Genomic DNA, 56,455 nt, shown 5'->3' on the forward strand with positions numbered 1-56,455 from the left:
CCACGTGCTGCTTCTTGCGCTCCAGCCGCTTCCGCGACTCGGGGCCGGGGACCTCCGTGACGAGGCGGCGTTCCTGCACGATGCTCATGGGTCGAGGTTAGTGCGGGAGGATGCCCGGGTGAGAGACGTCGCGATCCTCGGCAGCACCGGCTCCGTCGGCACCCAGGCGCTGGACCTGGTCCGCGCCAACCCCGACCGCTTCCGGGTGGTCGCCCTCACCGCCGGCGGGTCCCAGCCCGAGCTGTTCGAGCAGCAGGTGGCGGAGTTCGCCCCGGCGTACTCCGGGCTGGGGGAGGACGCCTCCGTGGAGGCGGCGTCGATGGCGTGCGACGTGGTGCTCAACGGCATCACCGGCGCGGTGGGGCTGCGCCCGACCCTGGCCGCCCTGGATGCCGGCACGACGCTGGCGCTGGCCAACAAGGAGTCGCTGATCATGGGCGGCCCGCTGGTCCTGGAGCGGGCGAGCCCCGACCAGATCGTCCCGGTCGACTCCGAGCACAGCGCGCTCGCGCAGTGCCTGCGCGGCGGCCGCCCCGAGGAGGTACGCCGCCTCGTGCTCACCGCCAGCGGCGGCCCGTTCCGAGGGCGGACCCGCGACGAGCTCACCGAGGTCACCCCGGAGCAGGCGATGGCGCACCCGACCTGGGACATGGGCCCGGTCATCACGATCAACTCCGCGACCCTGGTCAACAAGGGGCTGGAGGTCATCGAGGCGCACCTGCTCTTCGGGATCCCCTTCGACCGCATCGAGGTGGTCGTGCACCCCACGTCGGTCGTGCACTCGATGGTGGAGTTCGTCGACGGGTCCACGCTCGTGCAGGCGAGCCCGCCCACCATGCTGATCCCGATCGCGCTCGGGCTGTCGTGGCCCGACCGGGTGCCCGACGCCGCGCCGCCGGTCGACTGGAGCCGCCCGGAGACGTGGGAGTTCTTCCCGCTCGACGACGAGGCGTTCCCGGCGGTGTCGCTGGCCCGCCGCGCGGGGGAGCGGGGTGCCACGGCCCCGGCGGTCTACAACGCCGCCAACGAGGTCTGCGTGGAGGAGTTCCGCGCGGGCCGGCTGGCCTTCACCGACATCGTCCCCACGGTGGACGCGGTGCTTGCGCGCCACGACGTACCCTCGGAGGACGGGCTGAGCGTCGACGACATCCTGGCCGCCGACGCCTGGGCCCGCACCGAGACCAGCACCCTCATCGGGAGACCTGCGTGACCGCCCTCTTCTACCTGCTCGGCGTCGTCGTCTTCGTCGTCGCCATCCTGGTCTCGATCGGCCTGCACGAGCTGGGCCACATGATCCCGGCCAAGCGCTTCGGCGGGAAGGTCACCCAGTACTTCATCGGCTTCGGCCCCACCGTGTGGAGCAAGCAGGTCGGCGAGACCGAGTACGGCGTGAAGGCGATCCCGCTCGGCGGCTACGTCAAGATCGTCGGGATGCTCCCGCCCGGGGCCGACGACCTCGCGGACGAGGTCACCGTCGACGCCGAGGGCAACACCGTCACGCGCATCCGCAAGTCCAACACCGGCATGTTCACCCAGCTGATCTCGGATGCCCGCGCGGCCGAGTGGGAGCTCGTGAAGCCCGAGGACAGCGACCGACTCTTCTACAAGATGGCGTCGTGGAAGAAGGTCGTCGTGATGGCCGGCGGCCCGACGGTCAACCTGCTGATCGCGTTCTTCATCTTCTGGGGCGTCTTCGCGACCTACGGCCAGCACTCCATGGAGGTCGCGCCGGGCGCGCCCGAGGTGAGCAGCGTCAACCGATGCGTCCTCGCCTTCGAGGACGAGGGCCGTAAGTGCAAGGCCGATGACCCCGACGCACCCGCCTACGAGGCCGGCCTGCGTCCCGGCGACGTCATCACCTCCTTCAACGGCACGGCCGTGACCAGCTGGGACCAGCTGCGCGACCTGATCCGCGGCAACGCCGACGGGGACGCCGTCATCGGCTACACCCGGAAGGGGCAGCAGCTCACCGGCTCGACCAGCACGACGGTCGAGGCGCGGCCCACCTCCGAGACCGACGACACGCTGCGCAAGGTCGGCTTCCTCGGGGTCGCCCCGGAGACGCGCGAGGTGGTCGAGACCGGCGGCCCGATCTACACCCTCGGCCAGATGGGCACGATGACGGTCGACACCGTCAAGGCGCTCGGCACTCTCCCGGTCAAGGTCTGGGGCGTCGCCAAGGCCATCGTCGGTGTCGAGGAGCGCGCGGAGGACAGCCCCGTCAGCATCGTCGGTGGCGGCCGCATCGCGGGCGAGACCGTCTCCCACGACGTCCTCAACGTGACCGAGAAGACCGTCTTCCTGCTGATGCTGATCGCCGGCTTCAACCTCTTCATCGGTCTCTTCAACTTCCTCCCGCTCCTGCCCCTCGACGGCGGCCACATCGCCAGCGCGCTCTGGGAGGCGACCCGTCGCCGCCTGGCCCGCCTGCGCGGCCGCCCCGACCCCGGCTACGTCGACGCCGCCAAGCTCCTGCCCATCGCCTACGTCGTCGCCTCGGCGATGCTGGTCATGGGCGTCGTCCTGATCGTCGGCGACCTGGTCGTCCCCCTCCACGTGCAGGGCTGACCCACCGCGGACACCGGGGGCGAGGTCACACCCAGCGACTGAGGGATCCGGACGACCGGCCAGTAGCCTGGGGACATGACCGCCATCAGCCTCGGCATGCCGGAGGCGCCGCCTCCCGTGCTCGCTCCACGCCGCAAGACCCGCCAGATCCAGGTGGGCAAGGTGGGGGTCGGCAGTGACCACCCGGTGTCCGTGCAGTCGATGACGACCACGCTCACCTCCGACGTCAACGCGACCCTGCAGCAGATCGCCGAGCTCACCGCCACGGGGTGCGACATCGTGCGCATCGCGTGCCCGAGCCAGGACGACGCCGACGCGCTCGCCGACATCGCGACGCACTCCCAGATCCCGGTCATCGCGGACATCCACTTCCAGCCGAAGTACGTCTTCGCGGCGATCGACGCCGGCTGCGCGGCCGTGCGGGTCAACCCCGGCAACATCCGCAAGTTCGACGACCAGGTCAAGGAGATCGCCCGCGCCGCCCAGGACCGCGGCACCTCGATCCGCATCGGCGTCAACGCCGGGTCGCTGGACCCGCGGCTGCTGGAGAAGTACGGCAAGGCCACCCCCGAAGCGCTCGTGGAGTCGGCCAAGTGGGAGGCGAGCCTCTTCGAGGAGCACGGCTTCCGCGACTTCAAGATCTCGGTCAAGCACAACGACCCCGTGGTCATGGTCCGTGCCTACGAGCTGCTCGCGGCCGAGGGCGACTGGCCGCTGCACCTCGGGGTGACCGAGGCCGGCCCGGCCTTCCAGGGCACGATCAAGTCGGCGACCGCCTTCGGCGCGCTGCTGAGCAAGGGCATCGGCGACACCATCCGGGTCTCCCTGTCCGCGCCTCCGGTGGAGGAGGTCAAGGTCGGCATCCAGATCCTGCAGTCGCTCAACCTGCGCCCCCGCAAGCTCGAGATCGTCAGCTGCCCCAGCTGCGGGCGCGCCCAGGTCGACGTCTACACCCTGGCCGAGCAGGTCACCGCCGGTCTCGAGGGCATGGAGGTGCCGCTGCGCGTGGCCGTCATGGGCTGCGTCGTCAACGGTCCCGGCGAGGCCCGCGAGGCCGACCTCGGCGTCGCGTCCGGCAACGGCAAGGGTCAGATCTTCGTCAAGGGCGAGGTCATCAAGACCGTCCCCGAGTCGCAGATCGTCGAGACCCTGATCGAGGAGGCCATGCGCATCGCCGAGGGCATGGAGTCCGTCGACGGCGCCGCGGCCTCGGTCACCGTCTCCTGAGCCGTCCGACGCCACCGGTACCCGTCCGCGTCCCCGCCGCTTAGGCTTCCCACGTGCCGACCGTCACGCGCCACGGCGTCCGTCCCCTGGGGTCAGCCGACCTCGACGCGTTCCTCGCGCTGGCCGGCCAGGACCCGGTGGTCAACGTCTTCGCCCTCTACCGCGCCCGCACCACGAGCCTCGAGCCGCGCTGGCTCGGCGGCGAGGTGTGGGGCAGGTTCGACAACGGCGAGCTGGTCGCGGCCTGCCACGTCGGCGCCAACCTGGTCCCGATCCAGGCCTCGGCCGACGACGCCCGCGCCTTCGCCGAGCGGGCCCTGACCCGCAGCCGCAGCGTGTCCACGATCGTCGGGCCCCACGAGGCCGTCGAGTCGTTCTGGAACCACGTCGCCGAGTCCTGGGGCAAGCCCCGCGAGCTCCGGTGGCAGCAGCCGCACCTGGTGATCGACGAGCCGCCGCACGTCGAGGCCGACCACCGCGTCCGGCGTACGACGCGGCAGGACATGGCCGCGCTCTACCCCGCCTGCGTGGCGATGTACACCGAGGAGGTGGGGGTGTCTCCCGAGGCCGGCGGCGGCGCCGACCTCTACCGCGCCCGGGTCACCCAGCTCACCAGCCGCGGCTGGTCCTTCGCCCGCTTCGACGAGGGCCGAGTGGTGTTCAAGGCCGAGGTCGCCTGCGCCACCGAGGACGCCGCGCAGGTCCAGGGTGTCTGGGTGCCTGCGGACCGCCGCGGCGAGGGCCTCGCGGTCGCCGGCATGGCGGCGGTCGTGGACTTCGTGCAGCACGAGATCGCGCCCACGGTGTCGCTCTACGTCAACGAGTGGAACGCCCCGGCCCGCCGCGTCTACGAGGCGGTCGGCTTCCGCGAGAGCGCGCGCTTCTCCACCGTGATGTTCTAGCGGGTCGCCGGCAGCTCGGCGCGGCCCTGGGCGTCCACCACCCGGCGGACCACCAGCCCCCACAGCACGATGCCGGCCACGGTGAGGAGCGCCAGCACGACCGCGACGTTGCGCACGGCGTCGGCGGAGAACCCGTTGACGGTGCCCACCCCGTCGAGCATCCGGGAGTGGATGCGACCCCCGACGAGAATGACCAGCCAGCAGGCCCACCACCAGCCGAGGAGGGCCGTCTCGCCCTTGGCGCCCCGGCTGCGCTGCTCGGAGCCGCGCAGGACGTCGGACACGACCTGGAAGGGCACGACGACGTTGGCGAAGGGGACCAGCCAGCCGAGCCACAGCCAGGCAGTCCCGCGACGCTGACGGATGCCAGGGCTCAGCAGGAAGGCGTTGTCGCGCGCCTTCATCAGCCACACGCAGGTCAGGACCCAGGCCGTGACGACAGCGAGGAGCCCGAGCAGAGCGGCGCCTCCGTTGAGCAGCAGCACGAGTGCCGACACGGTGTCGAGGGTCCCGGAGGACTCCACCTCCCGCGCGAGCGGCACCGAGGACAGCAGCGACACCACCTCGCTCACCGCGTAGAGAAGCGCGGCGCAGAACGCCGCGATGGCCCATCCGGAGGTGTCGGCCTTGAGCGGCGCACCGGCGTAGGGGTAGGGGTGCTGCACGGGTGGCTCGTAGCCGCTCATTCGTTGGCTCCTCAGCCGGGACGGGTCGGCGAAGGGTACGTCGCACCTCGGCCCCCGCGCGGCGTTTTCACCGCGCCGCTCCTACGATCGCCCGATGAGCCTCACTCCCAGCACCCGCGCCCTGGCCGCCATCTTCGCCGTGAGCGGCGCGGTCCACCTGGCCAGGCCGCAGGCCTACGAGCCGCTGATGCCCCGCTGGGTGCCCGCGCACCGCGAGGTGATCCTGGGCAGCGGGGTGGCCGAGCTGGCGCTGGCGGCCGGGCTGCTGGCGCCCGCCACCCGCCGCGTCGCCGGCTGGGGGAGCATCGCGCTGCTGCTCGGGGTCTACCCGGGCAACGTCAAGATGGCGATGGACTCCACCCGCAGCCGGCGGACGGGCGTCAAGGTGGCGGCGTTCGGCCGGCTGCCGCTGCAGTGGCCGATGCTCAAGGCGGCCTACGCCGCCACCCGGGGCTGAGCACGCCCGAAGCGGGTCAGTAGGTCGGCACCGGTCGCAGCGCCGAGGCGCGCACGCACCGCGTGGCCGTGCAGCGCACGGTGGCGGCCTTCCTCGTGCCGTTGGTGTCCAGCAGCAGCGCCCGCTCGCTCTCGAACGAGATCGACCCGAACCAGCGCGCCGCGTAGCGCGCGACCAGCCGGCCGCCGGCCTTGCGCAGGCGCACCTCGGTGGGGCCGAGGCCGTCGCTGAGGATCCCGATCGTCGCCAGTCGCGTCGCTCCGGGGGCGAACGCCGCCACCCGCTCGTCGCACGAGCGCCACAGCGTGCCGCGGGGCGCGGCGAGCCGGCGCACCACGGAGCAGCCGCCGTCGTAGGGGTCGCGCGAGTACGTCGCCAGCCGGTCGGCCTCGATGCTGGCGGCGTAGCCGGCGCGCCGCACGAGCGTGGTGGTCGTGTCGGTGGCGAAGCTCCAGGACAGGGTCCGGTCGGGGCCCCACGAGCCGAGGACCACGCGGCCGCCGCCGGCGTCGAGGACCTTGGCCGAGCCGGGGAACGTGCGCTGGCGCACCAGGGCGCCGTCGCTGGCCCGGTTGACCATGACCCGGGTCCGCCGGGCCGTGCTGGCCGAGGCGCGGACGAGGTGCTGTCCGTCGCCGGAGAGCACGGTCTCGAAGACCGGCACCCCGCGCAGCACCACCCGAGCCGCTGCGCCCGGGCGCACGAGGCGGATGGAGCCGCGCCCGTCGTCGTCGCCGCTCACGCCGACGACGTAGGCGTCCCCGGAGCGGCCCAGCAGCACCACCCGGTCGCCGCCGCGGACCCGGACCCGGCGGTCACCGTCGACGACGGTGCGGCCCTCCAGGTGGGGGACACGGACGTCGGCGCCGCGCGGCAGGTCCGCGGGCCGCAGCACCACCGGTTCGGCCGCCTGCGCGGGGGCGCCGAGCGCCAGGACGCCGGTCAGGCCGGCCGCCAGCGCCACCAGCACGCTCATGGTCTTCTTCATCTGTTGCTCCCGGAGAGACGCACCGGGCTCGCCCCGGTGACACCGTGTAGACGCACGGGGGTGCCCGGAGGTTGTTCGGTCGCGGGCACGGGTTCGGGGAACTGGTTCGCGGCGCCGGTCGGGCCGGAAGTAGCCTGACCGCATGATGCTGAGGATGTCGAGCCTGTTCGTGCGGACCCTGCGTGAGGATCCCGTGGACGCCGAGGTCCCGAGCCACCGGCTGCTGGTCCGTGCCGGCTACATCCGCCGGGCCGCGCCCGGCATCTACACCTGGCTGCCGCTCGGCCTGCGGGTGCTGCGCAAGATCGAGGCGATCATCCGCGAGGAGATGGACGGCATCGGCGCGCAGGAGCTGTCGTTCCCCGCGCTGCTGCCCAAGGAGCCCTACGAGGCGACCGGACGCTGGACCGACTACGGCGACGGCATCTTCCGCCTCCAGGACCGCAAGGGCAACGACTACCTGCTCGGGCCCACGCACGAGGAGATGTTCACCCTCGTCGTCAAGGACATGTACCGGTCCTACAAGGACCTGCCGCTCTCGATCTACCAGATCCAGACCAAGTACCGCGACGAGGCGCGCCCCCGTGCGGGGCTGCTGCGCGGGCGCGAGTTCATCATGAAGGACTCCTACTCCTTCGACGTCGACGACGCCGGCCTGGAGGCGAGCTACCAGCGCCACCGCGACGCCTACATCCGGATCTTCGACCGGCTGGGCTTCGAGTACGTCATCGTCAAGGCGACCGCCGGCGCGATGGGCGGCTCCAAGTCCGAGGAGTTCCTGGCGCGGGCGGCGGTCGGCGAGGACACCTATGTCCGCTGCACGCACTGCGACTACGCCGCCAACGTCGAGGCCGTCACGGTGCGCGCTCCCGCGCCCCTGCCCTACGACGACGTCCCCGAGGCCCACGCGGAGCAGACGCCCGCCACGCCCACCATCCAGACCCTGGTCGACCACCTCAACGCGACGTTCCCCCGCGAGGACCGCCCCTGGCACGCCGGCGACACCCTCAAGAACGTCCTCGTGGTGCTCAAGCACCCCGACGGCACCCGCGAGCCCCTGGCCATCGGCCTGCCCGGTGACCGCGAGGTCGACCAGAAGCGGCTCGAGGGCCAGCTCGAGCCCATCGAGGTCGAGCCCATGGACGAGGCCGAGCTGCGCAAGCACCCCGCGCTGGTGCGCGGCTACATCGGCCCCGGCGTCCTGGGCGAGAAGAGCGCCTCGGAGATCCGCTACCTCGTCGACCCCCGCGTGGTCGAGGGGACCCGCTGGGTCACCGGCGCCGACGTCGAGGGCAGCCACGTGCTGGACCTCGTGGCCGGCCGCGACTTCACCCCCGACGGCACGATCGAGGCCGCCGACGTACGCGACGGCGACCCCTGCCCCGTCTGCGACGACGGCACCCTCGAGTCGGCCCGCGGCATCGAGATGGGCCACATCTTCCAGCTCGGCCGCAAGTACGCCGACGCGCTGGACCTGCAGGTCCTCGACGAGAACGGCAAGCTGGTCACCGTCACGATGGGCTCCTACGGCATCGGCCCCTCCCGCGCGGTCGCCGCGATCGCCGAGGGCACCCTCGACGACGTCGGCCTGTGCTGGCCCCGCAACGTGGCGCCCGCCGACGTGCACCTCGTCGCCGCAGGCAAGGACGCCGACGTGTTCGCCGCGGCCGACCGCATCGCCCACGAGCTCGACGCCGCCGGCGTGCAGGTCCTCTACGACGACCGCGCCGGCAAGATCAGCCCCGGCGTGAAGTTCAAGGACGCCGAGCTCATCGGTGTCCCCACCATCGTCGTCGTCGGCAAGAGCCTCGCCGAGACCGGCACCGTCGAGGTCCGCGACCGCGCGACCGGCGAGCGCGTCGACGTCACCGCCGAGCGTGTCGTCGACCACCTGGTGGCCCTCGTCCGCGCCTGACGGCGCTCCTCAGCCACCGACGGCCCGGTGCAGGGGAGCAGGGCCGCGACGGCCGGCGGGCTCGACGAGCTCCATCAGCCGCAGGCAGTAGGCGACGCGCTGGGCGAGGACGGCCGGGACGCCCAGGAGGGCCGCCAGCTCGGCGGTCGTGAACGGCTCGGACGGGAGCGGCGCGCCCAGCAGGCCCAGGACGTCCGCGGGCCGGCGCAGCTCGTGGCGGCCGACGACCTCGGCGAGGTGGCGCACGCCGGGGTCCCGGGTGCGCCGGCCGGACCGGCTGCGCGTGGGTGCGGGGGCGCGGACGTGGTCCTCGCGGCACAGCAGGACCTCGACGACGAGGTGCGGATGGCCGATGAGCGAGGGGAAGGCCACCAGCTTGTCGAAGACCTCCAGCACGCCGGACCGCTTGGGCGAGCGGCGCTCGGACAGGATCACGCCGTCGGCGTCGACGCGCACGATGCGGCGTACGGCGGGGACCGGGTGCACGATCCGCATCCGGTGCTGGTCGAGCAGGCCGTCGAGCTTGGGGCCGAGCGGCCCGAAGCCGCCGGTCTGCACCTCGACGAGCTCGCCGTCGGCGCGCACCAGGTCGACCACCCACCGGCCCACCTTGACCTCGAAGGCGTCGCCGGGACGCGAGAGCCACTGCTTGAGGGCCGCGTGGAGGGGTCCCTCCGCGAGCTCCCCGATCCCGGCCACGCCCCGAACCTACGGTGTCGGCGCGTCTGGCTAGCATGCCGCCATGCCAGGAGCCTGCGGAGTCGACGCCGTCATCTTCGACTGGGGAGGCACGCTCACGCGGTGGCACGACATCGACTTCCACGCCGAGTCACTGGCCCTCGCGCAGGCGGTGGTGGGTCATGACGACGTCGAGGCGTCGCGGGCCCGGCTGCACCAGGCGGGCGCCACGATCTGGGGTCGCTCGCGCGACCACCAGCAGAGCTCCACGGTCGCCGACCTCTTCACCGAGGCGGGCCTCGAGCACGATCCCGAGCTGCTGCGTCACTACTACGACTTCTGGGAGCCGCACACCTACACCGACCCCGCCGTCGGGCCGCTGTGGGAGTCGCTGCACGCCGACGGGCTGCGGGTCGGGGTGCTGTCCAACACCATCTGGCCGCGCGCCTTGCACGAGCGGATCTTCGAGCGCGACGGCGTCGCCCACCTCATCGACGGCGACGTCTACTCCAGCGAGATCCCCTGGACCAAGCCGTCCCCGCACGCCTTCCGCGCGGCCATGGACGCGGTCGGCGCCGCCGACCCGGCGCGGTGCGTCTACGTCGGCGACCGGCTCTTCGACGACATCTGGGGTGCCCACCACGCCGGCCTCCGAGCCATCCACGTCCCCCACAGCGCCATCCCGCGCGAGCAGGTCGGCCACACGGAGGGCGAGCCGGACGCCGTGGCGCACGACCTGGCCGACATCGTGGAGATCGTCGCCGGCTGGCGCTGACGTCTACCCACGCCGGTCGACTTCTGCAACTTCCTGCAGTGCGCGTTTGCGCAAGCCGGAGGATCTGGCGTGAGCGAGCGGGGGAGCGGAGAGTCTGCGGCGTAGCCGCTCGGACTCGGCCGGGCGACCCGACGAAACGGAACACCGCATGCGTCTCGGACTTCGGCTCCTCGCCTTGAGCACCATCAGCGCCGCCACCCTCAGCCTGACGGCGGTCGGCGCCAGCGCACTGACCCCCGCCCGCGACACCGGGCCCGCCTGTCTCGAGCAGGAGGCGGCCCCCGCCTCCTCCGCACGCGGCGGCCACGGCCCGGACACCCGTGAGGTCTCCTCGGCGGAGCAGGAGCGCATCGCGGCCCGCACCCGCGCGCTGCTGGCCAAGAAGGGAACGACCTCGGCCAAGGCCGCGGCCGCGTCGGCGTCGATCCCGGTCTACGTCCACGTCATGGCCGGCAGGAACGGCGCCGGAGACGTGACCGCCAGCCAGATCACCCAGCAGATCCAGGTCCTCAACAAGACCTACAGCGGCGCCGAGTCGAGCTCCGCGGCCAACACCGGCTTCACCTTCTCCCTCGCGGGCACGGACCGGTTCTACAACGACACCTGGCACCGCGACGGTGCCAGCACGACGTACCGCAAGCAGACCCGCAAGGGCGGCGCCAACGCGCTGAACATCTGGCTCGTCGACTTCAGCTACCTCGGTGTCGCGACCTTCCCGTGGGACTACAGCCGCAACCCCGGCATCGACGGCATCCGCGTGCAGTACTCCTCCCTGCCGGGCGGCAGCGCGGCCAACTACAACCTCGGTGAGACGGCCACCCACGAGGCCGGTCACTGGCTCGGGCTCTACCACACGTTCCAGGGCGGCTGCACCGCCACGAACGACGAGGTGACCGACACCCCGGCCCAGGGCAGCGCCACCAACGGGTGCCCCGCGGGCCGTGACTCGTGCTCCCTGCCGGGCCTCGACCCCATCCACAACTACATGGACTACAGCTACGACACCTGCTACACCCAGTTCACCCCGGGGCAGAGCTCGCGGATGTCGCAGATGTGGACCGCCTACCGCTCCTGACCGGCGGTTCTGCAAGTTCATGCAATGCAACTTTGTGGTGTTCACGGCCCATATCGCCCGGGCCGGGCCTGTTGCATGATCTTCGCGGAGAGAACGTCTACCAGTCCCACTCGGTCGAGGTCCCCTCCGACACCCCCACCCCCCAGGCCTCTGTCCCAGGCCTCAGCGGTCCGCGTACTCGTCTTTCCGGGAAGCATCTCGGGCGCTCCCCGGAAGCCGAGTTCGCGGACCGCTGGCATTTCCGGGCAGCGCAGTCGCCGCCTTGCTCGAGCCGGCTCAGCCGGTGACCGACCGCCCGGGGAACTGCTCGGGCGCGCCGCCGAACGCGAGCTGTCGCACGGCCGAGGCCTGGAGCGAGCGCAGCGCCCAGGAGCGCAGGTCCTCGGTGCTGCTGGCCACCAGGAACGCGTACGTCGCCGCGCAGTCGCGCTCGAGCTGCCACGCCCGCCGGGTGACCGCCTGCGGGGTGGCGAGGTCGGCCGGCACGTCGTAGGCGACCTCCGCCACCACGGGGGTGCCGCCGAGCGCGGTGACCGCGCGGACGAGGTGGTCGCGCCGGCCGCGATGGTCGGCGTAGGTGGCCGTGATCGTGGCGAACAGCGTCGGGCTCGCCGACTGCGACGTCTGGCCGCCGAGGACTCCCAGGACGTAGAGGGCGGCGTGCTCCGCGGCCAACGTCGTCTGCAGGGCGCTGAGCGGGCTCATCGAGACCCCTGCGGCAGCGAGGCGAGGCGTTGGGACACCGCGGCGGACATCGACGCCAGCAGGGCGGCCAGCGCGCCGCTGCCGGCGGCCAGGCAGGCCTCGTCCAGGCGGGACTGGTGCGCCCGCTCGAGCCGGCGCACCTTCGCGCTCGCGGGCGCGGCGCCCAGCCTGCGGCCGCCGCCGACCGGGGTGGGCGCGGGGCCGTCGCTGAGGGCGGCGCGGTGGGCGAGGTGCAGGGCGGTGAGCTCGGCCGGCAGGGCGCCCAGGCTGCGGGCGGCCGGGAGTCGCGCGAGGGTGGCGTCGATGTCGGCGACCACCTCGGCGACGAGGGCCGTGTCGGCGTCGACCGGGGGCGCCGTGGGGGAGGCCGAGGGATCGGCGTCGCTGCGCGGGTCGAGGTCGTCGAGGTCGCACGCGGTGGTGACGAGCAGCCCGCCCAGCGCCACGCCCAGCGCCGTACGGCGAGTGGCGGCGGCGGGGCGGTGGGGCACCCGGCGACCCTATCGCCGGGGTGTCCGGGTCCTCGCCGCGAGCGGCTATCGTGACCACAGCAGCACCCACAACAGCACAGGGAGGTCGCGCACCATGAGCGCCAAGCAGGCCGAGATCCAAGGCCGTATCGAGGCGGAGATCGCCGACCCCCTGCGCGAGCTCGCGCTCGACGTCGAGGCGGTCGAGGTCACCCCCGCCGGCAAGCGACGCGTCCTGCGCGTGGCCGTCGACAAGGACGGCGGGGTCACGCTCGACGACGTCGCCGAGGCCACGCGGGTGATCGACACCGCGCTGGAGGCCTCCGACGTGATGGGGGAGCACCCCTACACGCTCGAGGTGACCTCCCGCGGGGTCGACCGGCCGCTGACGCTGCCGCGCCACTGGCGGCGCAACGCCGACCGGCTGGTCAAGGTCACGCTCACCGACGGCACCGCCCTCACGGGACGCATCGTCGAGACCGACGAGACCCGGGCGCGGATCGACGTGTCCGGCGAGGTCCGTGAGGTGGCCTACGCCGACGTCGACAAGGCGCTCGTGCAGATCGAGTTCAACCGCAAGAAGACCGCCGACGACGTCATCGACGTCGACGACGCCACCGACGAGGACGAGGAAGGGGACGCCTGATGGACATCGACATGAGCATCCTGAGGATGCTGGAGCGGGAGAAGGAGATCTCCTTCTCCGTGCTGGTCGAGGCGATCGAGCAGGCACTCCTCACGGCCTACCACAAGACGCCGGGAGCCCAGGAGAAGGCGCGGGTCACGCTGGACCGCAAGACCGGCCACGTGACCGTGCTGGCCACCGAGGTCGACGACGAGGGCAACGCGGTGGGGGAGTTCGAGGACACCCCCGACGGCTTCGGCCGGATCGCCGCCACGACCGCCAAGCAGATCATGCTGCAGCGCCTGCGCGACGCCGAGGACGACGTCCGGTTCGGGGAGTTCTCCGGCAAGGAGGGCGACATCATCTCCGGTGTCATCCAGCAGGGCCGCAACCCCGCCGACGTCATGGTCGACCTCGGCAAGCTGGAGGCCCTCCTGCCCGTGGGCGAGCGCGTGCCGGGGGAGGACTACCAGCACGGCACCCGCATCAAGTGCCTGGTCGTGTCGGTGCGCAAGGGCATGCGCGGCCCGCAGATCACGCTGTCGCGCTCCCACCCCAACCTGGTGAAGAAGCTCTTCGCGCTCGAGGTGCCCGAGATCGCCAGCGGCGTCGTGGAGATCAAGGCCATCGCCCGCGAGGCCGGCCACCGCACCAAGATCGCGGTCATGACCGACGCCGCGGGGGTCAACCCCAAGGGCGCCTGCATCGGGCCCATGGGGCAGCGCGTGCGCAACGTGATGTCGGAGCTGCACGGCGAGAAGATCGACATCGTCGACTGGTCCGACGACCCAGCCACCATGGTCGCCAGCGCCCTGTCGCCCGCGCGCGTCAACTCCGTCGAGATCGTCGACCTCGCCGAGCGCTCGGCGCGCGTGGTCGTGCCGAGCTTCCAGCTGTCGCTGGCCATCGGCAAGGAGGGCCAGAACGCCCGCCTCGCCGCCCGCCTGACCGGCTGGCGCATCGACATCCACGGCGACGAGGAAGCCTCCGAGGACCGCTGACGCCCGCGGGCGTCACTCCCCGGGGGCGGCGTCCCAGGCGCGGCGGGTCAGACCGTGGGTCCGACGTCCTCGACGACCAGCTGGGGCACGAGGTGGTCGTCGTCGCCGTCGGACCAGCTGGGGAAGTCGAAGACGGCCAGCATCAGCTGCATCGGGTACGTCGGCGGGCGGGCGCAGCGGCGCAGGACCTCGTCGTCCACGCTGAAGACCGCCTCGTCGGCGTCCCACTCCACGGCGTAGGTGTGCGGCCGGGTCACGTCGATCGGCAGCCGGGGCGCCGCGAAGTCCTGGGTCAGGCCCGGGTCACGGAAGGCCTTGATGCCCACGCCGACCTCGGCCGAGGGGTGCTCGCCGCCGTCGACGGCGTTGCCGAACACCTCGAAGACGCAGAGCTCGCCGCAGCGCAGCTGGTCGGGGTCGTCCTCGAATCCGCTGAGCCACAGCGCCGCCATCGAGCGGGCCGAGAGCCTCATGGACGCCCGGATCGCCACCCGTCCGCCCGAGGGCAGCCAGCCCTCGAAGCGCGGCTGCTCCTCCCGCACCGTCTGCCCCTCGCGGAAGCGCTGCTGCCCCCGGGTGCTGCCGACCGGGCCCGACCAGCTGCCCGACTGCAGGCCGGAGACCCGCAGCGGCGGCTCGTGGTCGCCGGGGCACCAGAGCGGGTGCTCGACCGGCACGTCGAGGACCAGCGAGCCGTCGACGAGCCGGTGGCTCGCGCGGGTGGCGGCCCGGGACGACCATGCGGGCAGGTAGTGGGGGTGCCAGGTGGAGAGGTCCACGCACCGACCGTAGCCCGCTCGGGGTCCTCGGGGCGCGCCCGGTTCGGTGATGTGACCGGAGTTGGCTAGACTTGTCGTTGGTGGTCCACCGAAGCACTCCCCTCATGCCGACAGAGCCTGTCCGCACGTGCGTGGGGTGCCGCCAGCGGGCCGCCAAGCGTGAGCTGTTGCGGGTGACTGCCGGTTCGGACGCGCACGGCCTCACCGCCGTCGTACCCGATCCGACCGCCACCGCACCCGGCCGGGGCGCGCACCTGCACCCCACCACCGAGTGCTACGAGCTCGCCGTGCGGCGCAGAGCGTTCGCCCGTGCCTTGCGGCACGAGGGAGCGCTGTCCACCGCCGCGGTGGAGGAGTACCTCGCCTCACGCGCAGCCCCACCGTGACACAGACCCACAGTGACGTACCGACCAGAAACTGGAGCAGCAGCTCATGAGCACTCGATGAGTAACTCCCGATGAGTTTGCAACACCACTAAGAGGTCTCGCAGCACCGCATGACGCGGGTCGAGGCCAGAAGGAGAAACGTGGCTAAGACCCGAGTACACGAGCTCGCCAAAGAGTTCGGCGTCGAGAGCAAGTTCGTTCTCGAGAAGTTCAAGGAGATGGGCGAGTTCGTGAAGTCGGCGAGCTCGACCGTCGAGCTCCCCGCGGAGATGCGCTTCCGCAAGGAGGTCGGTGCGTCCCTCGCGGCCGCCGCCCCCGCCGCCCCCGTGGAGGAGAAGGCCGCCCCCAAGCCGGCCCCGCGCAAGCCCGGTCCGGCCAAGAAGGCCGCCGAGCCCGAGGTGCAGGCTCCCGAGCCCACCCCCGAGCCCACGCCCGCGCCGGTCGTCGAGGAGCCCGCTGCCGCGGCGCCCGTCGAGGCCGCCTCCGCGCAGCCCGAGGCCCCCGCGGCCTCGGCCGCCCCGTCGCCCGCTCGGCCGAAGGCGCCCGCCCCGGCGCCCCGTCCGGTCGGCAAGCCCAGCGGCACGCCGCGCCCGGGCAACAACCCGTTCTCGCCCAGCCAGGGCATGGGCAAGCGCCCCGCGCCGGCTCCGCGTGACCCCGAGGCCGACGAGGCTCCCAGCGACAACCGCCCGCCGCGGCCGCCCGCCGCGCGTGAGGGTGGTGCGCCCGGTCGCCCGGGCATGCCGCGCCCCAACCCGGCGATGATGCCCAAGTCCCCGTCCGCCTTCGGTCCCGGCCCCGCCGGCCGTGGCGGCCCCGGTGGCCCCGGTCGCGGTGGCCCCGGCGGTCCCGGTCGTGGAGGCCCCGGCGGCGCCCCCGGTCGCGGTGGCCCCGGCGGTGCGCCCGGTCGCGGCGCCCCCGCGGGCGCCGGTGCGCCCGGCAGCCGTCCCGGTGGCTTCGGCCCCAGCGGCGGCGGTCGCCCCGGTGGCGGCAACCGTCCCGGCCAGCGTGGTCAGACCCAGGGTGCCTTCGGTCGCCCCGGTGGCCCGTCGCGTCGTGGGCGCAAGTCCAAGCGGGCGCGTCGCCAGGAGTTCGAGGCCATGGAGGCTCCGACCCTGGGCGGCATGCGGGTCCGCAAGGGCAACGGCGAGACCGTGCGTCTCGCCCGTGGCGCCTCGCTGACCGACTTCGCCGACAAGGTCGGCGTCGACGCCGCCCAGCTGGTGCAGATGCTCTTCCACCTCGGCGAGATGGTGACCGCGACCGAGTCGGTCAACGACGCCACGCTCGAGCTGCTCGGTGAGGAGCTCAACTACACCGTCGAGGTCGTCTCCCCGGAGGACGAGGACCGCGAGCTGCTGGAGTCCTTCGACATCGACTTCGGCACCGACGAGGGCGACGACAGCGACCTGGTCATCCGGCCGCCGGTCGTCACCGTCATGGGTCACGTCGACCACGGAAAGACCAAGCTCCTCGACGCGCTGCGCAACGCCAACGTCGTCGACAAGGAGGCCGGTGGCATCACCCAGCACATCGGTGCCTACCAGGTCGCGACCGAGGTCGACGGCACGGAGCGTCGGATCACCCTGATCGACACCCCCGGTCACGAGGCGTTCACCGCCATGCGTGCCCGTGGTGCCCAGGCGACCGACATCGCGATCCTCGTGGTCGCGGCCGACGACGGCGTCATGCCCCAGACGGTGGAGGCGCTCAACCACGCCCGCGCCGCCGGGGTGCCGATCGTGGTCGCGGTCAACAAGATCGACAAGCCCGACGCCGACCCGACCAAGGTCCGCGGTCAGCTGACCGAGTACGGCCTGATCCCCGAGGAGTACGGCGGCGACGCGATGTTCGTCGACGTCTCGGCCAAGTCCGAGCTCAACCTGGACAAGCTGCTCGAGGCGGTCGTCCTGACGGCCGACGCCTCCCTGGACCTGCGGGCCAACCCCACGCAGGACGCCCAGGGTCTGGTCGTCGAGGCGCACCTCGACCGTGGCCGCGGCCCGGTCGCGACCGTCCTGGTCCAGCGCGGCACGCTCCGTGTCGGCGACTCGATCGTGGCGGGCGCCGGCTACGGCCGCGTGCGCGCCATGCTCGACGAGCACGGCGACAACATCGAGCAGGCCGACCCGTCGCGTCCCGCGATGGTGCTGGGTCTGACCGCGGTGCCTGGCGCAGGCCAGAACTTCATCGTGGTCGAGGACGACCGCATGGCGCGCCAGATCGCCGAGAAGCGTGAGGCGCGCGAGCGTGCGGCCATGCAGGCCAAGCGTCGCGTGCGTCGTACGCTCGAGGACTTCATGGCCTCCATGGAGAAGGGCGAGAGCCAGGAGCTCAACCTCATCCTCAAGGGCGACGTGTCCGGCTCGGTCGAGGCTCTCGAGGACGCCCTCGCGCAGATCGACGTCGGCGACGAGGTCAGCCTGCGGGTCATCGACCGCGGTGTCGGTGCGATCACCGAGACCAACGTCGACCTCGCGGCCGCCTCCGACGCGATCATCATCGGCTTCAACGTCCGGCCCCAGGGCAAGGCGAGCCAGATGGCCGACAAGGAGGGCGTGGAGATCCGGTACTACTCGGTCATCTACAACGCCATCGAGGAGATCGAGGCAGCGCTCAAGGGCATGCTCAAGCCGGTCTACGAGGAGTCGACCCTGGGCCAGGCGGAGATCCGTGCGATCTTCCGCTCGTCCAAGCTCGGCAACATCGCCGGCTGCATGGTCACCTCGGGTGTCATCCGGCGCAACGCCAAGGTCCGCATCCTGCGCGACAGCAAGGTGATCGCCGACAACCTCGACCTGACCTCGCTGAAGCGGGAGAAGGACGACGCGTCCGAGGTCCGCGAGGGCTTCGAGTGCGGCCTGGTGCTCCGGAACTTCCAGGACATCAAGGAAGGCGACATCGTCGAGGCGTTCGAGATGCGCGAGATCGCCCGCACCTGATCCACCCGTGACGAGTCGGCGCAGTCCCTGCCGGGGCTGCGCCGACTCGTTCGTTTGAGAGAGTAGGAAGCATGACCAGCCCACGCGTGCGCAAGATCGCCGACCGGATCCAGGTGATCGTCGCCGAGATGCTCGAACGCCGGATCAAGGACCCGCGGCTGGGGTTCGTGACCCTGACCGACGTCCGCCTCACCGGCGACGGCCAGCAGGCCACGATCTTCTACACCGTCCTGGGCGGCGACGAGGAGATGGCCGGCACCGCGGTGGCCCTGGAGTCCGCCAAGGGCATCCTGCGCTCGGAGGTCGCCAAGCAGCTCGGCACCCGCACCGCCCCGACGCTGACCTTCGTGCACGACGCCCTGCCCGAGGAGGCGCGCGCCCTGGACGAGGTGCTCGCCCGGGCCAAGGCGCAGGACGAGGCGGTCGCTGCCGCGCGCGCCAACGCCGCCTACGCCGGCGAGGTCGATCCGTACAAGAAGCCCCGCGAGGACGACGCCGACGAGGACGACGACCCGGACGCGCTCGACGAGGCCGACGACCCGGCCGACGACGAGGACGACCGGCTCTCGTGACGACGGGGTCCGGCCTGGTCGTCGTCGACAAGCCGGCGGGGGTCACCTCCCACGACGTCGTCGCCCGGGTGCGCCGGCTCGCGGGCACGCGCAAGGTGGGCCACGCCGGCACGCTCGACCCGATGGCCACCGGGGTGCTGGTGCTCGGCGTCAACCGCGCCACCCGGCTCCTGGGCCACCTGATGCTCACCGAGAAGGGCTACGACGCCACGGTGCGGCTGGGAGCGTCCACGACCACCGACGACGCCGAGGGCGAGGTCGTCTCGACGGCCCCGACCGGGACGCTGACCGAGGCGGCCGTGCGCGGGGCCTTCGCCGGCTTCGTCGGCGAGCTCCAGCAGGTGCCCACCGCCGTGTCGGCGATCAAGGTCGACGGCAAGCGCGCCTACCAGCGCGTGCGTGACGGCGAGGAGGTCGAGCTGAAGGCGCGGGCGGTCACCGTCCACGAGCTCACCGTCGGCGAGGTCCGCCTCGGCGAGGACCACGTCGACGTCGACGTCTCGCTGCGCTGCTCCAGCGGCACCTACGTGCGGGCCATCGCCCGCGACGCCGGCCGGCTGCTCGGCGTGGGCGGGCACCTCACCGCGCTGCGGCGTACGGCGGTCGGGTCCTTCGACCTGGACGTCGCCTCGACGCTGGACGAGCTGGCCGAGTCGTTCGCGATCCTGCCCATCGCCGACGCCGCCCGCAGCACGTTCCCCAGCCGCGAGCTGGACGACGAGCAGGCCGCCGACGTGCGCGTCGGCCGGGCGCTCGACGTGCCCCTCGACGGGCTCACCGCGGTCTTCGCGCCGGAGGGCGAGTTCCTCGCGCTCTACGAGCCCCGCGACGGCGTCGCGCGTGCGGCGGCGGTCTTCGTCTGACCGGCGGAGCACCGCCAGTAAGGTTCCTGACGTGCAGATCTGGCGTTCGCTCGACGACATCCCCGCCGACCTCGGGCCCACCGCGGTCGTGGTCGGCAACTTCGACGGCGTCCACCACGGCCACCAGCGGGTGCTCGCCCGCGCGCGCAGCCTCGCCGACGAGCGGGGCCTCCCGGTCGTCGCGGTCACCTTCGAGCCGCACCCCATGGCGGTCCTGCGCCCCGAGCACGCGCCCACGATGCTCACGACGGTCGAGCGCCGCGCCGAGCTGCTGGGAGAGGCCGGTGCGAATGACGTGCTGGCGCTGCCCTTCGACCGCGACGTGGCGAGCTGGCCACCGGAGGAGTTCGTGCGGCGGGTGCTGGTCGAGGCGCTCGGCGCCGAGCTGGTCGTGGTCGGCGCCAACTTCCGGTTCGGCTACCGCGCGGCGGGGGACCTCGGCACGCTGGTCACCGAGGGCGCGAAGCACGGCTTCGCCGCGGAGGGGATCGCGCTCGACGGCGGACCGATGGTGTGGTCCTCGACCTACGTCCGCACCTGCCTGGCCGCCGGCGACGTCGCCGGGGCCGCGGAGGCGCTCGGGCGCCCCTACGCCGTGCGCGGGGTCGTGGTGCAGGGCGACCAGCGCGGGCGCGAGCTCGGCTACCCGACCGCCAACGTCCCGACCGACGGCCTGACCGCGGCCCCCGCCGACGGGGTCTACGCCGGCCGGCTGCGGCGCCTCGACACCGGCGAGGAGCTCCCGGCCGCCATCAGCGTCGGCACCAACCCCACCTTCGACGGGGTCCGTGCCCGGCGGGTGGAGAGCTACGTCCTGGACCGCACCGACCTCGAGCTGTACGGCGTCGAGGTCGAGGTGTCCTTCGTCGACCGCCTGCGCGGGATGGTCGCCTTCGACTCCGTCGACGCCCTCATCGTCCAGATGCAGGACGACGTCGACCGTGCCCGCGAGATCCTGGGCGCCTGAGGTGCCGGCCCCCTCGCCGGCCGGTGACGCGGTCGCGGAGACCGATGCGTGGTTCGAGGCGCAGGGCCTGACCTACTTCGTGCCCGAGAAGCGGGTGTCGGTGCGCTCGGCGATGCGGCCGCGTCGGCTCGCGCCGCTGCTGGTGCTGACCGCGCTGGTGGCCGCGGGAGCCGTGACGGTCCTGGCGCTGGTCGACGAGGGGAGCCTCATCCCGGCGGTCCTGTGGACCCTGGTCGGGGCGGTGGCGACGTGGTACGCGCTGATCGCCCTGGAGGCCCGCTCCATCGTGACCTGGGCGCTGGCTCGCACGTTCGGCAGCCTGTGGACCCTGCTGCCGATGATGACCCGCGCGCTGCCGATGCTGCTGGTCTTCGTGACGTTCCTCTTCATCAACGCCGAGGTGTGGGAGGTCGCGTCCTACCTCGACACCGGCGAGCTCTGGCTGGTGGCGCTCCTGTTCGGCACCATGGCCGGGGCCTTCCTGCTCGTGCGGCTGCCCGAGGAGGTCGACCGCACCGACGACGACGTCGACGAGGCGCTGCTCCTGCAGTCCACGGCCGACACCCCGCTGGAGCACGTGGCGCGCGAGCTGGTGGACGACCCGGACGCCGACCCGGCGTCGTACGCGGAGGTGGGGGGCTACGAGCGCTGGAACCTGATCCTGGTGCTGGTCGTCATCCAGGCCACGCAGGTGCTGCTGCTGGCGGTCACGGTGTTCGCGTTCTTCATGGTGTTCGGCTCGCTGATCGTGCAGCCCGAGATCGTCGAGACGTGGACCGGGGGCGCGCCCGACAGCATCCCGTTCCTCCAGGACATCCGCTACCTCGACAACATCTCGGCCGAGCTGGTCAAGGTGTCGGTGTTCCTGGCGGCGTTCTCGAGCCTGTACCTGACCGTCTCGACGGTCACCGACGAGACCTACCGCGAGCAGTTCTTCGGCAGCGTCCTGCACGAGATGGAACGGGCCGTCGGCGTGCGCGCGGTCTACCTCGCGCTGCGCGACCGACGGCCCGTCCCTGAGGACTGACGTCCCGCTAGGCGTCCAGGTCCTTCTCGACGAGGGCCGCGATCGTCTCGACGTCGGCCTCGTCGTCGCCGGAGACCTCGACGGTGTCGCCGTTGCCGGCGCCCAGGGTCATCAGCAGCAGCGCGGAGCTCGCGTCGACGGCCTCGTCGCCGGGGATCCCGATGGTGACCTCGGAGTCGAGGTCACCCGCGGCCTCGGAGATGATCGCGGCGGGGCGGGCGTGGAGGCCGACGGCGGAGCCGACCTTGACGGACTTCGTGGGCATGGTTCTCCTTCGATGGGGTGCTGCGATGGGTGGGTCAGACGGTGGCGAGCTCGGTGCGGCGTGAGCCCAGGGACTTGAGCGCGATGACGGCGGCGCACCCGACCAGGACGCCGGCCAGCAGGGCGACCAGGTAGCCCCACCGGCCGTCGACCGCGAAGATCACGAAGATGCCGCCGTGAGGGGCGCGGACGCTGACGTCGAAGGCCTGGGACAGGCCGCCGGTGACCGCGCTGCCCAGCATGATGGCAGGGATGACGCGCAGCGGGTCGCCCGCGGCGAACGGGATGGCGCCCTCGGTGATGAAGGAGGCGCCGAGCAGCCAGCCGGCCTTGCCGTTCTCCCGCTCGGGCTGCGTGAACAGCGCGGGGCGCACGACGGTGGCGAGCGCCAGGGCGATCGGGGGCACCATGCCGGCCAGCATGACCGAGGCCATGATCTTGAGCTCCGGCGCGTCGGCGGCGAGCGAGGCGCCACCCACACCGGCGGCCGCGAAGCTGTAGGCCACCTTGTTGAGCGGGCCGCCCATGTCGAAGGCCATCATCAGGCCGAGCACGACGCCGAGCAGGACCGCGTAGCTGCCGCTCATCGAGTTGAGCCCGTCGTTGAGCTGGTCCATGAGCCAGCCGATGGGCTTGCCGAAGACCACGATCATGAGCAGGCCGGCGATGATCGAGGTCAGGAGCGGGATCACGAGGACCGGCATCAGGCCGCGCGCCCAGGTGGGTACCTTCCAGCCGGCGATCCAGTGTGCGATCAGGCCGGCGAGCACGCCGCCGACGATCGCGCCCAGGAAGCCGGTCGCCGGCAGGGCGGCGGCGTTGTCGAAGTCGCCCTCGACGACACCGAAGATGTTGGCCGCGAGGCCACCCACGATGAAGCCGGGGGCGATGCCCGGGCGGTCGGCGATCGCGTAGGCGATGTAGCCGGCCAGGGCCGGGATGAAGAACAGGAACGCGGTCTTGCCGATGATGAAGAACAGCGCGCCGATGTAGGCCATGAGCCCGGAGCCGAACAGCGCGTGGTCGAGGCCGAGTGCGGAGGGGTCGGGGAGGTCGAAGAGCGTGTTGTTGACGGCGATGTCGCCGTAGGGACCGACGATCTCGTAGCCGCCCAGCAGGAACGACAGTGCGATCAGGAGACCGCCGGCGGCGACGAACGGGATCATGTAGGAGACGCCGGTCATCAGCACGCGGCGGGTGCGCCCGCCCCAGCTCTCGTTGGCGCCGCCACCTCCTCCGCCCTCACCGGCGGTGACCTCGCCCTCGACGCGCGGCGGGTTGGCGTCGTCGGCGTAGCGGAGCGCCTCGGCGATCATCTTGTCGCCCTCGTCGATGGGACGCTTGACGCCGGAGGAGACGAGCGGCTTGCCGGCGAAGCGGCCGCGGTCGCGGACGCCGACGTCGACGGCGAAGATCACCGCGTCGGCGGCGGCGATGGTCGCCGGGGCCAGCGGGGTGGCGCCGGCGGAGCCCTGGGTCTCGACCTCGATGTCGACCCCGGCCCGCGCGGCGGCGGCCTCGAGCGCCTCGGCCGCCATGTAGGTGTGGGCGATGCCGGTCGGGCACGCGGTGACGGCGACGAGGCGGCGACGCGCGGCGGGCTCGGTGGTCTCCTCGGCGGGAGACGGGGTGCTGTCGAGGGACTCCTTGGGCGAGGGCGGCGCGGGCGCCTTCTTCGCCGGGGCGGGGGCATCGACGACACGGCTCACGATGTCGACGACGTCCTCGGGGGTCTCGGCGGCGCGCAGGCCGTCGGTGAACTCCGGCTTCACCAGCGCCCGGGCGAGCTTGGTGAGGATCTGCAGGTGCGTGTTGTCGCCGCCCGCGGGAGCCGCGATCAGGAACGCCAGGTCGGCGGGGCCGTCCTTGGCGCCGAAGTCGACCTTCGGGGAGAGGCGTGCGAAGACCAGGGTGGGGACCTCCACGCCCGTGGTGCGGCAGTGGGGGATGGCGATGCCGTCCTTGAGGCCGGTCGAGGACTTCTCCTCGCGGGCCAGGGCGTCGGCGACCAGCGCCTCGACGTCCAGGGCGCGGCCGGACTGCGCGACCACGCCGGCGAGGGCGCGGATGACCGCGTGCTTGTCCGAGCCGAGGTCGGCGTCGAGCCGGACCAGGTCGGTGGTGATCAGGTCGTTCATGGGGGTCAACCTTCGGGGGTGAGGAGGATCTCGCGTACCGGGACCAGGGCGACGTCGACCTGGGAGGGGCGGGGAATGGTCGTACCGGGGAGCCCGGCCGCCGCACTGCCGTAGGCCACGGCGAGTGCGAGTCGTTGGTCGGGTGGCTGGCGGCGCAGGTCCCCGAGGAGGTAGCCGAAGAGGCTCGAGTCGCCCGCGCCGACGGTGCTGACGACCGTCGTCGGCGGGGGAGAGGCGTGCCAGGCGCCGTCGGCGTTGACGAGCACGGCGCCGTGGGGGCCGAGCGTCACCAGGACCTCGTCGACGCCGGCGGCGACGAGGGAGCCGGCTGCGCGTGCGGCCGCGGCCGGATCGGCCTCGAGCAGGACCGGGTCGTCGCCGGTGAACGACGCGAGCTCCTCGCCGTTGGGCTTCATCAGGTGCGGGGCGCCGTCGGCCAGCCGGGCCACGAGCTCGCGCAGCGGGGCGTCGCTGGTGTCCACGGCCACGCGGACGCCGCGGCCCCGCAGACGGGCCACCAGCTCGGCGTACCAGCCGTCGGGGGCGCCGGGGGGAAGCGAGCCGGCCAGGACGACCCAGTCGGCGCCGCCGGCGTGGCGGGTGACGGTCTCGGCGAGCGAGGCGAGGTCGGAGGCGGCGACCGTGGCGCCGGGGCTGTTGAGCTTGGTGGTGGTGCCGTCGGGCTCGCTGATCGTGACGTTGACGCGCATCGGCCCGGCCGGCGGGACCGGCTCGCACGGGATCCGCGCGGCGTGCAGCTCGTGGACGAACGGGTCGTCGGGGTCGGCCGGCAGCACCGCGAGGGTGGCGACCTCGGCGCTGACGGCGGCGCGCGAGATGTTGACGCCCTTGCCGCCGGCCTGCGAGGTGACGGCCTCGGCACGCTGCACGGCGCCGCGCCGCAGCTCGCCGGCCAGCGTGACCGTGCGGTCGACGCTGGGGTTGGGGGTGAGGGTGACGATCACACGACCACGACCTCGACGTCGGCGCGACGCAGCTGGGCGAGGTGGTCCTCGCCGATGCCGTCGTCGGTCACGAGGGTGTCCACGTCGTCGAGGGTCGCGAAGCGCACGGCGAGCTCGCGGCCGAGCTTGCTGGAGTCGGCGAGCACGACGACCCGGCGGGCGGCGCGGACCAGCGCACGCTTGGTGGCGGCCTCGTCGCGGTCGGGGGTCGTGAGCCCGTGGTCGAGGGAGAGCCCGTTGGTGCCGAGGAAGACCAGGTCGGCGCGCAGGTCCTCGAGCGCGCCCACCGTGTCGGCGCCGACCGCGGCCTGGGTGGTGGCGCGGACCCGGCCGGGGAGCAGGTGCAGCTCGACCTGGGGATGCACGACCAGCCGGGCCGCGATGGGCACGGCGTGGGTGATCACGGTGAGGCGCAGGTCGCGGGGCAGGTTGCCGGCCAGGCGCATCGTGGTGCTGCCGGCGTCCAGCAGGACCGTGCCGCCGGCGGTGGGCAGCAGGTCCACGGCGGCGCGGGCGATGCGGTCCTTGCTCTCGGTGTTGGCGGCGTCGCGCTCACCCAGGCCCGACTCGATCGCGGCGAGGGCGCCGGCCGGGACGGCTCCTCCGTGCACGCGGTGGACGAGCCCGAGCCGCTCCAGCGCCGTCAGGTCGCGGCGGACGGTCTCGGTGGTCACGGCGTACTCCTCGGCCAGGGACGTGACCGACAGTCGTCCCCTGGTGGCGACGAGCTGCGCCATCGCCTGCTGGCGCTCCTCCGCGTACATTGTCATGCCCGTGGCCTCCGTCACTTCTGTGTATATGTTGTTTTACGTCCGTTTCTGTTGACTGTCAAGCGCAGCGGGCGTTTACTTGTGACCATGGTCACCGACACCAGCACCTCCACCACCGACGCCTCCGGCCTGCGCGGCACCCCCGTGGTCGGAGGCCTCGCCTACGGGCCGGCCCTGGTCATCCGCACCGAGGTGCCCGCCGAGGCGCTCGAGCGCTTCGGCGACGGCGGCTTCGCCGACGAGGCGGCCGCCCTGGCGGCCTACGACGCCGCGGTCGAGCAGGTCTCCGCCGGCTTCGGGGCGAAGGCGGCGCACGCGTCGGGGGCGGCGGCGGAGGTGCTCACGGCCAGCGCCGGCCTCGCGCGCGACAAGGGGCTGCGGTCGGCGGTGCGCAAGGCGCTGCGCGGCGGTGACGACCTCCTGGCCGCCGTGCACGCGGCGGTGGAGCAGTTCGTCGGGGTGTTCACCACGATGGGTGGCCTCATGGCCGAGCGCGCGACCGACCTGCGCGACATCGAGCGCCGGCTCGTGGCGCGTCTCATCGGCGAGGCCGAGCCCGGCGTGCCGACGCCCGAGCGGCCGTCGGTCGTCGTGGCCGAGGACCTCGCACCCGCCGACACCGCCGGGCTGGACCCGGAGGTCGTCCTGGCGCTGGTGACCGAGCGGGGCGGGCCGACCAGCCACACCGCGATCATCGCCCGGCAGCTCGGCATCCCGTGCGTGGTCGGCACCGCGGGCGCCCTCGGCCTGGACGCCGGGACGCCGCTGCTCGTCGACGGCACGGCCGGCACCGTCCGCCTCGACGCGGACCCGGCCGAGGCCGAGCGCCTCGTCGCGGCCGACAAGGAGGAGCGCGCCGCGCTGGCCACCTGGGCCGGGCCCGGCGCCACCGCCAGCGGCGAGCCCGTCAAGCTGCTCGCCAACGTCGCCGACGGCCCGTCGGCCGCCAGCGCGTCCGGGGCCCCCGTGGAGGGTGTCGGGCTGTTCCGCACCGAGCTCTGCTTCCTCAACCGCACCGAGGAGCCCAGCGTCGAGGAGCAGGCCGACATCTACGAGACCGTCCTGGCGCCGTTCAAGGACGTGGGCTACGTCGTGGTCCGCACCCTCGACGCCGGCAGCGACAAGCCGGTGGCGTTCGCGACCCACGAGGGCGAGGAGAACCCCGCCCTCGGCGTCCGCGGGCTGCGGCTGTCCTTCGACAACCCGGGCCTGCTCGAGCGCCAGCTCGACGCGATCGCGCTGGCCGCCGAGCGCTCGGGCACCGAGACGTGGGTCATGGCGCCGATGGTGGCGACCGTCGCCGAGGCCCGCGACTTCGCGTCCGCCGTGCGGGACCGGGGGCTCAAGGCCGGGGTCATGGTCGAGGTGCCCTCCGCCGCGCTGCTGGCCCCGCGCATGCTCGAGGTCGTCGACTTCATGTCGATCGGCACCAACGACCTGACGCAGTACACGATGGCCGCCGACCGCATGGCCACCGACCTCGCCCACCTCACCGACCCGTGGCAGCCCGCCGTGCTGCAGCTCATCGCGATCACCGCCGAGGCAGGTCGTCTGGCCGGCAAGCCGGTCGGCGTCTGCGGCGAGGCCGCCGCCGACCCGCTGCTCGCCTGCGCGCTTGTCGGCATGGGCGTCACGTCGCTGTCCATGGCGGCGGCCGCGGTGCGCCAGGTCGGCGCCCGCCTCGGCACCACCACCTCCGAGCAGTGCGAGGACATCGCCGAGGCCGCCCTCGGCGCCGACGACCCCGCCGCCGGTCGCGCCGCGGTGCTGGAGATCCTCGCCGGGTAGCGGTGGCAGGTTTTTCAGCATCTGCTGGAAAACCTGCTGACTGCTGGGCATTTCCCTGACGTTCTGGGCCGCAATTCTGGCCCAGAACGTCAGGGTTATCAGCATCTGCTGAAAAACCTGCTCACGCCCGCAGCCACGCGAGCACGGCGCGCACCCGCCGGTGGTCGTCCTCGGCGGCGGCGAGGTCCAGCTTGGCGAAGATGTTGTTGATGTGCTTGGCGACGGCCTTGTCGGTGACGACCAGGTGCGCGGCGATGGCGGCGTTGCCGCGGCCCTCGGCCATGAGCGCGAGCACCTCGCGCTCGCGGGGGGTCAGCCGGTCGAGTGGCTGGGTGTGGCGCCGGGCCATGATCGAGGCGACGACCTCGGGATCGAGCACCGTCGCGCCCGCCGCCACGCGCCGTACGCCGTCGACGAACTCGGCCACGTCGGAGACGCGGTCCTTGAGCAGGTAGCCGACGGCGCCCTCGCCGCTGGCCAGCAGCTCGCGGGCGTAGAGGTGCTCGACGTACTGGGAGATGACCATGACCGGGAACCCCGGGCGGGCCACCCGGGCGGCGATGGCGGCCCGCAGCCCCTCGTCGGTCTGCGTGGGCGGCAGGCGTACGTCGACCACGGCGGCGTCGGCGGCGGGGTCGCGCAGCGCCTCGGTCAGGGTGGGGCCGTCCTCGACGGCGTGCAGGATCGTGAAGCCGTTGCTCTCGAGGAGCTGGGTCATGCCGGCGCGGAGGAGGGCGTGGTCCTCGGCGAGGACAAGTCGCACGGAACCTCCAAGGTCACCAGGGTCGGCCCGCCGGGCGGGCTGCTGACCGCCATCGTGCCGTCGAACGCCGCCAGCCGGCGTCGGACCCCCAGCATGCCCGACCCGCGGGCCGGATCGGCGCCGCCGCTCCCGTCGTCGCCGACCACCGCGCGCAACCGCGCTCCGTCGTGGGACAGCACCACCCAGGCGCGCTCGGCCCGCGCGTGCTTGGCGACGTTGGTGAGGCACTCGGCGACCGCGAAGTAGACCGCCGACTCCACCGGCGCCGAGGGGCGACCCACGAGACCGGGGTCGACCCGCACCGGCAGCGCCATGTCCAGGGCCAGCGCCTGGACCGCCCCGACCAGCCCGCGGTCGGCCAGCACCGGCGGGTGGATGCCGCGCACCACCGAGCGCAGGTCGCCGATGGCGGCCGAGGTGGTGGCCCGCGCGTCGCTGACCAGCCGCCGCGCGCGCTCGGGGTCCTCGGCGAAGAGCTGGTCGGCGAGACCCAGGCTCATGGAGAGCGCCACGAGCCGCGCCTGCGCGCCGTCGTGCAGGTCGCGCTCGAGCCGTCGCAGCTCGGCGGCGGAGTGGTCGACGAGGTCGGCGCGGGTCTCGGTGAGCACCTGCACGCGCTGCTCGAGGTGCTCGGTGCGGCTGATGGCCAGGAACCACAGGTCGACCGCCGACCGGGCTCGCATCTTGGGTCGGATCCCGAACCACCAGATCGGGAACGTCACCACCAGCAGCAGCTCCAGCAGGCAGATCAGCGCGACGGCGAACCCGAAGGTCGACGCCCACACCGACCACGCCAGGTCGCGCCACGTCATCGGGTCGCGCAGCACGACCAGCAGGGCCTCGACCGGGCGGCCGAGCGTCACCGGCCGGTAGGGCCGGGGGACCGGGATGCCCAGGACCCGGGCGGCCATGAGCCGGTGCTGGTCCGCGATCCACCGCGTGGCCGGCACCGAGACCGCCAGGATCGCGGCGCCCACCCACACCACGAGCGTCGCCGCCCCGACGACGCCGAGGATCAGGAACGCCAGAGCCGGGACCGCCAGCACCAGCTGGGCCAGCGCGTACGCCGTCAGGCGCAGGCGGCTCGGCGGCGGCGGGCTCCCCGGGTCGGGTGGGGGCGCCTGGATCGTGGTGGTCACCTCCCCATCCTCCCCGAGGACGCGCTCCGCGGCAGTGGTGCAGGCACCACCTCCGACCGGGGTTCCAGCGCCCCTGACCCCGGGCCGCCGCGTCGCCAGGCTGGTGACACCGCCGACGGGAGCAGCCCCCGGCCGAGTCCCGAAGGGGAACACCATGTCCGTCACGAACCCGCTCACCGTGCTGCCGCTGCGTGCGGCGCGCTGGAGCGCCACGCACCCGTGGCGCGCCATCTCGGCCTGGCTGGCCTTCGTCGTGCTCGCCGTGGCCCTGGCCTCCGTCGTGCCGTCCGTGGAGACCGACGACGCCGACTACCGCCTGGGCGACTCCGGCCGGGCCGACGAGCTCGTCACGGACGCCGGCCTCGAGCGCCCCGACTCCGAGAACGTCCTGGTCACCTCCGCCGACGGCCCGGTCGACCGCGCCGCCGCGCAGGCGGCCGCCGCCGAGCTCGTCGCCGGCATGACCGGACTGCCCGGCGTCGACGAGGTCTCCGAGCCCCAGTGGAACCCCGACGAGAGCGCCCTGCTGGTCGCCGTCCAGCTGGCCCGCGACGGGGACGAGGACGTGGACGTCGCGCCGCTGACCGCGGTCACCCGCGAGGTCCAGCAGGCCCACCCCGACCTCCAGGTCCGCCAGAGCGGCGACGTGTCGCTCGACGAGGCGATCAACGACCGGGTCGCCGAGGACCTCGCCTCGGCCGAGGGGATCAGCGTCCCGATCACCCTCGTGCTCATGCTCATCGCCTTCGGTGCGCTGCTGGCTGCCGGCATCCCCGTCCTGCTCGCCTTCACCAGCGTCGCCGCGACGATCGGCATCATGGCGCCGATCTCGCACCTCGTGCCCTCCGAGGGCACCGTCACCAGCATGATCGTGCTCATCGGCATGGCGGTCGGCGTCGACTACTCGCTCTTCTACCTCAAGCGGGAGCGCGAGGAGCGCGCCGCGGGCCGCACGACGCTCGAGGCGGTCGAGATCGCAGCCCAGACCTCCGGCCACTCGATCCTGGTCTCCGGCGGCGCCGTGATCGCCTCCATGACCGGCCTGTTCGTGATGGGCGGCGCCACCTTCAACTCGCTGGCCGTCGGCTCCATCATCGTGGTGGCCGTCGCCGTGCTCGGCTCCATCACCGTCCTGCCGGCGCTGCTGGTCAAGCTCGGTCGCTGGGTGGATCGCCCGCGCGTGCCGCTGCTGTGGCGCCTCAACCGGCGCGTCGGCCGCGGAGGCATGAGCAGCCGTCTGCTGGGCCCCGTCGTCCGCCACCCGCGCGTGGCCCTGGCGCTGTCCAGCGTCGTGGTCATCGCCCTCGCCGCGCCGGCCCTGGGCCTGCGCACCAACGCCGCCAACCTCGAGACCCTCCCGGGCGACATCCCCGAGGTGGCGACGATGCGGGCGCTGACGTCCGCCTTCCCGGCCGAGGGTGCGGCAGCCACCGTGGTCGTCCGCGCCGATGCCGACCAGCAGGAGCAGGTGGGCTCCGCTCTGGCCGACCTCGAGGAGCGGGCGATCGCGACCGGGCACTTCGCCGCCTCCGACGAGGAGCCGGTCACCTCGCAGGACGGTCGCACGACGGTGCTCCGCATCGGCATGCCGTACGACGAGGCCGACGAGCGCGTCAACGAGGCCCTGCGCGACCTGCGCACCGACCTGCTGCCGGCGGCGTTCGACGGCGCCGACGGGCTCGACGGGGCCGAGACCGTCGTCGGTGGCGGTGCCGCCGCCAACCTGGACTACCTCGACCGGCAGTCCGACCGGCTGCCGCTGGTGATCGGCTTCGTCCTCCTGCTGACGTTCCTGATGATGCTGGCGACGTTCCGCAGCCTGCCGATCGCGCTGCTCTCGACCGTGCTCAACCTGGCCTCGGTCGGGGTGTCGTTCGGGTTCCTCGTGCTCGTCTTCCAGCACGGCTGGGGCGCCGACCTGCTGGGCTTCGACAACCCCGGCTTCGTCATCGACTGGCTGCCGCTGTTCGTGCTGGTGGTCCTGCTCGGGCTGTCGATGGACTACCACGTCTTCGTGGTCAGCCGGATCCGCGAGCACCTCGACGCGGGGCTGCCCGCGCGGCTGGCCGTGCAACGCGGCATCGCGGACACCGCCGGCGTGGTGACCAGCGCCGCGGCGGTCATGGTGTCGGTCTTCGCCATCTTCGCGACGCTCTCGATGCTGGAGATGAAGATGATGGGGGTCGGCCTCGCCGCCGCGATCCTCCTGGACGCCACGCTGGTCCGGCTGGTCATGCTGCCCGCGGCGCTGGTGCTGATGGGCGAGCGTGCCTGGTGGCCCCGGCGCCCGGTGGCGCCGCGGGACGAGCAGGTGGAGGACCCGGCCCGCGAGCTGGCCACCAGTCGCTAGGCCTCAGGCCGGCGCCACGCTCACCGGGACGCCGGTGAGCGCGGCGTTGCCGGACAGGTCCAGCAGCGCGGGGTCGGTGAGGTCGTTGATCGACACCCCCGCGACGCCGCTGGCGTGGCGCAGGCGGGTCCCGGCGACCTGGTGGCCGTAGCCGTGGGGGAGCGACACCACGCCCGGCATCAGGTCCTCCGAGGCGCTCGCCTCGACCTCGACGGCCCCCACCCGGGAGGTGACGGTGACCCGGGCGCCGTCGGCGATGCCTCGCTCGGCGAGGTCGTCGGGGTGCATGAGCAGGTGGTGACGGGGCCGGCCCCGGGTCAGGCGCGGGGTGTTGTGCATCCAGGAGTTGTTGTCGCGCTGGTGTCGCCGCCCGATCAGCAGCAGCTCACCGTCCGGTACGGCGGTCGCCGCGAGGGCGGCCCGCAGCCGGTCGAGGTCGCCGACCAGCAGCGCCGGGGCGAGGTGGAGCCGGTGGTCGGCGGTCTGGAGCCGGCCGGGCAGCGTCGGGCGCAGCGGGCCGAGGTCGACGCCCTCGGGGTGGGCGCGCAGGCGGCGCATGGACACCCGGCGGCCGGTCGCGAGCAGGCCGGTGAGCACGGTGGCGGGCGAGGCGGCGAGCCGCGCCCTGGCCGTCAGGCGGGCGCGCAGGGGGAGCCGCGCGCCGAGCCGGTGGCCCAGCCGGGTCGCGAGCCCCGCGAAGATCTGCCAGTCGTGGCGCTGGTCGGCGTCCTTGGCGAAGACCGGCGGCGTGTAGCGGGCGGTGTTGCGGACGGCGAAGTTGTGGAAGACCAGGTCGTACTGGTCGCGCTCCAGCGCGGAGGTGGGCGGCAGGATGACGTCGGCGTGGCGGGTCGTCTCGTTGACGTAGAAGTCGACCGAGACCATGAAGTCCAGCCCCTCCAGGGCCCGCGACAGGCTCCTGCCGTCGGGGGTGGAGAGCACGGGGTTGCCGGCCATCGTCACCATCGCCCGGACCTGTCCCTCGCCGGGCGTCTCGATCTCCTCGCGCAGCACCGACACCGGCAGCTCGCCGCCGAACTCCGGGCTGTCGCGCACCCGGCTGCGCCACGCGTCGAAGTGTCCGGGCCCGATGATGCGGCGCCCGACGATGTCGACGGCCGGCTCGGGGAAGAGCACGCCGCCCTCGCGGTCGAGGTTGCCGGTGAGGATGTTGAGGCACTGGATGGCCCACTGGCAGACCGAGCCGAAGCCGTGGGTGGAGACGCCGACGCGTCCGTAGGCGGCGGCGCCGTCGGCGGCGGCGAGGTCGCGCGCGATGCGGCGCACCACCTCGGCCGGCACGCCGCTGGTCGCCTCGGCCCGCTCGGGGGTGAAGTCGGCGACGGCCGCCTCGAGCAGCGCGATGTCGTCGACGTAGGACGCCGGCCTGGTCAGCCCCTCGGCGAGGAGCACGTGCACCATCGCCAGCAGCACGGCGGCGTCGCTGCCGGGACGGACGAAGTGGTGCTCGGTGGCGACCTTGGCGGTCTCGGTGCGCCGCGGGTCGAGGACCACCATCCGGCCACCCCGGGCCTTGAGGTCGCGCAGCCGCTGGGGGAAGTCGGGCACGGTCATGAGCGAGCCGTTGGAGGCCATCGGGTTGGCGCCCACCACCAGGAAGTACGACGTGCGGTCCAGGTCGGGCACGGGCACGAGCAGCTGGTGGCCGTAGAGGAGCCACGACACGAGCTGGTGGGGGACCTGGTCGACCGAGGAGGCGCTGAAGCGGTTGCGCGTGCGCAGCGACCGCACGAACGCCGTGCCGTGGGTGGAGGAGCCCAGCGAGTGGGCGCTCGGGTTGCCGAGGTAGACGCCCACCGCGTGGCGGCCGTGCTCGGTGATGGTCGCGGCGAGCCGGTCGGCCACCAGGTCGAGGGCCTCGTCCCACCCCATCTCCACCCACTCCTCGCCGACGCGGCGCACGGGACGCCGCAGCCGGTCGGGGTCGGTGTAGACGTCGGCGATGGACACGCCCTTGGGACAGACGTGGCCGCGCGAGAGGGGATCGGCGTCGTTGCCGCGCACGGCGGTGACGGCGCCGCGTTCGATGGTGAGCTCCAGCCCGCAGATCGCCTCGCACAGGTTGCACGCCGCGAGGCGCGTCCCGGTGTAGTCGGAGGGGACGGGTGACGCGCTCAGGAGGCCCACGTGCGGCATCGTGCCACGGATCGGGGACACGCCGGCGATCCCTAAGTCTTGTAAGTCACTTGTGTTACGTTGCCACTATGTCGCGCACCGTCTCGGGAGCCACCCGCCGCACCGTCCTGTCCACCACGGTCGCCGCAGGCGCGGTGGCCACCCTCGGGCCGCTGGCCGCCCCGGCGACGGCGCGCGTCGTGGCCCCGGGCGGGCCGATCCTCAAGCCGCTGCCGCCCGAGCAGTTCGTGGACTTCGGGACCAACGCGGAGATGCGCTGGGACGCAGTCGACCCCCGGCGCCGGCTCACCGAGCAGTCCCGCCTCTTCGTGCGCAACCACACGCGCACGCCGGTCATCGACCGCGACGACTACGTGCTGCGGCTCTTCGGGGACGGCCTCGCCCGCCCACGCAGCGAAGGCGCGGCCGTCGAGCTGGGCTGGCGCGACCTGCGGCGCCTGCCCGTCACCCACCTCACCTCCGTGCACGAGTGCACCGGCAACGGGCGCAGCTTCTTCGCCCGCCAGCAGGGCACGCCCGCGGCGGGGACGGCCTGGTCGCTGGGGGCCGTGGGCGCCGTGACCTGGACCGGCGTCCGGCTCTCCGACGTGCTGCGCCGCGTCGGGCTGGGCCACCGCGCGGTCTCGGTGCAGGCCACCGGCCTCGACGACCCCTACGTCTCCGGAGGCGTCGACTACGGCCGCGTGCGCCGCCCCTTCCCGATCGCCAAGGCCCTGGACGACGCGATCCTCGCGTGGGGCGCGAACGGCGAGGACCTGCTGCCCGACCACGGCTACCCGCTGCGCCTCGTGCTCCCGGGCTGGGTCGGCATCGCCAGCATCAAGTGGCTGGGCTCGCTCGAGGTCTCGCGCAGCGAGCTCACCTCGCCGTGGAACACCAAGTGGTACCGGATGACCGGCGGCGACTACCCGACCGACGCGCCGCCGCTGACCGTCAACCCGGTGCGGTCGGCGTGGGAGCTGCCCTGGGGTGCCGAGCTCGAGGCCGGCCGCCGGGTCGTGCTGACCGGTCGCTCCTGGAGCGGGGCCGGCCCGGTGACCCGGGTCGAGGTCAGCACCGACGGCGGCGTCACCTGGCACCCCGCCGCGCGCTCCGGGCACGGCTACGGCCACGGACACGGACACGGACACGGTCACGACCGCACGCAAGGCCGCGACGGAGCCTGGGCGCAGTGGTCCTACGTCTGGGACCGGCCCCGGGCCGGCAGCCACGACCTCCTGGCGCGTGCCACGGATGCCCACGGGCGCCGCCAGCCGCTGGTCACGCCCTACAACGACGGCGGCTACTTCTTCGACGCGGTGGTGCGCCACCCCGTCACCGTGGCCTGAGACCCAGGTTTCGGCCGCCGACGGGGCGGAAGGCTGGGTCCATGTCCTCCCACGATCCTGTGCGTGACCCCGTCGACGCGGTGGCCCGCCAGCTGCTCGGCGCCCTCGTGTGTGCCCTGGCGCTGAGCCTGCCCCTGCACGGGGCGCTGGGCGCCACGTCGAAGAGGGACCTGCTGCTGTGGCTGCTCGCGGCCGCGCTCCTGGCCGGCGCGGTCGGGTTGCTGCTGCGGCTCATCGACGTGCCGCGCGCCGTCGGGACCGCCCTGGCGGCCGGTGGGGTGTTCGGTGCGGCTGCGACCGTCGCCGTGACGGTGGTCGCGCTGCTCGGCCTGCCGGACGGGGACGCCGAGCTGAGCCTGCTGGCCGGGGTGCCGGCGGCCGCCGTCGCGGCCCTGGCCACCCCGGTGATCCAGCGGCGCAGCGGCAGCGACGAGGGAGTCGCGCTCAGCGCCGGGATGATGGGGCTGGTGGCGGTGCTGGTCGCCTCGTGGCCCCTCGGCGGGCTCCTGGACGGCGCCCGCGACGACGTGGCCGAGATTCGGGTGCTGGAGGCGACCGGGCTGACGTCGTACCTCCCGAAGATCGACGGGATGCGGGCGGAGTACACCGGCGCGACCAGCTACGACATGCCCCAGGCCGGCGTCCGGCCGAGGCCCGACGGCTACCACCTCACCTACCGGGACGAGTCGGTGGAGTCCCCGTCCTTCTCCGACGCCTCCCTGGACGTCGAGGTGCGCTGGGTCGACGGTGCGCCCTGCGACAGCGCGGGCATCTACACCTGCACCGAGGGCAGCGGCTACGTCGTCGTCAGCCGCGACGGCCAGCCGGAGGCGGTCGTCGTCGACCGCGACGACATCCGACTGGTCGCCACGATCGAGGAGGGCGACGGCGACCTGCCGGAGCCCGACGACGTGGGGCGCGCGCTGCTCGACGCGAAGACGGTCGGGTGGCAGGAGATCGTCGACCTGACGGACGACTGACCGGCGCCAGGTTTCGGCGTCCCGGTCCAAGGAACCATGCCTGCATGACGTCCGAGCAAGACCACGAGCCCGACCGCAGCACGCTCGACGACACGACGGCGCTGCAGCTGGCGGGTGCCCTGGTGTGCGCCCTGGCGCTGGTGTTCCCGCTGCGCGGCGCGCTCGGGGCGTCCTCGGGAGGCTGGCTGTTCCTCTGGGTGATCGCAGCGGTCGCCCTGACGGCCCTGGTCGGCCGGCTCCTGGAGGCCGGTGGCGTGCCCCGGCCTTTCGGGACGGTGCTCGTGGCGGCAGCGGTGTTCGCCCTGGTCACGCTGGCCGGCCTCACGTTCGTGGGCCTGCTGGGGGATCCCGGCAACGACAACCAGGTGAGCGTCGTGGTCGGCGTGCCGGCGGCGGCGCTCGCGGCCGCAGGCGCGGTGGCGATCCTGTCCTGGCGTCGCGACGACGACGCCCTGATGTTCCTCGGAGTGGGGTCCTTCGTCCTCACCCTCTTCGCTGCCGGCACCGTGGGCGGGCTCGTCCACGAGGCGCGCGACGACGCCGCGGACGCCCGCATTCTCGAGGCGGCCAGTCTCGAGCCGTTCGTGCCGGAGATCGCGGGGCTGGAGGCCAGGTACTCGGGCCCGATCAGGACCCGGGCGGAGGGCGGGGGACCGGTGGGTGTCACGGGCTACGAGCTGCGGTACCGGCAGGAGTCCCCTCCCGGCGACGACTCCGACGCGGCGTACGTCACGATCGAGGTCAGGCTGGACGACGACTCCGACTGCGAGCCGAGCGAGGGCATCTCTTCCACCGTCTCCTGCGACGAGGGCGACGGCTACGTCGTCGAGACGCGCGACGGTGAGCTGGAGTCGGTCACCGCCGGGACGCTGGGCCTGGAGCTGCTCGCCACCTTCACCGACGGCGACGGGGAGGTGCCGTCGCCCGAGGAGGTCGGGCAGGCGATGGCGAAGGCCGAGATCGGCGAGTGGGACGACGTCGTCGAGCTCGACGAGGAGTGACGCCGCCCACCGCATTTGGGGCCTGCTCGGCCTGCGCGATACGCTTCCTCGGTTGCCTGAGGGCGACACCCCTGCCGTGAAACGGCCGCGGAACGAGAGTGCCCGGGTGAACAGGCCCCGGCGCGCCGCGCAACGAGTGAACCAGAAGGAGCCGCATGTCCATCGGAACCGATGCAGCGACGAAGAAGAAGATCATCGCCGAGTACGGCACGACCGAGGGCGACACTGGTTCGCCGGAGGTGCAGATCGCGCTGCTCAGCCACCGCATCGCCCACCTCACCGAGCACCTCAAGACGCACAAGCACGACCACCACAGCCGTCGTGGTCTGCTGCTGCTCGTCGGCCAGCGCCGGCGGCTGCTCAACTACCTGCGCAAGACGGAGATCGAGCGCTACCGCTCGATCGTCGAGCGCCTCGGCCTGCGCCGCTGACTGATGTTGGGACTCACCACCTGGTGGGTCCCAACTTCTGCATTGCAGGCTGTTCCACAACTGAACACCCATCACAGGAGCGATCCGCGCCACCGCAGGCCCGGTCCTCGGTAGTGATCTTCAGGAGTCCGGTACGCCGGACTGCTGCGGGTCTCGATCGAAGATCGGCCACCGCCCCCGGCAGATGCCGAGGCACCGTGCGCACGTCGCGGATCGCGCCGCGAACAGGAAGATCAACGTGACAGAACCCGTCATCTCCGCCGTCGAGACCGTTCTCGACAACGGCAAGTTCGGCACCCGCACCGTCAAGTTCGAGACCGGGCTCCTCGCCCGCCAGGCCGCCGGTTCGGTGACCGCCTACCTCGACGACGACACCATGCTGCTGTCGGCCACCACGGCCGGCAAGCACCCCAAGGACCACTTCGACTTCTTCCCCCTGACGATCGACGTCGAGGAGCGGATGTACGCCGCGGGCCAGATCCCCGGCTCGTTCTTCCGCAGCGAGGGTCGTCCCGGCGAGGACGCGATCCTCACCTGCCGCCTCATCGACCGCCCGCTGCGCCCGACCTTCAAGAAGGGTCTGCGCAACGAGGTCCAGGTCGTCATCACGGTCATGGCGCTCAACCCCGACGCCCCCTACGACGTGCTGGCCATCAACGCCGCGTCGCTCTCCACCCAGCTCTCCGGCCTGCCGTTCTCCGGCCCGGTCGGCGGCGTCCGCGTCGCCCTCATCGAGGGCCAGTGGGTCGCCTTCCCGAGCCACAGCCAGCTCGAGAACGCCGTCTTCGACATGGTCGTCGCCGGCCGCGTCACCGACACCGGCGACGTCGCGATCATGATGGTCGAGGCCGAGGCCACCGAGCAGACCTGGACCCTGGTCCAGGGCGGCGTGCAGGCGCCGACCGAGGAGGTCGTGGCCGGTGGCCTCGACGCCGCGAAGCCCTTCATCAAGCAGCTGTGCGAGGCCCAGGCCGAGCTGGCCAAGGAGGCCGCCAAGCCGGTCCAGGACTTCCCGGTCTTCCTCGACTACGAGGACGACGTCTACGACGCCGTCGAGGCCGCGGCCTCCGAGGGCGCCACCGCCGCGCTGGTCATCGCCGACAAGCTCGAGCGCGAGGCCGCGCTGGACACCGTCAAGGCGTCGCTGCTCGACCAGCTCGGCTCGCAGTTCGAGGGTCGCGAGAAGGAGGTCGGGGCGGCTTTCAAGTCCGTCACGAAGTCCCTCATGCGCGCCCGCGTGCTGCGCGACAAGGTCCGCATGGACGGTCGCGGCCTGGCCGACATCCGCCCGCTGCACGCCGAGGTCGGCGTGATCCCGCGCGTCCACGGCTCGGCGCTGTTCGAGCGCGGCGAGACCCAGATCCTGGGTGTCACCACGCTCAACATGCTGACGCTGGAGCAGAAGCTGGACACGCTCTCCCCGGAGAAGTCGCGCCGCTACATGCACAAGTACATCTTCCCGCCGTTCTCCACCGGCGAGACCGGCCGCGTGGGCTCGCCCAAGCGCCGCGAGGTCGGCCACGGTGCGCTCGCGCGCCGTGCGCTGCTGCCGGTCCTGCCGACGCGCGAGGAGTTCCCCTACGCGATCCGCCAGCTCTCCGAGGCCATGGGCTCCAACGGCTCCACATCGATGGGCTCGGTCTGCGCCTCGACCCTGTCGCTGCTGCAGGCCGGTGTCCCGCTCCGGGCCCCCGTCGCCGGCATCGCGATGGGCCTCATCTCCGGTGAGGTCGACGGCAAGACCGAGTACGTCGCGCTGACCGACATCCTCGGTGCCGAGGACGCCATGGGCGACATGGACTTCAAGGTCGCCGGCACCCCGGAGTTCGTCACCGCGCTCCAGCTCGACACCAAGCTCGACGGCATCCCCGCCGAGGTCCTGGCCGCCGCGCTGACCCAGGCGAAGGACGCCCGTACGGCGATCCTCGCGGTCATGGACGAGGAGATCAGCGTCCCCGAGGAGATGTCGCTGCACGCGCCGCGCATCATCACGGTGCGCATCCCCGTCGACAAGATCGGTGAGGTCATCGGCCCGAAGGGCAAGATCATCAACCAGATCCAGGACGACACGGGCGCGTCGCTGTCCATCGAGGACGACGGCACGATCTACATCGGTGCGACCAACGGCGAGGCCGCCGAGGCCGCCCGCCAGGCCGTCAACGCGATCGCCAACCCGACCCTGCCCGAGGTCGGCGAGCGCTACCTCGGCACGGTCGTCAAGACGACCAACTTCGGTGCGTTCGTCTCGCTGATGCCCGGCAAGGACGGCCTGCTGCACATCAGCAAGCTGCGTGGCCTGGCCGGCGGCAAGCGCGTCGAGGCCGTCGAGGACGTCCTGTCGGTGGGCCAGAAGGTCCAGGTCGAGATCGCCGAGGTCGACGACCGCGGCAAGCTGTCGCTCATCCCCGTGGTCGAGGAGGCCGGCGACGACGCCGCGTCCGACGCGACCGCGGACGCCGGGGTCTCGGACTCCGAGTGACCGACGCTCCACAGTCGACCCGCCCGAGCCTCTCGGGCGGGTCGACGCCTTCTCGGGGTGCGGGCCGGGCCGCCGGCGCGCAGCCGGTCGGCTCGACCCGCACCCTGCAGACGGTGCGCGACGCCGAGGGGCAGGTCACCTCGCGCGTGCGCCGTACCGTCCTGCCCGGCGGCCTCCGCGTCGTCACCGAGCAGCTCGCCGGCGCCCGCTCGGCCAGCATCGGGGTCTGGGTCGGCATCGGCTCGCGCGACGAGACCTCCCAGCTCCACGGGGCCTCGCACTTCCTCGAGCACCTGCTCTTCAAGGGCACGTCCGAGCGCTCGGCGCTCGACATCTCGATCGCGCTCGACGCGGTGGGCGGGGAGTTCAACGCCTTCACCGCCAAGGAGTACACCTGCTTCCACGCGCGCGTCCTCGACGAGGACCTGCCGCTGGCCGTGGACGTGCTCGGCGACATGATCACCGGCTCGCGGATCACCGAGGAGGACGTCGAGGCCGAGCGCGACGTCATCCTCGACGAGATCGCGATGCACGACGACGATCCCGACGACGTGGTCCACAACCTCTTCGCCGAGCAGGCGTGGGGGAGCGGCTCCCCGCTCGGTCGGCCCATCGCGGGCTCGGTCGAGTCCATCGAGGCCCTCACCCGCACCCAGATCGTGCGCTTCTACCGGCGCCACTACCGCGCCCAGAACATGGTCGTCGCGGTCGCCGGGAACCTCGACCACGCGGCCGTCGTGCGGCAGGTGCGCCGCTCCTTCGCGCGCAACGACTTCCTGAGCGGCGACGCCACCCCCGCGCCGCCGCGCACCTCACGCCGTACGACGCGCGTGCAACCGGGCACCGTCACCGCAACCCGGCCCTTCGAGCAGGTCAACCTCGTGCTCGGCATGCAGGGGCTGGCGCGCAGCGACGAGCGGCGCTTCGCCCTCGGCGTGCTCAACACCGCCCTGGGCGGCGGCACGTCCAGCCGGCTCTTCCAGGAGGTCCGCGAGCAGCGCGGGCTGGCCTACTCGGTGTTCTCCTTCGCCAGCAACCACGCCGACTCCGGCGTCGTCGGGGTCTCGGTCGGCTGCCTGCCGGCCAAGCTCGACGACGTCCTCGCGGTCGTGCGCGCCGAGCTGGCCAAGGTCGCCGCCGACGGCATCACCGCCGAGGAGCTCGCCCGCGGCAAGGGCCAGCTGCGCGGCGGCCTGGTCCTCGGTCTCGAGGACTCGGGCTCGCGGATGTCGCGCCTGGGCAAGGCCGAGCTCGTCCACGACGAGCTGCTCGGCATCGACGACGTGCTCGCCCGCATCGAGGCGGTCACCCTCGAGGACGTCCGCGCCGTCGCCGCCCACGTGTTCGCGCAGCCGGAGATCCTCGCGGTCGTCGGGCCGGCGTAGCGAGCAGGTTTTTCAGCATCTGCTGAAAAACCTGACGTTCTGGGCCAGAACTCCGCCCCAGAAGCGACAGTTCTGGCCCAGAACCTCCGGTCGAGGCCGACCTACGTCGCCAGCAGGACGACCCCGGCGCAGGCGGCGGCCCACAGCACGCTGGTGAAGGTGCCGATGATGAAGCGCTCGGCGGTGCCGGTGTTGTCCTGGTTGCGCAGCTCGGGGTAGCGGCCCAGGCCCTTGAGCGCGAGCGAGATCGCGACGCCCTCGGGCCACCCGGCGAGCAGGCTGGCGGTGATGGCGGCCCGCTCGAGGCCGCCGATCCAGGCGCCCCCGCGCAGGACGGTGGCGGCCTGCGCCATGCCCGAGCGGCCCGGGGCGTCGTGGCGGTCGACGAAGGCGAAGACCCAGGCGGTCACGGGGCCGCCACCGGCGACGGCGAGCAGCGCGGCGAGTGCCATCGCGATCGCGACCGGCGTCTGCTCCTCCACGTGCGCCGGTACGGCGGTCGCGAGCGCGGCGGCCAGCACGGCCAGCGAGGACGGCGGCCAGATCGTGCGTCCGGCGACCGTCCAGCCGAGGGCCGCGGCGACGACGCCGGCGCCCAGCAGGGCGAGCACGAGCGCGCCGGTCTCCTCAGGCGTCATGGTGGTCTCCCGGGGGGTCGATGAGCTGGGTGGCGAGGTAGGTGACGAGCTCGCGGGCGCGCCGGCCCTCCACGATGCCGGCCGCCTGCGCCCGCTGGCTGACCGCCGACTGGGTGATGCCGAGGCGACGCCCGGCCTCCTCGTAGGAGAGCCCGCCGGCGTCGACGAGCTCGGCGACCTCCCACCCGCGGGGCGTCCGGCGGGCCAGCACGGCGGCCCACAGCCACAGCGTCGTCTCGAGCGCCCGGGCCGGGCCGGCCCCGGTCCCGTCGACGACCCGCAAGCGCCACGGGCTGGACTTGGCCGCGGTCACGGCCTCGCGCGCGTGCAGGAAGGCCGGACCCGAGCCGGCCCGGGTGGAGGGGGGCAGGGGCAGGTCGACGGGGCCGAAGCCGAGCCCGACGTTCCACTCCCCGGAGCGCAGCAGCAGCTCGAGCGCGCGCGCCAGCGCGGCGGGGTCGTCCAGCACGCCCTGGAACTCGTCGCCGGCCGTGCGCTCGAACCCGCGCAGCTGGGGGACCCCGGCGAGCCGGTCGAGGGTGTCGGGCACGCGGTCGGGGCCGGTGCGGCTGTGCTGCTGGTCGGCCGTCAGCACTGCGAGCATGACGCCTCCCTTCGCGATCCAGGCTCCTGCCTGATGACTACGTTACATTAGGCAATAACCTAATGTCGAGCAGTCATAAGGCTGAAGCCTTATCGACGACCGATGATGCCGACGACCGCGGGCTGCTTCTGGTCGATGACCGACACCCGGAACCCGCCTCCGGCGAGCGCGGCGGAGGCCCGCTCGACCACGCGCGGCACGTCCTGCGGGGCGGTGGTCTCGTAGAAGAGGTAGACCGCGCCACCGGGCAGCACCCGCTCGTGGAGCAGCGCGACCTCGTCGGCGCAGTCGCGCACCCAGAACAGGTTGACGTTGAAGGAGAAGACCTTGGTCAGCCGCTTCACCGGCACCCGCAGCGTCGCGAGGTCGATCTGACGCACCGTCAGCCGGCCGGACTCGACGTGCGCGGCGTTGCGGCGCTTCGTGCGGTCGACCCCGGACTCCGAGCGGTCGATGGCGAAGAGCTTGCCGCTCTCGAGCTTGGCGCAGATCAGCTCCGCGGCAGCGCCGGGCCCGCACCCGATCTCGAGGACGTGGTCGGCCGGCTGGAGGTCCATGAACTCCACCGCCCACCGGATGCGCGCGGGGATCGTGTTCGCAGCCATGGCTCCAGCCTGCCAGATGCGGATGCCTGCGCGCAGGGGACGCCCGGGCGTCACGCTAGATTGCTCGCGTGGCGACGACGATCAGGGTGGGCGTGCTGGGGGCGCGGGGCAAGGTGGGCGCCGAGGTCTGCGCCGCGATCGAGTCCGCCGCCGACACCGAGCTGGTCGCCGCCGTCGACCAGGGCGACGACATCACCGCGCTCGTCGACGGGCGCGCCGAGGTCGTCGTGGACTTCACCCACCCCGACGTGGTGATGGACAACCTCGCCTTCTGCGTCGACCACGGCCTGCACGCCGTGGTCGGCACCACCGGCTTCGACGACGCCCGGCTCTCCGTGCTCCGTGAGCGCCTGGCCGGCGCTCCCGGCGTCGGGATCCTCATCGCCCCCAACTTCTCCATCGGCGCGATCCTGATGATGCGCTTCGCCGCCGTCGCCGCGCCGTTCTACGAGTCGGTCGAGATCACCGAGCTGCACCACCCCGACAAGGCCGACGCTCCCTCCGGCACCGCACGCCGTACGGCGGAGCTGGTGGCCGCCGCGCGCCGCGAGGCCGGCGTCGCGCCCTCGCCCGACGCGACGTCCACCGCCCTGGACGGCGCCCGCGGCGCCGACGTCGAGGGCGTCCGCGTCCACGCGCTGCGCCTGCGCGGCCTGGTCGCCCACCAGGAGGTGCTGCTCGGAGGAGTGGGGGAGACCCTCACGATCCGCCACGACTCGATGGACCGGGCCTCGTTCACGCCCGGCGTGCTCACCGGCGTGCGCCAGGTCGCTGCCCACCCCGGCCTGACCGTGGGGCTCGAGCACTTCCTCGACCTCGGCTGAGGGCTCCCGCCGCTTCTGCAACTTTCTGCAGTGCACACACGTGCACCAGTCGGACCCGTGCGCAGGCGCGGGCCGATGCGCGAGGGTCCTAGCGGGACGCCCACTCGGGGACGTCGCAGAGAGGACAGCATGCGTCACACACTCGGTCTCGCCGCAGCGGCGGTCCTGGCCGCCGGCACCCTCGGCGTCCAGGTCTCCCCGGCCGCCAGCGCCCCCGGAGCGGGCGAGCGCACCGACCCCGCCGCCACCGCCCTGGAGGCGCTGCGCCGCCACCCCGCCGCGGCGCTCCCCTCGGCCGAGCAGGAGCTCGTCCCGGGCGCCACCACCGTCGACCGCGACGGCAGCACCCACGTGCGCATGGACCGCACCTACGCCGGTCTGCCGGTGCTCGGCGGCGACCTGGTCGTCCACCGCGGGCCCGCCGCCGGCTGGGAGGGCGTCAGCCAGACGCTGAGGGCGCCGCTGGACGTCGCCACGACGCCCACCGTGGCCCGGGCCGCCGCCCAGGACAAGGCGCTGCGGCCCACCAAGGCCGTCCAGGGCATCCGCGACCTGCGCGCGGGCAAGGCGCCCCGCCTGGTCGTCGACGCCCTCGCCGGCGCCCCCCGCCTGGCCTGGGAGGTCACGACGCTCGGCCGCCACGCCGACGGGACGCCCAGCCGGCTGGCGACGTACGTCGACGCCCGCAGCGGCGCGGTCCTGCGGCGCGAGGAGCGCGTGCAGACCGCCGATGGCTCCGGCCAGTCGCTCTACAGCGGCACCGTCCCCCTCAAGGTCACCCAGTCCGGCTCGGCCTACCGGCTGACCGACGCCACGCGTGGCAACGCCACGACGACCGACATGCAGAACAAGGAGGACTCGATCCTCTGCCAGCTCTTCGGCGCCGGCTGCAGCAACGGCGTCGCCTACTCCAGCCCCGACACGTCGTTCGGCAACGGCACCAACGCCAACCGCGAGTCCGCGGCCGTCGACGCCCACTACGGCGGCGCGGTGACCTTCGACTACTTCAAGCTGGTCCACGGCCGCAACGGCATCTTCGGCAACGGCACCGGCGCGCCGAGCCGGGTCCACTACGGCAAGGGCTACGTCAACGCCTTCTGGGACGGCACCAAGATGACCTACGGCGACGGTGACGGCACCGAGTTCGGGCCGCTGGTCTCCCTCGACGTCGCCGGGCACGAGATGAGCCACGGCGTCACGGAGAACACCGCCGGCCTGACCTACTCGGGCGAGTCCGGCGGCCTCAACGAGGCCACCTCCGACATCTTCGGGACGATGGTGGAGTTCTACGCCGCCAACGCCGGCGACCCGGGCGACTACCTGATCGGCGAGGAGTTCGACCTCGCCAGCCACCGGGGCTTCCGTCGGATGGACGACCCGATCGCCGACGGCAGCTCGCCCAACTGCTACAGCGCCGGCACCAAGGACCTCGACGTGCACTACTCCTCCGGCGTCGCAAACCACTTCTTCTACCTGCTGGCGGAGGGCTCCGGCGCCAAGACCATCGGCGGGGTCGCGCACAGCTCGTCGACCTGCAACGGCTCCACGGTCACCGGCATCGGCCGCGACGCGGCGCAGAAGATCTGGTTCCGTGCCCTGGACGTCTACATGACCTCCGGCACCACCTACGCCCAGGCCCGCACCGCCACGCTCAGCGCGGCCGCGGACCTCTACGGCACCGGCAGCGCGCAGCACAGCGCCGTCGCCTCGGCCTGGAGCGCGGTCAGCGTGAGCTGACCCGCGCTCTCAAGGGGGAAGGGCCCGTGCCGGACGGAACCGGCGCGGGCCCTTCTCATGTCTACGGCTCGACCGTGACCTTGATAGCGGCGCCGCGCTTGACGATGTCGAAGGCGTCGAGGACGCGCTCGAGCGGGATGTGCTCGGTGATCAGGTCCTTGACGGGGACCTGGCCGGACGAGATGTACTCCAGCGCCCGCTTGTTGTGCTCGGGAGCGGAGCCGTTGGCGCCGTGGATGTGCAGCTGGCGGTAGTGCACGACGTTGGAGTCGAGGGTGATCGTCGGGTCGGTCTTGGGCAGGCCGCCGAAGAAGGAGATCCGGCCGTTGCGGGCGGCCATGGCGATCGCCTGCTCCTGGGTGACGTTGGCGGCGGTGGCGGTGATGACGACGTCCGCGCCGCGGCCGCCGGTGAGCTCCATGACCCGCTCCACGACGTCGACCTCGGCGCCGTTGATGACCTCGTCGGGCTGCACGGCGTCGGCCGACATCTTCAGGCGCTCGGCGTTGACGTCGATCAGGAAGACCTTGCCGACCTGGTGCACGCCGCGGGCGATCCGGATGTGCATGCAGCCGATCGGGCCGGCGCCGAAGACGACGACGGTGTCGCCCTCCTCGATGCCCATCAGCTCCTGGGCGTTGATCGCGCAGGCGAACGGCTCGGCGGCCGACGCCTCGTCGTAGCCGACGTTGTCGGGGATCCGGTTGAGCCCGTCGACCTTGAGCACCTGCTTCGGCACGATCATGTACTCGGCGAACCCGCCGTCGTACTGGTAGCCCACCGAGGTCTGGTTCTGGCAGACGGCCATCCAGCCCTTGCGGCACTCGTGGCACTCGCCGCACGGCACGGCCGCGATCACCTGGGCGCGGTCGCCGACCTGCCAGTCGCCGCCGTACGTCGCCTGCACGTCGGCGCCGACCTCGACGACCTCGCCCGCGATCTCGTGACCGATGGTCCGCGGGGGAGTGAGGTTCTGGTGGCCGTTGTGGAAGATCTTGACGTCGGTGCCGCAGGTGGAGCAGTTCTTCACCTTCAGCTTGACCTCGTCGGGGCCGCAGACGGGCTCCGGGACGTCCTCGATGCGCACGTCCTCGGGCGCGTAGAACCTCAGGGCCTTCATTCGTCCTCCAGCTGCTGGTGTGGGTGCGTGGGGTGTGCCCGTCGTCACTGTATTCCGGCGGGCGACGCCTCAGGGTACTACCGCATCTGTGGATTTGTCTCTGATCATGTGGGTTTCAACCCTTGACGGAGGCCTTCGGTGCGGGATATGAAGGCATTCAAAGATCGTGATCGGCATCACAACAGCCCGTCACGTCGCCCGGTCGCCTCAAGGGAGAGCTCGATGTCCACCAGCACCACCACCGCACCCGCCTCCGGCGGGATGCGGATCCAGGTCCAACGCTTCGGCACGTTCCTGTCCAACATGGTCCTGCCCAACATCGGCGCGTTCATCGCGTGGGGCCTGATCACCGCCCTGTTCATCGAGACGGGCTGGATCACCCTGATCGGCAAGGACGTGTTCGGCTACGAGGGCGGCTACGGCTTCGTCGAGGACCTCGGGGCCTGGGGCTCCGGCGCCGACGGCACCGGCATCGTCGGGCCGATGATCACCTACCTGCTGCCGCTGCTCATCGGCTACACCGGCGGCCGGATGATGTACGACGACAACATCCGCGGCGGCGTCGTCGGGGCCATCGCCACGATGGGCGCCATCGCCGGTGCCACGGTGCCGATGTTCCTCGGCGCCATGGTGATGGGCCCGCTCGCGGGCTGGTCGATGAAGCGGCTGGACGCCCTGTGGGCGCACAAGATCCGGCCCGGCTTCGAGATGCTCGTCAACAACTTCTCCGCGGGCATCTGGGCGGGCTTCCTGGCGATCATCGGTTTCGTGCTCGCCGGTCCCTTCGTCGAGCAGTTCAGCAAGCTGGCCTCCAACGTGGTCAACTCCCTGGTCGACAACAACGTGCTGCCGCTGACCTCGATCTTCATCGAGCCGGCCAAGATCCTCTTCCTCAACAACGCCATCAACCAGGGCATCCTGACCCCCCTCGGCACGACCGAGGCCAAGGAGTCGGGCCAGTCGATCCTGTTCCTGCTCGAGGCCAACCCCGGTCCCGGCCTGGGCCTGCTGCTCGCGTTCGCGGTCTTCGGCAAGGGCGCCGCCAAGGCGTCGGCGCCCGGCGCGATCCTGATCCAGTTCGTCGGCGGGATCCACGAGATCTACTTCCCCTACGTCCTCATGAAGCCGATCCTGGTCCTGGCCGTCATCGCCGGCGGCATGTCCGGTGTGGCCGTCAACGTCGCCTTCGACTCCGGCCTGCGCTCGCCGGCCTCGCCCGGGTCGATCATCGCCGTCTGGACCGCCTCGCCTCCGGGAAGCCTGCTCGGCGTGACCCTGTCGGTCATCGTCGCCGCCGGCGTCTCGTTCCTGGTCGCCTCCTTCCTGCTCAAGATCGACCGCAGCAGCGACGGCGACCTCACCGCGGCCACCGCCGACATGGAGGCTCGCAAGGGCAAGAAGTCGTCGGTCGCCGGGATGCTCACCGCCAACGGCGCCCGCTCGGGCGCGATCCGCTCGATCGTCTTCGCCTGCGACGCCGGCATGGGCTCCTCCGCCATGGGGGCCTCGGTCCTGCGCAAGAAGATCCAGGCAGCCGGCCACCCCGAGGTCACGGTCGTCAACAAGGCGATCTCCAACCTCACCGACACCTACGACCTGGTGGTCACCCACCAGGACCTGACGGAGCGGGCGCGGCAGAAGACCGGCTCGGCCGTCCACGTCTCGGTGGACAACTTCATGAACAGCCCTCGCTACGACGAGATCGTGGAGCTCGTCGAGCAGTCCGGCGAGGGCGGCGGCGGCGCCGCGGAGCCGGCCTCCTCGGCGGACGCCACGATCGGGGTGGGCTCCCTGCTGTCGCCCGAGTCGATCGTCCTCGACGCCGGGACGGGCACCCGCGAGGAGGCGATCACCCGCGCCGGTGAGCTGCTCGTCGCGGCGGGCGCGGTCGAGCCGTCGTACGTCGACGCGATGCACGCCCGCGAGGAGTCGGTGTCCACCTACATGGGCAACCTGCTCGCGATCCCGCACGGCACCAACGAGGCCAAGCCCGCCATCAAGCGGAGCGCGATCTCGTTCGTGCGCTACTCCGACGGGGTGCAGTGGAAGAACAAGGAGGTCAAGTTCGTCATCGGCATCGCGGCCCAGGGCGAGGACCACCTCAAGCTGCTCGGCCAGATCGCGGAGGTCTTCCTCGACTCCGCCCAGGTGGCGCGCCTCGAGGCGGCCACCACCCCCGACGAGGTCCGGCAGGTCCTCGGGGTGGTGCAGCCGGTCTGACGCGTGGTCGGTGCCGTCCTCAGAGGAGTCGCAGCAGCGCGGCGACGAGGGCGGCACCGAACACCACCACCAGGAACGGCGCGCGCAGCAGGAGCAGCACGACCGCCACGGCCAGCGCCGCGGCGCGGGCGTCGAGCACGAGGTCCGGCCCGGTGGTGAAGACCTGGACCGCCACCAGCCCGGCCAGCAGCGCCACCGGGATCAGGTCCGCCACGCGCGAGACCACGGGCCGCTCGAGCACCTGCGGCGGCACCGAGAGCCCGGTCAGCTTGAGCAGGTAGCAGCCGGCGGCGGCCACCAGGATCGCCAGCCAGGTCATGCGCCCGCCCGCTCTCTCAGGAGCAGCCCGGCCAGCAGGGCGACCCCGCCCGCCACCAGGACCGGCACGCCGGCCGCCGTCACCGGCACCACGCCCAGCGCGACGAGCGCGGCCAGCAGGCCCACCACGAGGTTGCGGCGCTCCCGCAGTCGCGGCCACAGCAGCGCGAGGAAGGCCGCGCCGACGGCGGCGTCCAGGCCGTAGGTGCGGGGGTCGCCCATGGCGGTGCCGGCCACCGCACCGACCAGGGTGAAGAGGTTCCACAGCACGAAGATCGAGATCCCCGTGGTGAGGAAGCCGGTGCGCGCTCCCTCCCGGGTGGTGCGGGTGACCGCCATCGCGGTCGACTCGTCGATGAGGACGTGCGCCGCGGCGAGCCGCCGTCGCCCGGTCCAGCCGAGCAGCGGCGCGAGCCGCAGCCCGTAGAGGGTGTTGCGGGTGCCCAGGAGCAGGGCCGTGAGCGCTCCCGAGAGCGGGGCGCCGCCCGAGGCCAGCACGCCGACCAGGGCGAACTGGGAGGCGCCGGTGAACATCAGCAGGGAGAGTGCGCAGGTCTGGAGCACGTCGAGCCCCGACCCGACCGCGACGGCGCCGAACGACACGCCGTAGGTGCCCGTCGCGATGCCGACGCCCAGGCTGTCCCGGACGATGCGGCGGCGGTCCTCCGGCTTGGGCGCGGACGCCGTCACGAGAACGCGGTGTGGAGGCGCACCTGCTTGACCTGCGTCGTGCCGCTGCCGTCGAGGTCGAGCGTGCGGTGCCCGCCGTCGGGGGCCCAGCCGGCCTCGCTGAGGAACACCCGGGTGGCGTCGTCGGTGGACATCGTCCAGGTCACCGCGCGGGTGAACCGGTCGGCCAGCAGCGTGTCGATGGCTGCCTGGAGGAGCCGGGAGCCGTGGCCCTTGCCGCGCTCTTCCGGGGCCACGGTGAGGTCCTGCATCTCCCCGTCGGCCACGGGGTCGCAGTCGGGGTCGGCCGCGGGACCGACCACCACGAAGCCGCACACGCGGTTGCGCTCCAGGGCGACGAGCACGCGGTTGCGCGCGTCCTGGGGCCGGCGCAGCGACTCCTGCCACGCGGCGGCGGCCGCCTCGACGTCCTGTGGGAGCGCCTCGGCGGGCAGCACGCCGGCGTACTGCTCCTGCCACGTGCGCAGCTGGAGACCGGCGATCGCCGGGGCGTCGTCGGCCCACGCGATGCGCACGGACACGTCGGCGGTGGGGCTGCTCATCCGAGCATCCTGGCAGGCCGCGCCCCCGGGCGGCTCCTCCGCCCTGGGGTCGGCGTCCTAGTGTCGGAGTCATGGAGATTCGTAACCTCGGAGCAAGCGGCCTGAAGATCTCGGCCATCTCGTACGGCAACTGGCTGACCCACGGGTCCCAGGTGGAGGAGGACGCCGCGCTCGCGTGCGTCCGCCAGGCGCTGGAGGAGGGCATCACGACCTTCGACACCGCCGACGCCTACGCCAACACCGCAGCGGAGACCGTGCTGGGCAAGGCCCTCGCGGGCGAGCGGCGCGCCGGCCTGGAGATCTTCACCAAGGTCTACTGGCCGACCGGGCCCGGCGCCCACAACGACCACGGGCTGTCGCGCAAGCACATCATGGAGTCGATCGACGGCTCGCTGACCCGGCTCGGGACCGACTACGTCGACCTCTACCAGGCCCACCGCTACGACCACGAGACCCCGCTCGAGGAGACGATGGAGGCCTTCGCCGACGTCGTCCGGGCCGGCAAGGCGCTCTACATCGGGGTGTCGGAGTGGCGCGCGGAGGAGATCCGGGCGGCGCACGCGCTGGCGCGCGAGCTGCACGTCCCCCTCGTGTCGAACCAGCCGCAGTACAACATGCTGTGGCGCGTCATCGAGGCCGAGGTGGTCCCGACCTGCGAGGAGCTCGGGATGGGCCAGGTCGTCTGGTCCCCGATCGCCCAGGGCGCGCTCACCGGCAAGTACAAGCCGGGCGAGCAGCCGCCCGCGGGCTCGCGCGGCACCGACGACAAGGGCGGGTCCAGCATGATCTCCCGCTGGCTCAAGGACGACGTGCTCGAGCGCGTGCAGCGTCTGCAGCCCATCGCCGACGAGGCCGGCCTGAGCCTGGCGCAGCTCGCGGTGGCGTGGGTCCTGCAGAACCCCAACGTCTCCAGCGCGATCATCGGCGCGAGCCGGCCCGAGCAGGTCACCGAGAACGTCAAGGCGGCCGGCGTGACGCTGGACGAGGCGACGCTGAGCGCCATCGACGAGGTCGTGGGCGACGTCGCCGAGCGCGACCCGGCGAAGACCCAGTCGCCGGCTAAGCGCGACTTCGGCTGACCGCCACGGCGCCGGCCGTCGCGAGCACCAGCCCGACCGCCACGGCCGGCGCCCAGCCCTCGCGGACCCCGTCACCGAGGAGCACCACCCCGATCGCGGCCGGCACCAGCGTCTGGCCGACGATCATCGGGGCGCTGGTCCCGGTGACGGCGCTGGAGTGCATGCCGAGCGAGTAGAGCCAGAACGACACCAGCCCGAACGCCGGCACGGCGAGGCCGGCCAGGACGACGGCCGGCTCCAGCGGCAGCCCGACCCCGCGCACCGCCAGCGCGGACCCGGCGTACCCGAGCCCCGCGAGGGTGCCGAGCACGGGCCCGGGCCACTCGCGGCCCACGAGGGCCACTGCGACCAGCGCGACCACGCCGAGCACGACCGGCACCGCGAAGGTCCAGGTCGTGACGACGTCTCCGGGGTCACCGGAGCCGAGCGCGGTGAGGACCAGTCCGCCGGTCACGGCGGCAACGCCGAGCCAGTCGTACGTCGTCAGCTGCTCGCTGACCCGGCGCGACGCCAGCGCGGTGACCGGCAGCGACAGCGAGATCAGCGCCTGGGCGAGGTAGAGCGGGACGAGCCAGATCGCCACCGCGTGCAGCACGAAGCCGCCGAGGTAGGCCGCCACCACGACCATCGTGAGCGGGTCGCGCACCGACCGCCCCACGAAGGCGCCCAGCTGCGTGGGGCGCTCGTCCACCCGGCGTACGGCGGAGGCCTGGGCGACCGCGGCGACCCCGAACAGCGCGGCGGCCACCAGGCCCACGAGGAGCCCGGCGACCTGGTCGCTCACGAGTAGTGCTCGGGCAGCTCCTGGCCGATCTTGACCTTGGACTTGGGCATGCGCATGAACTTCATCTGCATGGCGCGCGTGACGGTGTAGTAGGTCGTGCCCTTCAGCGGCTCACCGGGGAAGCGGCGCGCGATCTCCTTGCGCACGCGGCGGCGCAGCAGCAGCAGGTCGACGATGACGAGCAGCAGGGTGCCGAGCAGCAGCGTGTTGCCCATGCTCCTCAGGTCGGGGTTGCCGGAGTAGCCGAGCACCATGGTGACGATCAGCAGCGGGATCATCAGCTCGACGATGGAGAACCGGGCGTCGACGTAGTCGCGGATGAAGCGCCGCACCGGGCCCTTGTCGCGGGGCATGAGGTAGCGCTCGTCGCCGGTCTTCATGGCCGAGCGCACCTGCTGGCTGGACTCCATGCGCGCCTGGCGCTGCGCCTGGGCGAGCTCCTTGCGGGTGCGCGGCACCTTGGCCCGGGCCTTGGCCGCGGCCTCCGCCTCCCGGCGCGTCGGGGTGGGTCGGCCCTTGCCGCCCTCCTTGACGACGAGCGACTCGGTGGCGGTGGACTCTTGCTTGCTACGACGGAACACGGGTGACCTTCAGCACGAGGGGTGGGACGACAGGGCCCCAGACTACTGGTGCCGCCCGCGCGGCGAGCGGGCGCCGACCACCGGATCGGCGGGGCACCACGCCCTCGCCGCGTCACCGCTCGCGCCGTAGGGTGAGGGGATCACGCCGTTGCCGTCCGCTCCACCTGAGAGGGATCCGTCCGAATGAGCCTCATGAAGCGCGTCAGCCTGATCTTCCGGTCGAAGGCCAACACGGCCCTCGACCGAGCCGAGGACCCGCGCGAGACGCTTGACTACAGCTACCAGCGCCAGCTCGACCTCCTCTCCAAGGTGCGCCGGGGCGTCGCCGACGTGGCGACCAGCCGCAAGCGCGTCGAGCTCCAGGTCGCCCAGCTCGAGCAGCAGGCCGGCAAGCTGCAGCAGCAGGCCGAGAAGGCGCTGAGCATGGACCGCGAGGACCTCGCCCGCGAGGCCCTGACGCGCAAGTCGGCGCTGTCCGGCCAGATCGACGACCTCAAGGTGCAGCACGCCAACCTCCAGGGCGAGGAGGAGAAGCTCACGCTCGCCCAGCAGCGGCTGCAGGCGAAGGTCGAGTCCTTCCGCACCCGCAAGGAGACGATCAAGGCCAACTACACGGCCGCGGAGGCCCAGACCCGCATCGGCGAGGCCATGTCCGGCATCGGCGAGGAGATGGGTGACGTCGGCATGGCGATCCAGCGCGCCGAGGACAAGACCGCCAACATGCAGGCCCGGGCCGGTGCCATCGACGAGCTGATCGCCTCCGGCGCGCTCGACGACGCCTCCTCGCTCAACGCCGGCGACGACATCAGCCGCGAGCTGGAGTCGATGAGCTCGCAGGCCGACGTCGAGGCCGAGCTGGCCCGCATGAAGGGGCTCTCGTCCGCCCCGGCCCCCGACGCCATCGAGGCGGCGCCGGAGCAGCCCGAGGGGGAGCAGCCGCGATGAGCGCGCTGATCGTCCGGATCCTCGGCGAGGGCCAGTACGACGTCGCCGACCACGCGATCGACCGGCTCAACGAGCTCGACGCGACCCTCGAGGCGGCGGTGGAGAGCGGCGACGAGGCGGCGTTCCGCACCGCCCTCGCCGCGCTGCTCGACGGGGTGCGCACCGTCGGCGTCGCCCACCCGGTGGATTCCCTCGACGAGTCCGACCTGATCCTGCCGCCTGCTGACGCCTCCCTCGAGCAGGTCCGCGAGCTGCTCGAGGACGACGGGCTGATCCCGGGCTGAACCTCCGCCCGGGCCGCTCAGGTGGCTCTTGGGTGGACCGGGGAGAATGGCCCCATGGCTCGCACACGGTTCGTCGGTGACGCGGGGCTCGCTGCCCGCATGACCTTGGTGATGTTCCTGCTCGGAGGGCTGTTCGTGGCCCTGGTCGTGGGCCTGGCCTACGCCGTCGGCGGGGGGCTGGGCATCCTCGTCGGGATCATCGGCATCGGCGTGGCGGTCTACCAGTGGTCCTCCTCCGACAAGGTGGCCATGCGGGCCATGCGCGCCCGGGAGGTCAGCCCGGCGGAGGCGCCGGAGCTGCACGGCATGATCGACCGGCTCTGCGCCCTGGCCGACATGCCCAAGCCCCGGGTCGGCATCGCCGACAGTGCCGTGCCCAACGCCTTCGCGACCGGGCGCTCCCCGGACCGCGCCGTCGTCTGCGTCACGACCGGCATCCTGCAGGTGCTGACGGCCGAGGAGCTCGAGGGCGTCCTGGCCCACGAGCTCTCCCACGTCGCCCACCGCGACGTGCTCGTGATGACGGTCGCCTCCTCGGCCGGCATCGCCGCCGGCATGCTCACCCAGGGTGCCCAGTACGGCGGGCTGGGCCTGCTCGGCGGCCGCCGCGACAACAACAACAACGGCCTGCCGGTCTGGCTGGTCGTGCTCGTCGTCAGCCTCGTCGTCTACGCCGTCAGCTTCGTGCTGCTGCGCCTGCTCTCGCGCTACCGCGAGCTGTCCGCGGACCGCGCCGGCGCCTACCTCACGATGAAGCCGGCCGCCCTGGCCTCCGCCCTGCAGAAGATCACCGGCGAGATCAACCAGATCCCGCAGAAGGACCTTCGCCAGGTCGGCGCCGCCAGCGCGCTGTGCATCGCCCCGGCCGTGGCCGGCGTCTCGCTGCGCACGCTCACCTCGACGCACCCCTCGCTCGAGCAGCGCCTCGAGCAGCTCGCCAAGATCCAGGCCGAGCTCGGCCGGCCGACCGTCTGATGGGCTTCTGGCAGGCCGTCACGGGGCGCTCGCGACCCAAGCAGGCCGACCTCGACGCGCTCTTCCTCGTGCCGAGCGCCTCCGTCACGCTCCAGACCACGATCGGGCTCACGCCCACCGGGGTCGGCTCGGTCTGCTACCGCGCCGCCGACGGCGCCGGCTTCGCCGACACCCAGAAGGACGTGGTCGCGCTGATCACCGGCGCGGTCGACGCCCCGCAGGTCGAGGTGAGCGGCGACGGCTTCGGCTTCACGTGGCTGACCGTGCACCGCGAGCCCGACGACGTCGGGGGGCTGTGCACCGACCTGCACGCCGTCAACACGACGCTGGAGGCGGAGGGGTTCGGACCGTCCCTGCTGTGCTCCCTGGTGCCGTTCGCCGACTCGGCGGGCCGCCGCATCGGGCTGGTCTACCTCTACAAGCAGTCCTCTTTCTACGCCTTCGCCCCGACCGGGGCGCAGCAGCGCGACAACCTGCTGGAGATCCAGGTGCGCGACACGCTCGCCGCCGAGATCCCGATGGAGCAGGACCTCTCACGCTGGTTGGCCCTGTGGGGCGCACCCGGCCTCTGAGGACCACCAGATCCCGCACGGAGGATGGGAGACTCGTGTGATGACCAGCACCCTCGAGGACCAGCGGCGCTCGGCGGGGATCGCCGCCTACGACCTGCTCGAGCGGCCGCCCCGGCGTGACCTCGTCGCGCTCGTGGAGCTCGCGGCGCTCGTCTGCGACGTCCCCATGGCCACGATCAACCTGATCACCGAGGCCCACCAGCACCAGGTCGCGGCGGTCGGCTTCGACGCCTCGGTCTGCCGCCGCGAGGACTCCATGTGTGCGGTGGTGCTCGACGGGGACACTCCCATCGTGGTGACGGACGCGCGCCTGGACCCCCGCTTCCAGGACAACCCGTTCGTCACCGGGGCGATCGGCCAGGTCCGCTTCTACGCCTCGCACAAGCTGGTC

Annotated in this window: 55 protein-coding genes and 1 pseudogene (2 of these 56 running past the window's edge); 33 read left to right on the plus strand and 23 right to left on the minus strand. The window is 72.6% G+C overall.

Features of this window, described 5'->3' with window-relative positions:
• Positions 1-88 carry the 5' end (the start) of a 4-aminobutyrate--2-oxoglutarate transaminase gene (gene gabT / locus E4622_RS03440; protein ID WP_134738659.1) on the minus strand. It extends 1,235 nt beyond the left edge of the window, so only the first 88 of its 1,323 coding nucleotides appear in the window; the start codon lies at positions 86-88; its stop codon lies beyond the left edge, outside the window.
• A 30-nt stretch (positions 89-118) separates the two neighbouring features.
• Between gabT and dxr the strand changes: the two genes are divergently transcribed.
• The 4 genes from dxr to E4622_RS03460 all read left to right on the plus strand — a co-directional run bounded on the left by dxr (position 119) and on the right by E4622_RS03460 (position 4,697).
• Positions 119-1,210, plus strand: coding sequence for a 1-deoxy-D-xylulose-5-phosphate reductoisomerase (gene dxr, locus E4622_RS03445; protein WP_209021769.1), 1,092 nt, complete (start codon positions 119-121; stop codon positions 1,208-1,210).
• Positions 1,207-2,568, plus strand: coding sequence for a site-2 protease family protein (locus E4622_RS03450; RefSeq protein ID WP_134738660.1), 1,362 nt, complete (start codon positions 1,207-1,209; stop codon positions 2,566-2,568). Before dxr ends, E4622_RS03450 begins: the two co-directional genes overlap by 4 nt.
• 75 nt (positions 2,569-2,643) lie before the next feature.
• On the plus strand, positions 2,644-3,795 hold the full coding sequence (gene ispG / locus E4622_RS03455; RefSeq protein ID WP_134738661.1) for a flavodoxin-dependent (E)-4-hydroxy-3-methylbut-2-enyl-diphosphate synthase: 1,152 nt from the start codon (positions 2,644-2,646) through the stop codon (positions 3,793-3,795).
• A gap of 53 nt (positions 3,796-3,848) precedes the next feature.
• Positions 3,849-4,697 (plus strand): GNAT family N-acetyltransferase, encoded by an 849-nt coding sequence (locus E4622_RS03460; protein ID WP_134738662.1) that lies wholly within the window; start codon positions 3,849-3,851, stop codon positions 4,695-4,697.
• Here E4622_RS03460 and E4622_RS03465 read toward each other — a convergent pair.
• Positions 4,694-5,383, minus strand: coding sequence for a DUF4328 domain-containing protein (locus tag E4622_RS03465; RefSeq protein WP_134738663.1), 690 nt, complete (start codon positions 5,381-5,383; stop codon positions 4,694-4,696). The two genes, E4622_RS03460 and E4622_RS03465, sit on opposite strands and share 4 nt — an antisense overlap.
• A gap of 94 nt (positions 5,384-5,477) precedes the next feature.
• Between E4622_RS03465 and E4622_RS03470 the strand changes: the two genes are divergently transcribed.
• The gene (locus E4622_RS03470; RefSeq protein WP_134738664.1) at positions 5,478-5,840 is read left to right on the plus strand and encodes a DoxX family protein; all 363 of its coding nucleotides are present in this window, start codon (positions 5,478-5,480) and stop codon (positions 5,838-5,840) included.
• Positions 5,841-5,856: 16 nt separating this feature from the next.
• Here the strand turns inward: E4622_RS03470 and E4622_RS03475 are convergent, their stop codons facing one another.
• Positions 5,857-6,828, minus strand: coding sequence for a hypothetical protein (locus E4622_RS03475; protein WP_134738665.1), 972 nt, complete (start codon positions 6,826-6,828; stop codon positions 5,857-5,859).
• Positions 6,829-6,970: 142 nt separating this feature from the next.
• Here E4622_RS03475 and E4622_RS03480 point away from each other — a divergent pair.
• A pseudogene (locus tag E4622_RS03480) lies at positions 6,971-8,737 on the plus strand (proline--tRNA ligase); the annotation flags it as partial.
• Between the two features lie 15 nt (positions 8,738-8,752).
• Here E4622_RS03480 and E4622_RS03485 read toward each other — a convergent pair.
• A complete protein-coding gene (locus tag E4622_RS03485; RefSeq protein ID WP_134738667.1) occupies positions 8,753-9,442 on the minus strand; it encodes a hypothetical protein in 690 nt (229 codons plus the stop codon).
• A 43-nt stretch (positions 9,443-9,485) separates the two neighbouring features.
• Between E4622_RS03485 and E4622_RS03490 the strand changes: the two genes are divergently transcribed.
• Both E4622_RS03490 and E4622_RS03495 read left to right on the plus strand, forming a co-directional pair.
• Complete coding sequence (locus E4622_RS03490) at positions 9,486-10,196, plus strand: HAD family hydrolase (protein WP_134738668.1); 711 nt, start codon at positions 9,486-9,488, stop codon at positions 10,194-10,196.
• Positions 10,197-10,371: 175 nt separating this feature from the next.
• Positions 10,372-11,271: a zinc metalloprotease gene (locus E4622_RS03495; protein ID WP_245155862.1), complete on the plus strand. Its 900-nt coding sequence runs from the start codon at positions 10,372-10,374 to the stop codon at positions 11,269-11,271.
• 276 nt (positions 11,272-11,547) lie between these two features.
• Here E4622_RS03495 and E4622_RS03500 read toward each other — a convergent pair whose 3' ends face one another.
• Both E4622_RS03500 and E4622_RS03505 read right to left on the minus strand, forming a co-directional pair.
• On the minus strand, positions 11,548-11,976 hold the full coding sequence (locus E4622_RS03500; RefSeq protein ID WP_134738670.1) for a ferritin-like domain-containing protein: 429 nt from the start codon (positions 11,974-11,976) through the stop codon (positions 11,548-11,550).
• Positions 11,973-12,467, minus strand: a complete 495-nt coding sequence (locus E4622_RS03505) for a hypothetical protein (protein ID WP_134738671.1) — start codon at positions 12,465-12,467, stop codon at positions 11,973-11,975. Before E4622_RS03505 ends, E4622_RS03500 begins: the two co-directional genes overlap by 4 nt.
• A 94-nt stretch (positions 12,468-12,561) precedes the next feature.
• Between E4622_RS03505 and rimP the strand changes: the two genes are divergently transcribed.
• Both rimP and nusA read left to right on the plus strand, forming a co-directional pair.
• Positions 12,562-13,092: a ribosome maturation factor RimP gene (rimP, locus tag E4622_RS03510; RefSeq protein ID WP_134738672.1), complete on the plus strand. Its 531-nt coding sequence runs from the start codon at positions 12,562-12,564 to the stop codon at positions 13,090-13,092.
• Positions 13,092-14,072, plus strand: a complete 981-nt coding sequence (nusA, locus tag E4622_RS03515; protein ID WP_134738673.1) for a transcription termination factor NusA — start codon at positions 13,092-13,094, stop codon at positions 14,070-14,072. The genes rimP and nusA overlap by 1 nt, the downstream gene beginning before the upstream one ends.
• A gap of 47 nt (positions 14,073-14,119) precedes the next feature.
• Here nusA and E4622_RS03520 read toward each other — a convergent pair whose 3' ends face one another.
• Complete coding sequence (locus E4622_RS03520; RefSeq protein ID WP_134738674.1) at positions 14,120-14,851, minus strand: glycoside hydrolase family 16 protein; 732 nt, start codon at positions 14,849-14,851, stop codon at positions 14,120-14,122.
• Positions 14,852-14,955: 104 nt separating this feature from the next.
• Between E4622_RS03520 and E4622_RS03525 the strand changes: the two genes are divergently transcribed.
• The 6 genes from E4622_RS03525 (at position 14,956) to E4622_RS03550 (ending at position 21,608) form a co-directional block, all read left to right on the plus strand.
• Entirely contained in the window at positions 14,956-15,237 is a 282-nt protein-coding gene (locus tag E4622_RS03525) for a YlxR family protein (protein ID WP_134738675.1), read from the plus strand.
• A gap of 140 nt (positions 15,238-15,377) precedes the next feature.
• On the plus strand, positions 15,378-18,179 hold the full coding sequence (infB, locus tag E4622_RS03530) for a translation initiation factor IF-2 (protein ID WP_134738676.1): 2,802 nt from the start codon (positions 15,378-15,380) through the stop codon (positions 18,177-18,179).
• A 71-nt stretch (positions 18,180-18,250) separates the two neighbouring features.
• Positions 18,251-18,751 (plus strand): 30S ribosome-binding factor RbfA, encoded by a 501-nt coding sequence (rbfA, locus tag E4622_RS03535; RefSeq protein WP_134738677.1) that lies wholly within the window; start codon positions 18,251-18,253, stop codon positions 18,749-18,751.
• Positions 18,748-19,614, plus strand: coding sequence for a tRNA pseudouridine(55) synthase TruB (gene truB, locus E4622_RS03540; protein ID WP_134738678.1), 867 nt, complete (start codon positions 18,748-18,750; stop codon positions 19,612-19,614). Before rbfA ends, truB begins: the two co-directional genes overlap by 4 nt.
• A gap of 31 nt (positions 19,615-19,645) precedes the next feature.
• Positions 19,646-20,581 carry a bifunctional riboflavin kinase/FAD synthetase gene (locus E4622_RS03545; protein WP_134738679.1) on the plus strand — a complete coding sequence of 312 codons (936 nt, stop codon included), beginning with the start codon at positions 19,646-19,648 and terminating at the stop codon, positions 20,579-20,581.
• 1 nt (position 20,582) lies between these two features.
• A complete protein-coding gene (locus E4622_RS03550) occupies positions 20,583-21,608 on the plus strand; it encodes a hypothetical protein (RefSeq protein ID WP_134738680.1) in 1,026 nt (341 codons plus the stop codon).
• A gap of 7 nt (positions 21,609-21,615) precedes the next feature.
• Here E4622_RS03550 and E4622_RS03555 read toward each other — a convergent pair whose 3' ends face one another.
• Genes E4622_RS03555 through E4622_RS03570 form a run of 4 tightly spaced genes read right to left on the minus strand, consistent with a single transcriptional unit; the run spans position 21,616 to position 25,745 of the window.
• A complete protein-coding gene (locus E4622_RS03555; protein ID WP_134738681.1) occupies positions 21,616-21,873 on the minus strand; it encodes an HPr family phosphocarrier protein in 258 nt (85 codons plus the stop codon).
• Between the two features lie 34 nt (positions 21,874-21,907).
• On the minus strand, positions 21,908-24,010 hold the full coding sequence (locus tag E4622_RS03560; RefSeq protein ID WP_134738682.1) for a fructose-specific PTS transporter subunit EIIC: 2,103 nt from the start codon (positions 24,008-24,010) through the stop codon (positions 21,908-21,910).
• A gap of 5 nt (positions 24,011-24,015) precedes the next feature.
• The gene (locus E4622_RS03565; RefSeq protein WP_134738683.1) at positions 24,016-24,975 is read right to left on the minus strand and encodes a 1-phosphofructokinase; all 960 of its coding nucleotides are present in this window, start codon (positions 24,973-24,975) and stop codon (positions 24,016-24,018) included.
• Entirely contained in the window at positions 24,972-25,745 is a 774-nt protein-coding gene (locus E4622_RS03570) for a DeoR/GlpR family DNA-binding transcription regulator (protein ID WP_245155864.1), read from the minus strand. The genes E4622_RS03565 and E4622_RS03570 overlap by 4 nt, the downstream gene beginning before the upstream one ends.
• Positions 25,746-25,832: 87 nt before the next feature.
• Between E4622_RS03570 and ptsP the strand changes: the two genes are divergently transcribed.
• Positions 25,833-27,533, plus strand: coding sequence for a phosphoenolpyruvate--protein phosphotransferase (gene ptsP, locus E4622_RS03575; protein ID WP_134738684.1), 1,701 nt, complete (start codon positions 25,833-25,835; stop codon positions 27,531-27,533).
• A gap of 121 nt (positions 27,534-27,654) precedes the next feature.
• Here ptsP and E4622_RS03580 read toward each other — a convergent pair whose 3' ends face one another.
• Both E4622_RS03580 and E4622_RS03585 read right to left on the minus strand, forming a co-directional pair.
• Complete coding sequence (locus tag E4622_RS03580; protein WP_134738685.1) at positions 27,655-28,296, minus strand: response regulator transcription factor; 642 nt, start codon at positions 28,294-28,296, stop codon at positions 27,655-27,657.
• Entirely contained in the window at positions 28,248-29,435 is a 1,188-nt protein-coding gene (locus E4622_RS03585; RefSeq protein ID WP_167735964.1) for a sensor domain-containing protein, read from the minus strand. Before E4622_RS03585 ends, E4622_RS03580 begins: the two co-directional genes overlap by 49 nt.
• A 154-nt stretch (positions 29,436-29,589) precedes the next feature.
• On the opposite strand from E4622_RS03585, the gene E4622_RS03590 reads away from it, so the two are divergent.
• Positions 29,590-31,785, plus strand: a complete 2,196-nt coding sequence (locus tag E4622_RS03590; protein WP_134738687.1) for an MMPL family transporter — start codon at positions 29,590-29,592, stop codon at positions 31,783-31,785.
• A 3-nt stretch (positions 31,786-31,788) separates the two neighbouring features.
• Here E4622_RS03590 and E4622_RS03595 read toward each other — a convergent pair whose 3' ends face one another.
• Positions 31,789-33,963 (minus strand): molybdopterin-dependent oxidoreductase, encoded by a 2,175-nt coding sequence (locus tag E4622_RS03595; protein ID WP_245155865.1) that lies wholly within the window; start codon positions 33,961-33,963, stop codon positions 31,789-31,791.
• A 47-nt stretch (positions 33,964-34,010) separates the two neighbouring features.
• Between E4622_RS03595 and E4622_RS03600 the strand changes: the two genes are divergently transcribed.
• From E4622_RS03600 to E4622_RS03625, 6 genes are all read left to right on the plus strand, one after another.
• On the plus strand, positions 34,011-35,270 hold the full coding sequence (locus E4622_RS03600; protein WP_134738688.1) for a molybdopterin-dependent oxidoreductase: 1,260 nt from the start codon (positions 34,011-34,013) through the stop codon (positions 35,268-35,270).
• Positions 35,271-35,311: 41 nt separating this feature from the next.
• Positions 35,312-36,250 carry a hypothetical protein gene (locus tag E4622_RS03605; protein WP_134738689.1) on the plus strand — a complete coding sequence of 313 codons (939 nt, stop codon included), beginning with the start codon at positions 35,312-35,314 and terminating at the stop codon, positions 36,248-36,250.
• 44 nt (positions 36,251-36,294) lie between these two features.
• Positions 36,295-37,251: a hypothetical protein gene (locus E4622_RS03610; protein ID WP_134738690.1), complete on the plus strand. Its 957-nt coding sequence runs from the start codon at positions 36,295-36,297 to the stop codon at positions 37,249-37,251.
• A 155-nt stretch (positions 37,252-37,406) separates the two neighbouring features.
• Positions 37,407-37,682, plus strand: coding sequence for a 30S ribosomal protein S15 (rpsO, locus tag E4622_RS03615; protein WP_134738691.1), 276 nt, complete (start codon positions 37,407-37,409; stop codon positions 37,680-37,682).
• A 238-nt stretch (positions 37,683-37,920) separates the two neighbouring features.
• Entirely contained in the window at positions 37,921-40,161 is a 2,241-nt protein-coding gene (locus tag E4622_RS03620; RefSeq protein WP_134738692.1) for a polyribonucleotide nucleotidyltransferase, read from the plus strand.
• A gap of 113 nt (positions 40,162-40,274) precedes the next feature.
• Positions 40,275-41,546, plus strand: a complete 1,272-nt coding sequence (locus E4622_RS03625; RefSeq protein ID WP_245155866.1) for a pitrilysin family protein — start codon at positions 40,275-40,277, stop codon at positions 41,544-41,546.
• A gap of 101 nt (positions 41,547-41,647) precedes the next feature.
• Here the strand turns inward: E4622_RS03625 and E4622_RS03630 are convergent, their stop codons facing one another.
• From E4622_RS03630 to E4622_RS03640, 3 genes are all read right to left on the minus strand, one after another.
• Positions 41,648-42,184: a hypothetical protein gene (locus E4622_RS03630; protein WP_134738694.1), complete on the minus strand. Its 537-nt coding sequence runs from the start codon at positions 42,182-42,184 to the stop codon at positions 41,648-41,650.
• Positions 42,174-42,788: a transposase gene (locus E4622_RS03635; RefSeq protein ID WP_134738695.1), complete on the minus strand. Its 615-nt coding sequence runs from the start codon at positions 42,786-42,788 to the stop codon at positions 42,174-42,176. Before E4622_RS03635 ends, E4622_RS03630 begins: the two co-directional genes overlap by 11 nt.
• Before the next feature lie 89 nt (positions 42,789-42,877).
• The gene (locus tag E4622_RS03640) at positions 42,878-43,393 is read right to left on the minus strand and encodes a class I SAM-dependent methyltransferase (protein WP_134738696.1); all 516 of its coding nucleotides are present in this window, start codon (positions 43,391-43,393) and stop codon (positions 42,878-42,880) included.
• A 68-nt stretch (positions 43,394-43,461) separates the two neighbouring features.
• Between E4622_RS03640 and dapB the strand changes: the two genes are divergently transcribed.
• Together dapB and E4622_RS03650 are read left to right on the plus strand one after the other, a co-directional pair.
• Positions 43,462-44,217 carry a 4-hydroxy-tetrahydrodipicolinate reductase gene (gene dapB / locus E4622_RS03645; protein WP_209021770.1) on the plus strand — a complete coding sequence of 252 codons (756 nt, stop codon included), beginning with the start codon at positions 43,462-43,464 and terminating at the stop codon, positions 44,215-44,217.
• Positions 44,218-44,346: 129 nt separating this feature from the next.
• Positions 44,347-45,954, plus strand: coding sequence for a M4 family metallopeptidase (locus E4622_RS03650; RefSeq protein ID WP_134738697.1), 1,608 nt, complete (start codon positions 44,347-44,349; stop codon positions 45,952-45,954).
• Positions 45,955-46,015: 61 nt separating this feature from the next.
• Here the strand turns inward: E4622_RS03650 and E4622_RS03655 are convergent, their stop codons facing one another.
• Entirely contained in the window at positions 46,016-47,074 is a 1,059-nt protein-coding gene (locus E4622_RS03655) for a zinc-dependent dehydrogenase (protein WP_134738698.1), read from the minus strand.
• Positions 47,075-47,296: 222 nt separating this feature from the next.
• On the opposite strand from E4622_RS03655, the gene E4622_RS03660 reads away from it, so the two are divergent.
• Complete coding sequence (locus E4622_RS03660) at positions 47,297-49,294, plus strand: PTS mannitol transporter subunit IICBA (protein WP_134738699.1); 1,998 nt, start codon at positions 47,297-47,299, stop codon at positions 49,292-49,294.
• Between the two features lie 19 nt (positions 49,295-49,313).
• Here E4622_RS03660 and E4622_RS03665 read toward each other — a convergent pair whose 3' ends face one another.
• The 3 genes from E4622_RS03665 to E4622_RS03675 are packed head-to-tail and all read right to left on the minus strand — an operon-like array spanning position 49,314 to position 50,844.
• Positions 49,314-49,613, minus strand: a complete 300-nt coding sequence (locus tag E4622_RS03665) for an AzlD domain-containing protein (RefSeq protein WP_134738700.1) — start codon at positions 49,611-49,613, stop codon at positions 49,314-49,316.
• Complete coding sequence (locus E4622_RS03670) at positions 49,610-50,302, minus strand: AzlC family ABC transporter permease (protein WP_134738701.1); 693 nt, start codon at positions 50,300-50,302, stop codon at positions 49,610-49,612. The genes E4622_RS03665 and E4622_RS03670 overlap by 4 nt, the downstream gene beginning before the upstream one ends.
• Positions 50,299-50,844 carry a GNAT family N-acetyltransferase gene (locus E4622_RS03675; RefSeq protein ID WP_134738702.1) on the minus strand — a complete coding sequence of 182 codons (546 nt, stop codon included), beginning with the start codon at positions 50,842-50,844 and terminating at the stop codon, positions 50,299-50,301. The genes E4622_RS03670 and E4622_RS03675 overlap by 4 nt, the downstream gene beginning before the upstream one ends.
• A 71-nt stretch (positions 50,845-50,915) precedes the next feature.
• On the opposite strand from E4622_RS03675, the gene E4622_RS03680 reads away from it, so the two are divergent.
• Complete coding sequence (locus tag E4622_RS03680; RefSeq protein ID WP_134738703.1) at positions 50,916-51,923, plus strand: aldo/keto reductase family protein; 1,008 nt, start codon at positions 50,916-50,918, stop codon at positions 51,921-51,923.
• Here E4622_RS03680 and E4622_RS03685 read toward each other — a convergent pair.
• A complete protein-coding gene (locus tag E4622_RS03685; RefSeq protein WP_134738704.1) occupies positions 51,904-52,707 on the minus strand; it encodes a hypothetical protein in 804 nt (267 codons plus the stop codon). The genes E4622_RS03680 and E4622_RS03685 overlap by 20 nt on opposite strands.
• A complete protein-coding gene (locus E4622_RS03690; protein ID WP_134738705.1) occupies positions 52,704-53,288 on the minus strand; it encodes a DUF3043 domain-containing protein in 585 nt (194 codons plus the stop codon). The genes E4622_RS03685 and E4622_RS03690 overlap by 4 nt, the downstream gene beginning before the upstream one ends.
• Before the next feature lie 183 nt (positions 53,289-53,471).
• Between E4622_RS03690 and E4622_RS03695 the strand changes: the two genes are divergently transcribed.
• The 5 genes in view from E4622_RS03695 to E4622_RS03715 are tightly spaced (at most 54 nt apart) and all read left to right on the plus strand, a layout consistent with a single transcriptional unit that may run on beyond the window.
• On the plus strand, positions 53,472-54,233 hold the full coding sequence (locus E4622_RS03695) for a PspA/IM30 family protein (RefSeq protein ID WP_134738706.1): 762 nt from the start codon (positions 53,472-53,474) through the stop codon (positions 54,231-54,233).
• Entirely contained in the window at positions 54,230-54,517 is a 288-nt protein-coding gene (locus E4622_RS03700) for a hypothetical protein (protein WP_245155867.1), read from the plus strand. The genes E4622_RS03695 and E4622_RS03700 overlap by 4 nt, the downstream gene beginning before the upstream one ends.
• 54 nt (positions 54,518-54,571) lie before the next feature.
• On the plus strand, positions 54,572-55,492 hold the full coding sequence (htpX, locus tag E4622_RS03705) for a zinc metalloprotease HtpX (RefSeq protein ID WP_134738707.1): 921 nt from the start codon (positions 54,572-54,574) through the stop codon (positions 55,490-55,492).
• Complete coding sequence (locus E4622_RS03710; RefSeq protein WP_134738708.1) at positions 55,492-56,064, plus strand: hypothetical protein; 573 nt, start codon at positions 55,492-55,494, stop codon at positions 56,062-56,064. The genes htpX and E4622_RS03710 overlap by 1 nt, the downstream gene beginning before the upstream one ends.
• Positions 56,065-56,104: 40 nt before the next feature.
• Positions 56,105-56,455 carry the 5' portion of a GAF domain-containing sensor histidine kinase gene (locus tag E4622_RS03715; RefSeq protein WP_134738709.1) on the plus strand. 831 nt of this gene lie beyond the right edge of the window, so the window shows 351 of its 1,182 coding nt (coding positions 1-351); its start codon is at positions 56,105-56,107; its stop codon lies off the right edge, out of view.

Origin of the sequence: Nocardioides sp. 503 (genome assembly GCF_004522095.1) — a bacterium.
Taxonomy (GTDB): Bacteria; Actinomycetota; Actinomycetes; order Propionibacteriales; family Nocardioidaceae; genus Nocardioides.

Bases quoted from the DNA above. Each gene is read 5' to 3' on its own strand.
- ispG (WP_134738661.1), top strand. From the start codon at position 2,644: ATGACCGCCATCAGCCTCGGCATGCCGGAGGCGCCGCCTCCCGTGCTC.
- E4622_RS03465 (WP_134738663.1), bottom strand. From the start codon at position 5,383: ATGAGCGGCTACGAGCCACCCGTGCAGCACCCCTACCCCTACGCCGGT.
- E4622_RS03470 (WP_134738664.1), top strand. From the start codon at position 5,478: ATGAGCCTCACTCCCAGCACCCGCGCCCTGGCCGCCATCTTCGCCGTG.
- E4622_RS03475 (WP_134738665.1), bottom strand. From the start codon at position 6,828: ATGAAGAAGACCATGAGCGTGCTGGTGGCGCTGGCGGCCGGCCTGACC.
- E4622_RS03490 (WP_134738668.1), top strand. From the start codon at position 9,486: ATGCCAGGAGCCTGCGGAGTCGACGCCGTCATCTTCGACTGGGGAGGC.
- E4622_RS03500 (WP_134738670.1), bottom strand. From the start codon at position 11,976: ATGAGCCCGCTCAGCGCCCTGCAGACGACGTTGGCCGCGGAGCACGCC.
- rimP (WP_134738672.1), top strand. From the start codon at position 12,562: ATGAGCGCCAAGCAGGCCGAGATCCAAGGCCGTATCGAGGCGGAGATC.
- nusA (WP_134738673.1), top strand. From the start codon at position 13,092: ATGGACATCGACATGAGCATCCTGAGGATGCTGGAGCGGGAGAAGGAG.
- E4622_RS03525 (WP_134738675.1), top strand. From the start codon at position 14,956: ATGCCGACAGAGCCTGTCCGCACGTGCGTGGGGTGCCGCCAGCGGGCC.
- rbfA (WP_134738677.1), top strand. From the start codon at position 18,251: ATGACCAGCCCACGCGTGCGCAAGATCGCCGACCGGATCCAGGTGATC.
- E4622_RS03555 (WP_134738681.1), bottom strand. From the start codon at position 21,873: ATGCCCACGAAGTCCGTCAAGGTCGGCTCCGCCGTCGGCCTCCACGCC.
- E4622_RS03560 (WP_134738682.1), bottom strand. From the start codon at position 24,010: ATGAACGACCTGATCACCACCGACCTGGTCCGGCTCGACGCCGACCTC.
- E4622_RS03570 (WP_245155864.1), bottom strand. From the start codon at position 25,745: ATGACAATGTACGCGGAGGAGCGCCAGCAGGCGATGGCGCAGCTCGTC.
- ptsP (WP_134738684.1), top strand. From the start codon at position 25,833: ATGGTCACCGACACCAGCACCTCCACCACCGACGCCTCCGGCCTGCGC.
- E4622_RS03590 (WP_134738687.1), top strand. From the start codon at position 29,590: ATGTCCGTCACGAACCCGCTCACCGTGCTGCCGCTGCGTGCGGCGCGC.
- E4622_RS03600 (WP_134738688.1), top strand. From the start codon at position 34,011: ATGTCGCGCACCGTCTCGGGAGCCACCCGCCGCACCGTCCTGTCCACC.
- E4622_RS03605 (WP_134738689.1), top strand. From the start codon at position 35,312: ATGTCCTCCCACGATCCTGTGCGTGACCCCGTCGACGCGGTGGCCCGC.
- E4622_RS03610 (WP_134738690.1), top strand. From the start codon at position 36,295: ATGACGTCCGAGCAAGACCACGAGCCCGACCGCAGCACGCTCGACGAC.
- rpsO (WP_134738691.1), top strand. From the start codon at position 37,407: ATGTCCATCGGAACCGATGCAGCGACGAAGAAGAAGATCATCGCCGAG.
- E4622_RS03630 (WP_134738694.1), bottom strand. From the start codon at position 42,184: ATGACGCCTGAGGAGACCGGCGCGCTCGTGCTCGCCCTGCTGGGCGCC.
- E4622_RS03635 (WP_134738695.1), bottom strand. From the start codon at position 42,788: ATGCTCGCAGTGCTGACGGCCGACCAGCAGCACAGCCGCACCGGCCCC.
- E4622_RS03640 (WP_134738696.1), bottom strand. From the start codon at position 43,393: ATGGCTGCGAACACGATCCCCGCGCGCATCCGGTGGGCGGTGGAGTTC.
- E4622_RS03650 (WP_134738697.1), top strand. From the start codon at position 44,347: ATGCGTCACACACTCGGTCTCGCCGCAGCGGCGGTCCTGGCCGCCGGC.
- E4622_RS03655 (WP_134738698.1), bottom strand. From the start codon at position 47,074: ATGAAGGCCCTGAGGTTCTACGCGCCCGAGGACGTGCGCATCGAGGAC.
- E4622_RS03660 (WP_134738699.1), top strand. From the start codon at position 47,297: ATGTCCACCAGCACCACCACCGCACCCGCCTCCGGCGGGATGCGGATC.
- E4622_RS03665 (WP_134738700.1), bottom strand. From the start codon at position 49,613: ATGACCTGGCTGGCGATCCTGGTGGCCGCCGCCGGCTGCTACCTGCTC.
- E4622_RS03675 (WP_134738702.1), bottom strand. From the start codon at position 50,844: ATGAGCAGCCCCACCGCCGACGTGTCCGTGCGCATCGCGTGGGCCGAC.
- E4622_RS03680 (WP_134738703.1), top strand. From the start codon at position 50,916: ATGGAGATTCGTAACCTCGGAGCAAGCGGCCTGAAGATCTCGGCCATC.
- E4622_RS03695 (WP_134738706.1), top strand. From the start codon at position 53,472: ATGAGCCTCATGAAGCGCGTCAGCCTGATCTTCCGGTCGAAGGCCAAC.
- E4622_RS03700 (WP_245155867.1), top strand. From the start codon at position 54,230: ATGAGCGCGCTGATCGTCCGGATCCTCGGCGAGGGCCAGTACGACGTC.
- htpX (WP_134738707.1), top strand. From the start codon at position 54,572: ATGGCTCGCACACGGTTCGTCGGTGACGCGGGGCTCGCTGCCCGCATG.
- E4622_RS03710 (WP_134738708.1), top strand. From the start codon at position 55,492: ATGGGCTTCTGGCAGGCCGTCACGGGGCGCTCGCGACCCAAGCAGGCC.